At 42.2% G+C, this 57,671-nt stretch carries 56 protein-coding genes (1 of these 56 cut by a window edge); 23 read left to right on the forward strand and 33 right to left on the reverse strand.

Annotation, left to right across the window (positions count from 1 at the left end):
• Positions 1 to 681 precede the first annotated feature (681 nt).
• The 3 genes from QUD85_RS00545 to QUD85_RS00555 all read left to right on the forward strand — a co-directional run bounded on the left by QUD85_RS00545 (position 682) and on the right by QUD85_RS00555 (position 1,466).
• Positions 682 to 1,017 (forward strand): hypothetical protein, encoded by a 336-nt coding sequence (locus QUD85_RS00545; protein ID WP_093329311.1) that lies wholly within the window; start codon positions 682 to 684, stop codon positions 1,015 to 1,017.
• A 46-nt stretch (positions 1,018 to 1,063) separates the two neighbouring features.
• Positions 1,064 to 1,255 carry a hypothetical protein gene (locus tag QUD85_RS00550; protein WP_093329310.1) on the forward strand — a complete coding sequence of 64 codons (192 nt, stop codon included), beginning with the start codon at positions 1,064 to 1,066 and terminating at the stop codon, positions 1,253 to 1,255.
• 73 nt (positions 1,256 to 1,328) lie between these two features.
• Complete coding sequence (locus QUD85_RS00555) at positions 1,329 to 1,466, forward strand: hypothetical protein (protein ID WP_177168888.1); 138 nt, start codon at positions 1,329 to 1,331, stop codon at positions 1,464 to 1,466.
• Here the strand turns inward: QUD85_RS00555 and QUD85_RS00560 are convergent.
• The gene (locus tag QUD85_RS00560; protein WP_093329308.1) at positions 1,463 to 2,425 is read right to left on the reverse strand and encodes a hypothetical protein; all 963 of its coding nucleotides are present in this window, start codon (positions 2,423 to 2,425) and stop codon (positions 1,463 to 1,465) included. The genes QUD85_RS00555 and QUD85_RS00560 overlap by 4 nt on opposite strands.
• Positions 2,426 to 2,530: 105 nt before the next feature.
• Complete coding sequence (locus QUD85_RS00565) at positions 2,531 to 3,517, reverse strand: hypothetical protein (protein WP_093329306.1); 987 nt, start codon at positions 3,515 to 3,517, stop codon at positions 2,531 to 2,533.
• Between the two features lie 116 nt (positions 3,518 to 3,633).
• On the opposite strand from QUD85_RS00565, the gene QUD85_RS00570 reads away from it, so the two are divergent.
• Complete coding sequence (locus QUD85_RS00570) at positions 3,634 to 4,146, forward strand: hypothetical protein (protein ID WP_093329304.1); 513 nt, start codon at positions 3,634 to 3,636, stop codon at positions 4,144 to 4,146.
• Between the two features lie 133 nt (positions 4,147 to 4,279).
• Here the strand turns inward: QUD85_RS00570 and QUD85_RS00575 are convergent, their stop codons facing one another.
• Entirely contained in the window at positions 4,280 to 4,741 is a 462-nt protein-coding gene (locus QUD85_RS00575; RefSeq protein ID WP_093329302.1) for a CC0125/CC1285 family lipoprotein, read from the reverse strand.
• A 304-nt stretch (positions 4,742 to 5,045) separates the two neighbouring features.
• Between QUD85_RS00575 and QUD85_RS00580 the strand changes: the two genes are divergently transcribed.
• Positions 5,046 to 6,566: a YifB family Mg chelatase-like AAA ATPase gene (locus QUD85_RS00580; protein WP_093329301.1), complete on the forward strand. Its 1,521-nt coding sequence runs from the start codon at positions 5,046 to 5,048 to the stop codon at positions 6,564 to 6,566.
• Here QUD85_RS00580 and ilvY read toward each other — a convergent pair.
• Positions 6,558 to 7,436, reverse strand: coding sequence for an HTH-type transcriptional activator IlvY (ilvY, locus tag QUD85_RS00585; RefSeq protein ID WP_093329298.1), 879 nt, complete (start codon positions 7,434 to 7,436; stop codon positions 6,558 to 6,560). The genes QUD85_RS00580 and ilvY overlap by 9 nt on opposite strands.
• A gap of 140 nt (positions 7,437 to 7,576) precedes the next feature.
• On the opposite strand from ilvY, the gene ilvC reads away from it, so the two are divergent.
• Both ilvC and QUD85_RS00595 read left to right on the forward strand, forming a co-directional pair.
• Complete coding sequence (ilvC, locus tag QUD85_RS00590) at positions 7,577 to 9,058, forward strand: ketol-acid reductoisomerase (protein ID WP_093329297.1); 1,482 nt, start codon at positions 7,577 to 7,579, stop codon at positions 9,056 to 9,058.
• A gap of 167 nt (positions 9,059 to 9,225) precedes the next feature.
• Complete coding sequence (locus QUD85_RS00595) at positions 9,226 to 10,062, forward strand: leucine-rich repeat domain-containing protein (RefSeq protein ID WP_093329295.1); 837 nt, start codon at positions 9,226 to 9,228, stop codon at positions 10,060 to 10,062.
• A 12-nt stretch (positions 10,063 to 10,074) separates the two neighbouring features.
• On the opposite strand, the gene QUD85_RS00600 is transcribed toward QUD85_RS00595, so the two are convergent.
• The 15 genes from QUD85_RS00600 to gspC all read right to left on the reverse strand — a co-directional run bounded on the left by QUD85_RS00600 (position 10,075) and on the right by gspC (position 25,447).
• Positions 10,075 to 11,070, reverse strand: coding sequence for a HupE/UreJ family protein (locus tag QUD85_RS00600; protein WP_093329293.1), 996 nt, complete (start codon positions 11,068 to 11,070; stop codon positions 10,075 to 10,077).
• On the reverse strand, positions 11,063 to 11,896 hold the full coding sequence (locus QUD85_RS00605; protein ID WP_093329292.1) for a peptidyl-prolyl cis-trans isomerase: 834 nt from the start codon (positions 11,894 to 11,896) through the stop codon (positions 11,063 to 11,065). The genes QUD85_RS00600 and QUD85_RS00605 overlap by 8 nt, the downstream gene beginning before the upstream one ends.
• Before the next feature lie 59 nt (positions 11,897 to 11,955).
• Positions 11,956 to 13,866 carry a DUF3604 domain-containing protein gene (locus QUD85_RS00610; protein ID WP_093329290.1) on the reverse strand — a complete coding sequence of 637 codons (1,911 nt, stop codon included), beginning with the start codon at positions 13,864 to 13,866 and terminating at the stop codon, positions 11,956 to 11,958.
• A 167-nt stretch (positions 13,867 to 14,033) separates the two neighbouring features.
• Complete coding sequence (locus QUD85_RS00615; RefSeq protein WP_093329288.1) at positions 14,034 to 14,780, reverse strand: type II secretion system protein N; 747 nt, start codon at positions 14,778 to 14,780, stop codon at positions 14,034 to 14,036.
• A complete protein-coding gene (gene gspM / locus QUD85_RS00620) occupies positions 14,780 to 15,247 on the reverse strand; it encodes a type II secretion system protein GspM (protein WP_093329287.1) in 468 nt (155 codons plus the stop codon). The genes QUD85_RS00615 and gspM overlap by 1 nt, the downstream gene beginning before the upstream one ends.
• Positions 15,244 to 16,494: a type II secretion system protein GspL gene (gene gspL, locus QUD85_RS00625; protein WP_093329285.1), complete on the reverse strand. Its 1,251-nt coding sequence runs from the start codon at positions 16,492 to 16,494 to the stop codon at positions 15,244 to 15,246. Before gspL ends, gspM begins: the two co-directional genes overlap by 4 nt.
• On the reverse strand, positions 16,494 to 17,498 hold the full coding sequence (gene gspK, locus QUD85_RS00630; RefSeq protein ID WP_093329283.1) for a type II secretion system minor pseudopilin GspK: 1,005 nt from the start codon (positions 17,496 to 17,498) through the stop codon (positions 16,494 to 16,496). The genes gspL and gspK overlap by 1 nt, the downstream gene beginning before the upstream one ends.
• Positions 17,495 to 18,118 carry a type II secretion system minor pseudopilin GspJ gene (gspJ, locus tag QUD85_RS00635; protein ID WP_093329281.1) on the reverse strand — a complete coding sequence of 208 codons (624 nt, stop codon included), beginning with the start codon at positions 18,116 to 18,118 and terminating at the stop codon, positions 17,495 to 17,497. Before gspJ ends, gspK begins: the two co-directional genes overlap by 4 nt.
• Positions 18,118 to 18,492, reverse strand: a complete 375-nt coding sequence (gene gspI, locus QUD85_RS00640) for a type II secretion system minor pseudopilin GspI (protein WP_093329280.1) — start codon at positions 18,490 to 18,492, stop codon at positions 18,118 to 18,120. The genes gspJ and gspI overlap by 1 nt, the downstream gene beginning before the upstream one ends.
• A complete protein-coding gene (gene gspH, locus QUD85_RS00645) occupies positions 18,482 to 19,051 on the reverse strand; it encodes a type II secretion system minor pseudopilin GspH (protein WP_093329278.1) in 570 nt (189 codons plus the stop codon). Before gspH ends, gspI begins: the two co-directional genes overlap by 11 nt.
• Positions 19,052 to 19,089: 38 nt before the next feature.
• Positions 19,090 to 19,533 (reverse strand): type II secretion system major pseudopilin GspG, encoded by a 444-nt coding sequence (gene gspG / locus QUD85_RS00650; RefSeq protein ID WP_093329277.1) that lies wholly within the window; start codon positions 19,531 to 19,533, stop codon positions 19,090 to 19,092.
• A gap of 11 nt (positions 19,534 to 19,544) precedes the next feature.
• Entirely contained in the window at positions 19,545 to 20,774 is a 1,230-nt protein-coding gene (gspF, locus tag QUD85_RS00655; RefSeq protein WP_093329275.1) for a type II secretion system inner membrane protein GspF, read from the reverse strand.
• A gap of 3 nt (positions 20,775 to 20,777) precedes the next feature.
• The gene (gspE, locus tag QUD85_RS00660; protein WP_093329274.1) at positions 20,778 to 22,319 is read right to left on the reverse strand and encodes a type II secretion system ATPase GspE; all 1,542 of its coding nucleotides are present in this window, start codon (positions 22,317 to 22,319) and stop codon (positions 20,778 to 20,780) included.
• Between the two features lie 5 nt (positions 22,320 to 22,324).
• On the reverse strand, positions 22,325 to 24,457 hold the full coding sequence (gene gspD, locus QUD85_RS00665; protein WP_093329272.1) for a type II secretion system secretin GspD: 2,133 nt from the start codon (positions 24,455 to 24,457) through the stop codon (positions 22,325 to 22,327).
• A 24-nt stretch (positions 24,458 to 24,481) separates the two neighbouring features.
• Complete coding sequence (gene gspC / locus QUD85_RS00670) at positions 24,482 to 25,447, reverse strand: type II secretion system protein GspC (RefSeq protein WP_093329270.1); 966 nt, start codon at positions 25,445 to 25,447, stop codon at positions 24,482 to 24,484.
• Positions 25,448 to 25,668: 221 nt separating this feature from the next.
• Between gspC and hslR the strand changes: the two genes are divergently transcribed.
• Positions 25,669 to 26,082 carry a ribosome-associated heat shock protein Hsp15 gene (gene hslR / locus QUD85_RS00675; RefSeq protein WP_093329269.1) on the forward strand — a complete coding sequence of 138 codons (414 nt, stop codon included), beginning with the start codon at positions 25,669 to 25,671 and terminating at the stop codon, positions 26,080 to 26,082.
• On the forward strand, positions 26,082 to 26,936 hold the full coding sequence (gene hslO, locus QUD85_RS00680; protein ID WP_093329267.1) for an Hsp33 family molecular chaperone HslO: 855 nt from the start codon (positions 26,082 to 26,084) through the stop codon (positions 26,934 to 26,936). Before hslR ends, hslO begins: the two co-directional genes overlap by 1 nt.
• A gap of 68 nt (positions 26,937 to 27,004) precedes the next feature.
• On the opposite strand, the gene QUD85_RS00685 is transcribed toward hslO, so the two are convergent.
• Positions 27,005 to 27,517 carry a hypothetical protein gene (locus QUD85_RS00685; RefSeq protein ID WP_143047945.1) on the reverse strand — a complete coding sequence of 171 codons (513 nt, stop codon included), beginning with the start codon at positions 27,515 to 27,517 and terminating at the stop codon, positions 27,005 to 27,007.
• A 439-nt stretch (positions 27,518 to 27,956) separates the two neighbouring features.
• Between QUD85_RS00685 and pckA the strand changes: the two genes are divergently transcribed.
• Entirely contained in the window at positions 27,957 to 29,567 is a 1,611-nt protein-coding gene (gene pckA / locus QUD85_RS00690; protein WP_093329264.1) for a phosphoenolpyruvate carboxykinase (ATP), read from the forward strand.
• 150 nt (positions 29,568 to 29,717) lie between these two features.
• Complete coding sequence (locus tag QUD85_RS00695; protein WP_218139592.1) at positions 29,718 to 30,146, forward strand: Dabb family protein; 429 nt, start codon at positions 29,718 to 29,720, stop codon at positions 30,144 to 30,146.
• 47 nt (positions 30,147 to 30,193) lie between these two features.
• Here QUD85_RS00695 and envZ read toward each other — a convergent pair whose 3' ends face one another.
• Positions 30,194 to 31,498, reverse strand: coding sequence for a two-component system sensor histidine kinase EnvZ (gene envZ, locus QUD85_RS00700; RefSeq protein WP_093329262.1), 1,305 nt, complete (start codon positions 31,496 to 31,498; stop codon positions 30,194 to 30,196).
• 20 nt (positions 31,499 to 31,518) lie between these two features.
• Positions 31,519 to 32,244, reverse strand: a complete 726-nt coding sequence (gene ompR / locus QUD85_RS00705) for an osmolarity response regulator transcription factor OmpR (protein ID WP_093329261.1) — start codon at positions 32,242 to 32,244, stop codon at positions 31,519 to 31,521.
• 274 nt (positions 32,245 to 32,518) lie between these two features.
• Here ompR and QUD85_RS00710 point away from each other — a divergent pair, with 274 nt between their 5' ends.
• A complete protein-coding gene (locus QUD85_RS00710) occupies positions 32,519 to 32,917 on the forward strand; it encodes a hypothetical protein (RefSeq protein ID WP_093329259.1) in 399 nt (132 codons plus the stop codon).
• Here the strand turns inward: QUD85_RS00710 and QUD85_RS00715 are convergent.
• Both QUD85_RS00715 and QUD85_RS00720 read right to left on the reverse strand, forming a co-directional pair.
• On the reverse strand, positions 32,886 to 33,350 hold the full coding sequence (locus tag QUD85_RS00715) for a hypothetical protein (protein ID WP_093329258.1): 465 nt from the start codon (positions 33,348 to 33,350) through the stop codon (positions 32,886 to 32,888). The two genes, QUD85_RS00710 and QUD85_RS00715, sit on opposite strands and share 32 nt — an antisense overlap.
• Entirely contained in the window at positions 33,350 to 34,351 is a 1,002-nt protein-coding gene (locus tag QUD85_RS00720; protein WP_093329256.1) for a phospholipase A, read from the reverse strand. The genes QUD85_RS00715 and QUD85_RS00720 overlap by 1 nt, the downstream gene beginning before the upstream one ends.
• 140 nt (positions 34,352 to 34,491) lie before the next feature.
• Here QUD85_RS00720 and QUD85_RS00725 point away from each other — a divergent pair, with 140 nt between their 5' ends.
• The 4 genes from QUD85_RS00725 (at position 34,492) to murI (ending at position 38,718) form a co-directional block, all read left to right on the forward strand.
• Positions 34,492 to 35,133, forward strand: a complete 642-nt coding sequence (locus tag QUD85_RS00725) for a single-stranded DNA-binding protein (RefSeq protein WP_093329255.1) — start codon at positions 34,492 to 34,494, stop codon at positions 35,131 to 35,133.
• A 75-nt stretch (positions 35,134 to 35,208) separates the two neighbouring features.
• Positions 35,209 to 37,221, forward strand: a complete 2,013-nt coding sequence (locus QUD85_RS00730; RefSeq protein WP_093329253.1) for an SHOCT domain-containing protein — start codon at positions 35,209 to 35,211, stop codon at positions 37,219 to 37,221.
• A gap of 78 nt (positions 37,222 to 37,299) precedes the next feature.
• Positions 37,300 to 37,938, forward strand: a complete 639-nt coding sequence (locus QUD85_RS00735) for a TVP38/TMEM64 family protein (RefSeq protein ID WP_093329252.1) — start codon at positions 37,300 to 37,302, stop codon at positions 37,936 to 37,938.
• Positions 37,939 to 38,718, forward strand: a complete 780-nt coding sequence (gene murI / locus QUD85_RS00740) for a glutamate racemase (RefSeq protein WP_093329250.1) — start codon at positions 37,939 to 37,941, stop codon at positions 38,716 to 38,718.
• Here murI and ubiK read toward each other — a convergent pair.
• On the reverse strand, positions 38,715 to 38,969 hold the full coding sequence (gene ubiK / locus QUD85_RS00745; RefSeq protein WP_093329248.1) for a ubiquinone biosynthesis accessory factor UbiK: 255 nt from the start codon (positions 38,967 to 38,969) through the stop codon (positions 38,715 to 38,717). The genes murI and ubiK overlap by 4 nt on opposite strands.
• A 112-nt stretch (positions 38,970 to 39,081) precedes the next feature.
• Here ubiK and rep point away from each other — a divergent pair, with 112 nt between their 5' ends.
• The 5 genes from rep to glpQ all read left to right on the forward strand — a co-directional run bounded on the left by rep (position 39,082) and on the right by glpQ (position 46,259).
• The gene (rep, locus tag QUD85_RS00750; protein WP_093329246.1) at positions 39,082 to 41,100 is read left to right on the forward strand and encodes a DNA helicase Rep; all 2,019 of its coding nucleotides are present in this window, start codon (positions 39,082 to 39,084) and stop codon (positions 41,098 to 41,100) included.
• Between the two features lie 6 nt (positions 41,101 to 41,106).
• On the forward strand, positions 41,107 to 41,751 hold the full coding sequence (locus QUD85_RS00755) for a hypothetical protein (RefSeq protein WP_245732109.1): 645 nt from the start codon (positions 41,107 to 41,109) through the stop codon (positions 41,749 to 41,751).
• Positions 41,752 to 41,864: 113 nt separating this feature from the next.
• Entirely contained in the window at positions 41,865 to 43,145 is a 1,281-nt protein-coding gene (locus QUD85_RS00760; RefSeq protein WP_093329244.1) for a metal-dependent hydrolase family protein, read from the forward strand.
• Between the two features lie 62 nt (positions 43,146 to 43,207).
• Positions 43,208 to 45,139, forward strand: a complete 1,932-nt coding sequence (locus tag QUD85_RS00765) for an alpha/beta hydrolase family protein (protein WP_093329243.1) — start codon at positions 43,208 to 43,210, stop codon at positions 45,137 to 45,139.
• 151 nt (positions 45,140 to 45,290) lie between these two features.
• On the forward strand, positions 45,291 to 46,259 hold the full coding sequence (gene glpQ / locus QUD85_RS00770) for a glycerophosphodiester phosphodiesterase (RefSeq protein WP_177168885.1): 969 nt from the start codon (positions 45,291 to 45,293) through the stop codon (positions 46,257 to 46,259).
• Here glpQ and QUD85_RS00775 read toward each other — a convergent pair.
• The 3 genes from QUD85_RS00775 to QUD85_RS00785 are packed head-to-tail and all read right to left on the reverse strand — an operon-like array spanning position 46,256 to position 48,109.
• A complete protein-coding gene (locus QUD85_RS00775; protein ID WP_093329239.1) occupies positions 46,256 to 46,927 on the reverse strand; it encodes a TonB family protein in 672 nt (223 codons plus the stop codon). The genes glpQ and QUD85_RS00775 overlap by 4 nt on opposite strands.
• Positions 46,920 to 47,498 carry a sigma-70 family RNA polymerase sigma factor gene (locus QUD85_RS00780; protein ID WP_177168884.1) on the reverse strand — a complete coding sequence of 193 codons (579 nt, stop codon included), beginning with the start codon at positions 47,496 to 47,498 and terminating at the stop codon, positions 46,920 to 46,922. Before QUD85_RS00780 ends, QUD85_RS00775 begins: the two co-directional genes overlap by 8 nt.
• Positions 47,499 to 47,509: 11 nt before the next feature.
• The gene (locus tag QUD85_RS00785; protein ID WP_093329236.1) at positions 47,510 to 48,109 is read right to left on the reverse strand and encodes an energy transducer TonB; all 600 of its coding nucleotides are present in this window, start codon (positions 48,107 to 48,109) and stop codon (positions 47,510 to 47,512) included.
• Positions 48,110 to 48,271: 162 nt separating this feature from the next.
• Between QUD85_RS00785 and QUD85_RS00790 the strand changes: the two genes are divergently transcribed.
• Positions 48,272 to 49,753: a tryptophan halogenase family protein gene (locus QUD85_RS00790; protein WP_093329234.1), complete on the forward strand. Its 1,482-nt coding sequence runs from the start codon at positions 48,272 to 48,274 to the stop codon at positions 49,751 to 49,753.
• A 21-nt stretch (positions 49,754 to 49,774) separates the two neighbouring features.
• Here QUD85_RS00790 and QUD85_RS00795 read toward each other — a convergent pair whose 3' ends face one another.
• The 5 genes from QUD85_RS00795 to QUD85_RS00815 are packed head-to-tail and all read right to left on the reverse strand — an operon-like array spanning position 49,775 to position 56,690.
• Positions 49,775 to 50,518, reverse strand: a complete 744-nt coding sequence (locus QUD85_RS00795; protein WP_093329233.1) for a CBM9 family sugar-binding protein — start codon at positions 50,516 to 50,518, stop codon at positions 49,775 to 49,777.
• The gene (locus QUD85_RS00800) at positions 50,508 to 51,032 is read right to left on the reverse strand and encodes a gluconokinase (protein ID WP_093329231.1); all 525 of its coding nucleotides are present in this window, start codon (positions 51,030 to 51,032) and stop codon (positions 50,508 to 50,510) included. The genes QUD85_RS00795 and QUD85_RS00800 overlap by 11 nt, the downstream gene beginning before the upstream one ends.
• Positions 51,017 to 53,338 carry a GH36-type glycosyl hydrolase domain-containing protein gene (locus tag QUD85_RS00805; RefSeq protein WP_093329230.1) on the reverse strand — a complete coding sequence of 774 codons (2,322 nt, stop codon included), beginning with the start codon at positions 53,336 to 53,338 and terminating at the stop codon, positions 51,017 to 51,019. Before QUD85_RS00805 ends, QUD85_RS00800 begins: the two co-directional genes overlap by 16 nt.
• A gap of 4 nt (positions 53,339 to 53,342) precedes the next feature.
• Positions 53,343 to 54,695, reverse strand: coding sequence for an MFS transporter (locus tag QUD85_RS00810; RefSeq protein ID WP_093329228.1), 1,353 nt, complete (start codon positions 54,693 to 54,695; stop codon positions 53,343 to 53,345).
• 24 nt (positions 54,696 to 54,719) lie between these two features.
• Positions 54,720 to 56,690 carry an ADP-ribosylglycohydrolase family protein gene (locus tag QUD85_RS00815; RefSeq protein WP_177168883.1) on the reverse strand — a complete coding sequence of 657 codons (1,971 nt, stop codon included), beginning with the start codon at positions 56,688 to 56,690 and terminating at the stop codon, positions 54,720 to 54,722.
• Between the two features lie 333 nt (positions 56,691 to 57,023).
• On the opposite strand from QUD85_RS00815, the gene QUD85_RS00820 reads away from it, so the two are divergent.
• A protein-coding gene (locus QUD85_RS00820; RefSeq protein WP_093329225.1) for a TonB-dependent receptor crosses the window boundary here: on the forward strand, positions 57,024 to 57,671 show its 5' portion. It continues 2,370 nt past the right edge of the window; the window shows 648 of its 3,018 coding nt (coding positions 1-648); the start codon lies at positions 57,024 to 57,026; its stop codon lies beyond the right edge, outside the window.

Here is a 57,671-nt window from a genome sequence, read left to right on the forward strand (position 1 = left end):
ATTGACCATCTATTTAAATTAGTAGCACAGGTTTCTTGGCTTTAACAAGCTTTTTTTAGAACAAACTTATACCTTTTTGGGTTTTTACTCTAAAAAGTGGTTATAAGGGAGGGGGTAGTGCTCATGGTTATTTCGCTTTGATGGGGCACGTCACTGTTGTTCATAGGAACGAGGGACACGCAGGCGAGCTGCTGGGAACAGGGGACGTGAAAAATGTCGTCATCCCGACCTTATCGCGAAACATTCTTAGTTAAACTGAGAGTACTTGCGTACATATATCACTCCTAAAGGAGTAATAGTCCAGGGGTGTTGCGTGACACCCCTAGGACATACCCCCACGCCCCAATTCGGTTTGACGACCCCGCTATCATTTTTTAATGATGTCGATGTACCGTCTCAATAGCACATCCCTGTCCTATTTCACCTTGTTCTTCGTCCATGAAGAACTTATACATGATCATCAAAAAATGCTATCGGCAACCCTCAATGGGGACACGGTTATGTTGCACTGCTCGTTTTGTTTGCTTAGTTTCGATGTTTAAGGGCTTTATAGCCAAAATACGATAGAGTGCGTCGCCTCGTCATTCCGCACTTGATACGGAACTCATTTTATTTTGCGTTGTTTTTCTGATTTACTAAGATTTTAGTTTGGAGCGTTACCGTCTATTAGGCGGGTGTCTCTTGGTTGGTCGTATCAACAAAAATTTATTTGCCTTGGATGAAGTCAATTTTTTCAGTGTTATTTTAGTTTTGTTTTTAGTTCATGTTTTATGCGCTTGTATCGTATTCGTGCTAATTCTAAAGAGAATCGATGGTTTGAAAAAGCTAAAGCGCAACAAGTATATTGTCGCGCATATTGATAGGCTTGAAAGCTACAAATTGTTAGTCCTAGTGTTGCCAGTTATTGGCCCAATCATTGGTTGGGCTATATCGAACGGGCTTGACACTGGAATCACTGAAACTGGATTAAAAGTAAATGATTCTGGTGGAACTAGTGCAGATTTCGATTCGGAGTAATAGCTTTTATAGATGGGTCTTAACTTACAATGGTTGAAGTATCATCATGAATAAAAACAAACATGCGATTGTTGTTCCATTTGGGCTGATTATCGGTACAACGATAGGACTTTTTCTAGATATTTATCAGATAAATGTCTTCGGAGACGTAGGTTTGGGCATTGTATTTATGCCTTTGGTAGGCCTGTTTTTAGGTATTGTAGTTAGTCACTTTTTAGATAAGAAATCTAGTTTATAGACTGGCTGTAAGCGATAACCATTTATCGCCCATCAGTCCATCATTCATCAATTCACAGCAAACGTAACGAGCAGTGCAACATAACCAAGACATAACAATAGGTGAGTACAGGGACTTGCAGGCGCTTTGTGGTTATGAGTTTGATGAGCAACTAGAGGCTAACGACTGGGTTAGCCAGAGTTACGATAACAATGATTGGTTGTTTGATTAGGCGAGACCTATATCTGCTGGGTGAGACACTTTTACTATGCTTGTTGGGGAGTTTGTATCTTGAGTGTTATATGACAATCTAAAGCCCTGTTCTCTGGAGCATACAATCTTCGCTTTGGAGTTAAAAGAAAGCGTTAGGAAATCTTCAATGTAAGATGGGGGCTTTGAGTTAGGCGTAAACTTCATAACATCTGTGTACAAACTTGCAAACTCAGTAAACGGATTTAAGAAGGAATACAAGTGAGGGGCTTTACTTGCTTGGAGGCTCTCTGACCCTGTAACAGCCTCATTAACATAGTGCTGCAACTTGACCCAGCATGTGTTGGAGTAGCTTTTGACACCTGTATAATTCTCAAGGTTTTTTATAGATTCCTGAATCTTAGAAGCCATATTAAAAATAGCTATTCTAGTCTCTTCATCATCTTGCTTAGAATCTAATTTCATTAGTCCATGTATAAATTCAAAAGCCTCCTCATAGTATCCCTTTATTTCTAGTTTTACAGAGTCGTCAATCGCTAAATGCCCATCCTTGGCTAGAGGAAAAAACACATTGTGAAGCATTCTTGCATCCATCATTTCATAGGTTTTTGCAGCATACTTAGGCTTTGCGTTGTGGATGTATTTTTCGAACTCTTCGAGATGCTTGTAATAGTTGCTGAAGTTGTTCTGGACTTGAGATAACTCTATTTGTCTTTTGGTTTGCTCGCTTCTGTGATTGGCTGCAAAGACAGCTATGATAGGGATAAGCAAGGAGAGGACACCTAAAGGTACTTTAAAGTTAGATACAGAAACGTTAAAGCAAGAAGATGTAAAGCAACTAGAGTAATCTCCGTTAATCAGAATAAGGCAAGCAACGACAACAGCTGAAATTATTACAAGAACAAACGTACACCTAACAACAGCAAGCTCAAAGAATGCTTTATCTGGGTCAAACCAATTTGTTTTCTTAATATCTGTCATCTCAATTCCTATAGTCCTTTATCGGATTGGGTATGTTAACTGAAGATAGCTACTTATTTTTAAAGGGATTGCTCACCGTTAGAATAAACCGTTACGGTTGGAGGTCTATGACCACACAGCTTTTACTTTATTGTTTTGAAGAATGTCCGTTAGGAACCTTTTGCCTTCGTCAGTAAGTTTGTAGTAATTAAAACCGTCTTTCTTATCTAATTTTTCTAAATATCCAATAATACGAAGTTTATCTAAGGCAGCATTTACAGCTGAAGTAACAAGACCTTTATTCTTGCCATTCACATTTATATCAAACCCAACTTCTTTTACAGTTTCGTCTTCTGACCTCATTGCACGCTCTAAAAGCACTGAGGAAAGCTCTATATCCTTTGCGTGATTTGGGTTCTCTCTGGATAGATTTAGTTTATCTGCTACTGAATTTCTCAAATAGTGCTGACCATCAGCCGTTGTGAAGTACCTTCTAACAGACTCGTTGTACTCCATTCTATCCTGCTTACTCTCTTTTGGTGTAGCTGACTTCGATGCAGATTTAATTATGTCTTTAAACAGTTCACTAGGAGGAACAGCTGGGATATCGGTTCCATTTGTCAAATCATTATCTTTTTCAGACTCTTCGCTACGAACCAAGCTTTGTAGGGCTTCTATCTGCTCATCTTTCTCTCTAAGCTTTTCCTTAAACTCCTTTTCCTTTGTATTCATTAAGTTGATTAGAGCTGCCTTTTCCGCTTTGGATATTGGCGCTAGGTTGGGAACTGACCATCTTGAAAGAGACTTACCTAAATTCTCTGCAATCGTCCATAAGCTAATAGCAATCTCTTTTACTAGAGGGAAGAGGGTTACGTACAAAAAGGAAACAAGTAATGGGTAATAAAAGTTTGTATTTATATCAGAATAAACTGACTCAATATGGGTAATTTTTTGAATAGTTGTACCATCTCCTGTCATGAAGAAATAGATACCTTTCCAGTTGAAAAAAATCCAAGCAACTAAGAAGCCACTGGTGAAGGGGTTTACAATACGCTCTTTAGCGCCATCTATGATTGAGTCAAACAATCCTTTTACTGAACTTAAGAAATCCATGTCTTTGATATTATTGTTGGTTTGAGTTGATTATGACATAAGTGATTGAAATGTGTATACCTTTACATTTGAATTGGGTGTAATCTAGGAATAGATTTGAAGTAGAGATAGTGATTATGAAGTCTGGTTTTTTATTTGTCTGTAGACACCCCTCCGATCCATTGTTAATTAAAGTTGGTTATACAACTGGAACAATAAAGAAGGCTTTAGAGCGCATTAACACTAATGCTTCAAAAGAAGCTGGTCAGATAGTTAAAGATACAGGTAAGGACTGGAAAGTAAGCAAGAAGATTAAAGTTGATGACCCTTCTTACGCTAAGTCTGCTTTTTGGGATGCTTCTAGCCAACATGCTTTACGAGGAAACTTTGATGTATCTCGTATGGCTGATGAAGAAGTTGATATGTGTCTCAATGAAGCTCAGAAAGCTAGGAGAAAGGTAGAGACCAAGCCTAAAAGAGACAAGAACTGGATGCTACAGCAATTGGAAGGGACAGGAATTAAACTGATAGGGAATTACAGAGGTCTTATCACAAGAGTAGAGTTCGAATACCCTGATGGAGAGCGTTTTGTAGAAGTCCCTGCAAGACTTGTTCAAATGCTTAACAGACTTAGGGAAGAAACAGAATAGATAGCCTCAGGAAGGGATATAAACGGCTCATATTGAAGATCTTATCTGTTAGATGATCTACCACCTTGGAAAGGGCGTACCTCTGGGAAATCGTTTTATATTAAGCCGTTGTTTTTAGGTTTGCTTGAGAGTTCTACAAGTTATACTTGGTTTTCAATGACTTCATTATGAAGTCAACGCTGTAAGAAAATCCCTCTGGCTTTTCACTGAAGCACATTATTGTGTTCGAAGTGCTTGGAGCAGCTATTGAGTATGTATATCCACCTGATGTAGTTGTTTGAGCTACGCCACTGTAATAGTTGGTTGATGTTGTTTTAGGGGTGGTTACAGTGCTTTGAGTTACTTGTTGTGATGAACCTAAGATAATGAAATGACTACATCTATGCTGCCATGAGATCTCTGCGCTTCTTAATAAGGCAAAATCTTTAGCTCTTTGAATATCTGTAGAACCATCACCCTGAAAGCTAACAGAGAACACTTTATCTCCTAACTGAGATGAGCTGTAACCGGTACCTGAAGCCCAAGAATACTTAGCATACGGTGTTGCACACGACGCAATGAGAAAAACAGAAGCAATAGCTATAGCGTATTTCATAAATTCACCATTTGATATTTGGGAGCGAAATGTAACAATTACTGCTGTAATTTTCTGTTGTGAACTTGTTGCTATTTGTCAAATGTGTGTTCAGAATATCAACCATCACTATGGTGTCAGCCACCATTGTTTCCATAGGACGAGATCCTGAATCAAGTTCAGGATGACGAGTCAAAACCTTAGCACTTCGGTCTTAGCACTTAAAAAGCACTTTAAAAATGCTGTGCTACACTTTTTAGTTAGCGAATATTGACGCTATTCAAGTTTTTACAAGGAGTGTAAAAACAATAACATGGAGGTTTGTATGGCACTTGCCTGTGTATATTCTAGGGCCCGTCTTGGGCTACATTCACCACTTGTCACCATAGAAGTTCATTTAGCCAACGGTTTACCGGCATTTAATATTGTTGGTTTGCCTGAAACATCGGTTAAAGAATCAAAAGATAGGGTGCGTAGCGCCCTGATAAATTGCGGCTATGAATTCCCAAGTAAACGTATCACGGTTAATTTAGCGCCCGCTGATCTACCCAAAGAAGGCGGAAGATTCGACTTGCCTATCGCTGTCGGCATACTTGCGGCATCAGGGCAATTACCCGCGCATTGCACGCAAGATGTTGAATATGCTGGCGAGCTAGCATTGTCTGGCGAACTAAGACCCATTGTTGGCGAAATACCGTTAGCGTTAGCATCAGCAAAGGCTGAGCGGCCGTTGTTCATGCCTTATCAGAATGCATCAATGGCTAGTCGTGTTAGCAATGCAACCATCTTTGGGGTCGAACATTTAGTACAGTTGTTTCCTCATTTTATGGGGCAAAAGCAGCTATTGCCGCAGGAACATGAGCAAGTAGTAGAGCAGCCGAGTTACTGTAGTGAGGATATGGCCGATGTTATCGGCCAGCCACTAGCAAAGCGTGCACTTGAAATCGCCGCAAGTGGCAATCACAACTTACTTTTTGTGGGCCCGCCAGGCACAGGTAAAACCATGCTAGCAACTCGGCTTAATAGCATTTTGCCACACATGACAGAAGCTGAAGCAATAGAAACCTCAGCAATCCGATCGATTACGCAACACGTGGAAGCGAATAATTGGTACAAAAGACCGTTTCGTTCACCACATCATACTGCTTCAGCGGCAGCACTCATTGGCGGTGGCAGCCACCCTAAACCGGGAGAAGTTAGCTTGGCGCACAATGGCGTATTGTTTCTTGATGAATTGCCAGAATTTGAACGCAAAGTGCTTGATGTGCTGCGCGAACCGATGGAATCTGGCGAGGTTACTATTTCACGAGCGCTGCAAAAACAAACCTTTCCTGCCAATTTTCAATTAGTGGCGGCGATGAATCCTTCGCCTACCGGATTTTACAATGACAACCGTTCAACACCTGAGCAGGTATTACGTTATTTAAATCGCCTATCGGGCCCGTTTTTAGATCGTATTGATATTCAAATAGAAGTGACAAGGCTGCCTAAGGGGCTTTTTGGCGATACTGCAGTGCAAGAAGAGTCGAGCGCTTGTGTGCGCGAACGTGTGCTGCAGTGTCGAGAGATACAAATAGCGCGGCAAGGGATGCCGAATGCAGATCTTAGTGCTAGCGATATTCGTCAATACTGCATGCTGTCAAAAGCTGATCATGAATTTCTAGAACTTGCTGTTGAAAAACTTGGTTTGTCGACGCGCACGCATCACAAGATTATTAAAATTGCCCGTACCATCGCGGATATGGCAAAGCACACAAAGATTAATCAACAGCACCTAATGGAGGCGCTGTCATACCGAGCTATGGATAGAATTTTAAGGCATTTAACCGAAGCGGTATCAGCGTAGCGCCTCAACAAATGCGTTTATCAAGGGTTGGTCTTTTTGTTGTCTTAAATGCACTAACCCTAGTTCGAATGGCGCAATAGCGTTATTGTCACTGATTTCAAACACCTTATCTTTAACCGGGCTGTTTTCAACCACTACCACTGGGGCAATGCCAACACCACAACCTAGTGCAACCATAGAAACAAGTGCTTCATGGCCTGACACAGTCGCGTAAATGGTCGGTTTACCCAGTTGCTTGTGCCTGTACCAAGATTCGAATCGTTTTCGGGCGGGACCATGTTCGGGCAAAATAAACGGAATTTCTCGCCAATCAATCGGTTGGTTATTAACGAGTTGGTGGACATGGCAAGCGATTTTGGGTGCGATGATGGTCATTGGAATTTTCGCAATCGGCAGAAATTGTAGCTTGTTGCCAATGGTGTCTGGCTTCGCCGCTATCGCTATGTCGGCCCCCTGGTGAGCCACTTGTTCAATGGCGTCTGACGCGTCACCGGTGGTTAGCACGATTTCCACTAACGGATGCTGAGCACGAAACTTTTCTAGTAGGCTGGGCAAGTGACTATAGGCGGCAGTCACGGAACAATAGATATGAAGCTTTCCTGTTAGCCTTGCCTGTTGTTGGTTTAAGCCATGTTGAAACAGTTGCCATTGCTCAATTTGCGTTAAACAAAACTGTTCAAAGGTTTTACCTGCCTGCGTTAATGCAACACTGCGATTGTCACGGGCGAACAAGGTAACACCAAGTTCTTCTTCCATGCGCGTAATCGCGCGACTCAAGGTCGATGGGCTTAAGTGAAAATGCTCTGCTGTTTTGCCGAAATGAAGATGTTGCGCTAAATGGGAAAACATCTGCATTGATTTAAAGTCCAAAAGAATTACCTAAATCCAATATGTGTTGCGTTTTTTGCAATATTGTTATGCAAATATATCACTTTAAGCAACAAAAGCCATCAAGTATATTTCAGCTATACCTTGCTCGTGTTAGGTCCTAAGTATTTTTGGAGAAGCCCATGGCTAATTATTTTAATTCTATTTCGTTGCGTGAACAGTTAGCGCAATTAGGCAAATGTCGTTTTATGAAGCGCGAAGAATTCGCAAATGGTTGTGAATTCATTAAAGACTGGAACATTGTCATTGTTGGTTGTGGTGCTCAAGGATTAAACCAAGGTTTGAACATGCGTGATTCGGGTTTAAATATCTCTTATGCACTGCGTGAAGCCGCTATCGCAGAAAAGCGTCAGTCGTATCAATGGGCAAGTGAAAATGGTTTTACTGTGGGTACATACGATGAATTGATTCCAGCAGCTGATCTAGTGCTTAACTTAACACCAGACAAGCAGCATACATCTGCAGTAAGCGCGGTAATGCCACTAATGAAACAAGGCGCTACCTTGGCATATTCTCATGGTTTCAACATTGTTGAAGAGGGCATGCAGATTCGTGAAGACATTACCGTGGTTATGGTTGCACCTAAGTGCCCAGGTACAGAAGTACGTGAAGAATACAAGCGTGGCTTTGGTGTACCAACGTTAATCGCCGTTCACCCAGAAAATGACCCACAAGGTTTTGGTTTAGACGTAGCAAAAGCTTATGCGTCGGCTACAGGTGGTGACCGTGCTGGTGTACTTGAGTCGAGCTTTATTGCAGAAGTTAAGTCAGACTTAATGGGCGAACAAACGATTCTTTGCGGCATGTTACAAACAGGCGCAATTTTGGGCCACAAGCATCTTGTAGCGCAAGGCGTTGATGCGGGCTACGCGCGTAAACTAATTCAGTACGGCTGGGAAGTTGTTACAGAAGGCTTGAAGCACGGCGGTATTACCAACATGATGGACCGTTTATCAAACCCTGCGAAAATTCGTGCGTTTGATATGTCAGAGCAATTAAAAGATATCTTACGTCCTCTATTTGAGAAGCACATGGATGACATTATCGATGGCACGTTCTCATCAACCATGATGGCGGACTGGGCTAATGATGATGTAAACCTTTTAACATGGCGCGCACAAACGGCCGAAACTACTTTTGAACAAGCACCAGATAGTGATGCTGCCATTAGTGAACAAGATTACTATGACAAAGGTATTTTCTTAGTAGCTATGATCAAAGCGGGTGTAGAACTAGCGTTCGAATCTATGGTTGCTGCTGGTATCATTGAAGAGTCGGCATACTATGAATCGCTGCACGAAACACCATTAATTGCCAACTGTATTGCACGCAACAAGCTATACGAAATGAATGTGGTTATTTCTGATACAGCAGAATACGGTAACTACTTATTCTCACATGCAGCAGTGCCTTTATTGGAAGACTTTGTTAGCAGTCTAAGCTTGGAAGATTTAGGTGAAGGCCTAAAAGATGCAAGCAATGAAGTTGACAATGTGCGCTTAATTGAAGTGAACGAAGCGATTAGAAGCCATGGCGTTGAAGCGATTGGTAAAGAGCTTCGCGGTTACATGACAGCAATGAAGAAAATTGTCACTGACGCATAATGTTTAACGCCTGCCTCAAAGATAACGATTTGCGGTAGGTGTTAGAAACCATGTTGTAAATTGTCTTTAGCCAGACAAAGAAACGCCCTTCGGGGCGTTTTTTATTGTAAAAAAACCACTAAGTTATTATATTTTTAGTTACTTTCGACAAAAAGAATGGATAAAAGATGCGCTTAGTTGCTTTAGGTTTGCTGGTGTTTATTGCGGGTTGCGATGACGACGATGAAACCAATCCGTTGTTACGATACAACTATGCCGATGATGCGATAGCACAATGTATTGCCGATGCCGTTGCTAATGACAGCAGTTTGAGCGCATTCGAGCAAGTCACTTCCTTAAGCTGCAATGCAACTGCCATTAAATACACCGTCGATTTTTCCCTGTTTCCAGCGCTTAGTAGCTTAGAATTGTTTGGCGACAATCCTGGCTCGGGCACGCATTTGCGTTTTAACGGCATTAATATGCCGCAGGTAAATACGCTGACAATGAACAACCTAACACCGCATTTTCTGTCTTTTGCTGGCATGACAACAGCCACTAACATTACGCTAGATAATATTACGTATCCGCAAATGGTGGTGTTTGAAAACCTAGTGATTTTGCAATCCCTGACTTTCACAAATAGTGAAATAAAAGGCATAAATCTAAGTAACAATGCGACAATTAGCAGTATTACACTAAACAATATGACGCGGTTACGCAGTTTACGTTTGGAAAGCCAGCCACTGCTGAGCAATTTAACGGTGACTAATGGCGAGCTCACAAATGCTACATTAGAGCTACCGAGGCTCACCAACTTAGTGATGAGTAATAATGCCATTGAAGGCATTAGCATGGGGTTGCTACCAGCATTAACCTCAGTCAATTTATCGCAAAATAAGATCACTGCGATTCGCTTTGACAACAACCCAGACTTAACCAGTATCGACCTTACCGACAATGAGTTGTCAGAAGCGACCATCAGTTATCTGGAATCGCTCCCTATTGATGATGTTAAGTATTAGGAAGATGGGTGCTTAAAGCACCCGTTGAATCATCCAAAACGTCGCAATAATGCCGCAAATATAGCTGATTGGAAAACGCAGCGTTTCTTTTGACAGTGAGCGCACCGCTGCTTTTGCCGAGATGAACAAGATAAAGAGCACCGCAACAAACAATAATTGCCCAATCTCAACGCCAATATTGAAACTCAGCAAAGCGGCTATCTTTTCATTTGCCGGTAAGCCAAATTCTGCCAGCACAGCGGCAAAGCCAAAGCCATGTAGCAACCCAAAACTAGAAGACACTAGCACTGGGTAGCGCATGCTTAAACTGTTTTGTTTGTTTTTGGCAATTTCCCAAGCAAGAAATACGATACTGAGCGCTATCACCGCCTCTACTGGTTTTATTGGAACAACCACAACGTTGGTTGCAGACAGAATCAAGGTAACAGAGTGGGCTAGGGTAAAACCGGTAATGGTATAAATCAGTTTGCGCTTGGTATTTGATATATACACCAAACAGGCTACAAAAAGTAAATGATCCAGGCCAATTAAAATGTGCTCAACACCTAATATAATGTATTGAATGATGGTATCGATTTTAGATGCGGTCGTTGGCGCTTTTAGGGTAATCGATGCGTTTTCTGTATTGAGTACATGGTTATTCACATCACCTTGCATGTTAACGGCGCGCAGCAGCACATCACCGCGAAGACCTTTTAGACCTTCCATGGTAACGGTTAAATCAGACAAGCCCTGACGTCGTTCAAATTCAAAGGATTCTACATAGGCATTTTGTACCGTGCGGACTTGCTTAGGCGATACAATAACGGCATCTTCGCTCAACACCACTTGCATGTTTTGTCTTACGCCATTGCGCACCGGTACTTTTAAGCTGACTGCAAATCTTGTATCGCTTGTCGCCTCAATTTGTAGGGTAGCGGGGCGAATATCATCGGCAGTGGTAGGTGAAGAGAGTACTGCGCTAGCTGTCAAAAATAGCGCAATAACGCATTTAAACCAGCTATTCATTGCCGTAACCTTCAGGTAGCTCGACGCGATAGTGTTGTTTCATTTTTGCCTCAAAGGCAGCTTCCGCTGCAAGAAACTGCTGATAACGCCAGCCATCTTCTACTGCCGCTTTCACCTCTTCATAAGGCTTAACTGTTCCTAATTCATAACCACTAACAAAAACGAAATGTTCCCCAATTTGAGAGCGGTAAGGGCCGCTCCACTGATCACGTGGCGCATCCGCTAACTGCGCTGCAAAGCCGGTACCAAAGGCCTTGTCTATCTCGACGTCTGACTGCGCGGTAAAATTAGGTTGTACATAGAAGGCATCACCTTCTGGCGTATTGCCTTGTGCTATGCGCTGTTTCTGTATGTCGATTTGTTGGGCCAATAATTCATCTGGCTTATCAATAGATATGTGCACCTGCTCAAAGCTAATTTCTGCATCGCTCAAGAAGGAATCTGGGTTTTCCTGATAGAAGCGTTGCAAGTCTTGTTCGCTAGGTTGTTGAATCGCTACGATATCTTCTAAGATAAAATTCATCTTTTGACGAAGACGTCTATCAATAACGCTGTCGTTATAATCTAAGCCAAGAGAGCGTGCCTCGTTAAGATACATTTGTGTGGTTGCATAAAAATTGATGGCATTGTCCAATTCTTGCTGTATCGGTTCTCGTTGCCAACGTAATACGTAGTCATTTTTCAATTGAGCGATACGACCCTCGCTAATGGTGATCACTTGATTGTCACTGCCATCGTCTTCGGTAACAAAAACAAAAATGAGTGCACCTATTAGTAAAAAGTGCAACAAAGGCTCGCGCAAAAGCGCGGATAGTTGATGTGTCATGATGATTTTACTTCTTTTCGTTACAACGCCTAGCGGCTGGCGCCGCTAGGTAATTATTATTATTTTGCTGCGTACCAAATAGGCGATGTATAGGCACGTTCTTGACCAACAAGTTCGGCTTCTTTCGGTACCACTGTTCCCATACGCACTTTGTCGTATAGCACCCAACGAGGTGTTGGAATTTCTAGCACTCGCGCGTAGTAAAAGGCATTCTCGTTTTTGTCGAAATCAGGATCTGTCCAAACAGCGGCTAAATATGCATCGCCAATATCGTTCGTCCATGTTGCGGTTTTAACATCAACAGTATTGCCCACAGGTTGTTTTGCGCGGCCATTTTTGTCGATTTTTCTACCGTCTGACACAGCAACGTCGTAAACACGCTCATGCAATTTACCTTTGCTATCCATCCAGCCTTTAATAATTTGCACGCGATCTAAGTTAGCGCTTTCAGGGTCGCGTAGCGCCGAAACCATAAATGTAGGCGCTTTGCTTTTCGCTGTAGACTTAGTTAAATCGCCTCCCATTGGGACGCCTTTTTGATAACCAATCGCGTCAGCCTTGTTACTAGCTAAATCTTTTTCAGTGTAATTCCAGCCGCCAAAGAAACGCACTTTCATGCGCGGTCCAGTGGTAGCGTAGGTTTCCTTTCGCTCCATAGCATCATAAAGCGCTTCACGGGTATTTTCATGTGCCCAAATACCTGTATAACCTGATGCAACTAGCATGTAACCTTCAATAGCACCGAGTTTTGAACGCACAAATGGATGATTGATTCTGTCTTTGTTTGGTTCAACTGAGGTTGATTTACCAAAGAAATTTTCTTCCGCGCCAGTCGCTAAACTTGTGTGGCTGTCGGTAGCACCACCGACACCAAATTTATACGGGTTAACGCCGAGTTTTTTCTCTAGTAATAGCCCTTGCTTAAGGGCTTCACGGGCATATTCGCCCTTAAGCATGTCATTGGTTTTAAGCTCGGTAATATCTAAATTACCTACTGCCCACGTTTCGTAATCAGCAAACTCATCGTCAGGCGATAAATAAGGATGTGCTTCACCGTCACCTTTAATTTGGGTGATTTCGTAATGCGGTTCCCATTTTGCTCGTTGCGTAACATAGTTTTTATCTACCTTACCACCGTGGTATGTGCTTACTGTTGGGAACATCCAACCGTTAGACAAGTTGCCGTTATGAGCAAATGCAAACGCCTTACCGCCTGTTTTCTTTTGGTAGTCTTCTAGCCATTTATATAAAGAAAAGGGGTCCGTGCTGCCCGTTGGAGGCTGCGTTGTTGGCGGTTGTACCATTAATGCTTTTTTAGCATCATCACGTAAAATTACGTTACGATGGAGATTGAATCCTTTTGGAACAGAGGTCCACTCAAAACCAATAAAGGCAGTGAATAAACCTGGCTCATTATACTTTTCCGCGCCATTAACTATGGTCTTCCAAACATTACCAAATACTTCTGAGCCTGGGCTGTAATCGCGAACCAGTTCCTCTGGCAGTGTCATTTGAGAAAAGTTAGTGATTAAATCAAAAGCAGCTTCACCGGCGGCTTTACCACCTTTTTTAAAGCCTTCATGCCATTCTTTACCTTTCTTGTTGGCGACGATATTCGGTGCACCCTTTTGAATATCTGTGGCAATACCCATCATATCGGTATGGTCGGTAATGATTAACCAATCTAAGGGGCGAGACAATTTGACCGGAATACCCGTTGAACTGGTAATTTGTTCACCACGTGCAAGGCGATATGCCTCTTCAACAGTTACCGTGTTACCAAAAAGGCCGGCATCAAGTGATAGTCCAGTATGAAGGTGAGAGTCACCCCAATAAACGTTATTTGGCTGTGTGGAGTTTGCGTAAGGGGAGTAGTCTTTATCCGGCTTAGCATCTGACGCTAATGCCACATTTACCGATAGTGTAATAACCGATACAGCGCAGGCTGTAGCAATTTTCTTACTTAACATAATACTCTTCCCTTTATATCAATTAACTTAACTATATCAGGGAATTAGTAAAATGAAACTATTAAGATAACTTATTGTAAAAAACTCGTTAAACAATCCGGTTTATTGGACATAAAGACGAAAAAGCCAGCAACAGGAAGCTGGCTTTTGAGGTGTAAGTACAAAAGCTACATTCTTAAGCGATAACGTCCTTGATTATCAGGGTTACCCATAAAAGGAAGTACTTGTTTTAACTTCTCTGGAAACTTAGCGCCTGGTTTTAAATAGCCACTGCCGGAGAACTTACCGTTAGCTGATATATACGCACTGTAGCTTAGGCCTAAATCGTTATTTGGATCAATTTCAACGACGAGAGCACCTTGGTCACAACTTAAATCGGCGCTTAACTTACCTAAAATTACTTTTTCTTCTAAAGCCGTTACTGCCGCTTTGTCCCATTCGAGGTTACCAGCGACGGCTTGGCAACGTAGCTGTGGGTCGATGACAAACTGCTGAAGATTTAGTGCAACATAATCATGCGCTTTTACCGGTAGCGGGAGTGGTAACTGCTGTGCGATTTGGTCAGCAAGTACCAATACACTGAGTTCTTTCACTGCTGGCGTCGAAAACAGTTGATGGACAATAAACTTCCCTTCAGGCCCTGGATGCAATGGGCCGCCAAAAGTGATTGATAACTGCGGGTCCAAGGTTAATAACGAAGAAAAGTTAAAGGTGGCTTCTACATCACTGACTTCGACATTTTGCGCATGAATTTTATCAACCGTGAAATGCCAAATACTGCCTTTGATGCCGACGACCGATACCGTGTTGGGAAATTTAATTTTATTGATCACTAAACTAGCCGGCAGGGTTGCAAGCATAAACACTGCATAGCTGAGCACTAATAAGCAGGCATAACCTATCCATTTTTTCATTAACTTCGCCCTAGTTGTAATCGTCTAATGGTGACAACACCTGCTTCGTCGGCATTAGTGATGTCTATCGCTAGTACCTTAAGGCCACGCTTATTGTTGAGTGTTTCTAACCAATCCAATAAATTGGTGAAAGGGACTTCGTCTATCCACACTTGAATGTTGTCCCCTTGAGGTTGTACACGGTCGATAGAAATTTTGTACTGCCTTGCCGTACTATTAACAATGCCCGACAAACTGCCGGTTGAACGCCCTTTACCGGAACTGGCAATAGCTTTATAGCGCTCGGTGTTGGTTTGTACCCAGGCGAGTAAATCTTTTTGACGCTCTAGTTTGGCTGACGTCGATTCAATGCCACCTGCAAGCGGTTTCCATACCAATACTTGAAACAACATAATGGCGACTACGATGGCCATTGCTATCGCGAGCTTTTTCTCTCGCGCCTGTAAATTGTGCCAATACTCAATCATGGTTTCACCTTAATGCTGAATGAACCGCTAATACTGTCGCCCTGATTATTTTGCGAACCTTGATTGACGGATAACTTTTCTTTTTCTAATGCTTGTTGGAAAGCGTCAAATGCTTGATAGTCTTTTGCCGTTGCTTGAATACGGATTTCTTGGCGTTTGCCATCAAACTTTAACGACACAGGCTTCATTGCAGGTACCGCAATAAATGCAGGTTTGATTTTTTCCAAAGCAATTAAGAAGCCATCACCATTGCTGCCGTCACCGACTTCTTTTAACTTACGGTTAAGCTGAGATTTAATGGTAGAGGTTCTAACGCGTTTAGTGTCCGGGAACGTATCTTTATAGACGGTAATAATATGCGCTTCTATCGCGGCTTGTTCACGCGATAAATGCAATAGCTCGTTGGCTTTCATGCCAACGTTAAGCAATAACGCGACAGCAGCAAAGCTGGCAGCAATGACCCATTGAGTTGTCGCAGCAGAGCGTTTTTCTACAATTTTAAATTGTCCCTGCAGTAAGTTTACTGGCGCATTGTGGGCATGCTTTGCTAGCAGTGCTAATGGCAGTACTTCTGGCTCGGCAATATATTGCACATCCTCCGCCGTGCTATGCAAAGGTGAGTAATGGTGGATAACTTGCTGAACGATTTCCTGTTCTTCTTGCTCGTCTGACGCGGTATCTTCAGCGGGGGTAGCCATACTGTCATTAAGCATGCCCCAAGTGGCTTCATCAAGGGTATATCCTTGCCATGCATTTAAACGGATTAGTGTTTGTTGCTCTAGCATAATAGCAGAAGCAGCATTTGCCATCAGTGGCATAGCTAATACATCAGGAATAAAGGTTTTGGTTTTAATATCAGCTGCGGCAAGTACGTCTAGCCACATCTGCATTTGACTGGTTTCAACTGCTGCAACAAAGCAATTGTAGTCTGGATTTTTTGGCGCGTTGCCGTATGCAAAGAATAATGACTCAACCGGTTGTGCGAGTTCATCTTCTAGCATAAAGGGCACGACGCGTTTCATGTCGCGCGCAGAACCGGGCACTTGCAATTGATGCAATGCCACATCAGACGCAGGCACAAACACAGTAGTTTTTCTTGTGCTGGCTTTCTCTGTTAATTCAGTTAACGCAGCTGCACTATCTAATTGCCCACTTGCGATGATTTCTTCGTTGTCGCTTGCCGTTATTAACCAATGCACCGATTGCGTTGGTAAACTGCCAAGGCGGATATATAAAGTTTCAGCCATTATTCACGCCCCATATTTCGGCTAAGTACAACAACGCTTTGATTATTTTCTACTTTCATAATTGAATTCAATGAAAAAAAGCTGTTATTAAAGCTTGCTGTTGCTTGTAGTTTAAAGTATTCGCTATCAACTACAAACACTTGTTTTTGTTCGTCAGTCAGTTTTACTTCTGTAAGCTCTTGTGACTGAAAAAAGTCGTCAATCTTTTCGAATCCGCTATCATCTCGAGAAGAAATAATACTGGCGGCGTCGCCTACTGGAATGTCGAGTAAAGCGGCCAATAAGGCGGCTTGATCTTCAGCAATGGTATTGACGTTAATCAGTAACGATTCATTATTAGGTATCACGCACACATAAGGCTTGAGTTTATCAATAATGATCGGATTATAATGTTCGATAACGCGCAACTCGCCTATCGAGGCAATATGATTGTTGGCAGCGTAGTGAGGAAACTCCTTACTCGCGTAATCATTATCTTCTGCGCCACCGGCACTAATAATCGATGTGTCTTCATCCAGCCAATCAATTAATGATTCGGTGAGATACTCCGCTTCGAACTCACCGACACCGTCGATATCTAAATTCACCAATAAATCTTGATATGCCTGTTGTACGGGCGTTTTTTTGTTGTTGCTGGTATCAGCGTTCGCCGGTGGTGGCGCACGCAATGCGTTTAGGTTTAAGCAGCTACGTAAGTCGCGAATTTTGCCTGTGATGGTGCCTTGTTCAACAGGATAAGTTTGTTCTTCTTGCGCCCATAACTGCGACAAATTAGTACTGTCTCTATCTGTTTTAAAACTTTCTTTAAGCACCATTTTAGCAAGTGATTCCGCGCCCATGGCATACCAATACGCTTGCTGATTAAGTTCAATATTAACGCTTTTGTTTACCTGATTACTTAAATGTGCCGTTATCTGAGACGCCCAAATGGCACACAAAGCAAGCACAAGCATCACGCTGATCAACGCTAGACCGCGCTGCTTAAACGGTTGTTGAGGGCTCATGATTCGCTATCCTCCTCAACTTTTACGCCACCTGAAACTAAAAACTGCCGGCGTATTTCACCAAAATCTTCTGTGGTTACCGTTATTGCGATGGCTTTTGGTAAAGTGCCTTGCTCAAGCTCATCTTGCCATTTATCTTTGACGAAAAATTCAAATTCTAGTGATTCGACACCAGTAAGTAAGTTTCTAATTTTGGGTGTTTCACCAAGCGATGGGTCAACAAAATTGGTGTGTAGGCGTTGCAGTACATCTTCCTCTAGGCGATAGCTTACTGTTTGTAGATCGCTGCGTGGGATCAGATAACCAGGATTATTCCAGCCATGTCGCACAAACGCGATTGCTGTGCTTGCGCTATCAAAAACATTGTCGTCGGTGTGAATAAAACCGTCGAGTGACTCTTCACCTGTCGGGCGAATTTTACGCAGCGCAATCTGAATGAAATCGCGCTCGATAATCATAAATGCTCGTTGCACCTCATCTAGGCGTTTTGTGCGTAGCTCGGCCGTTTCATTGGTTTTACTGACTGCAATAAACATGCTGTTTCCGGCAAAACCGATCAAGGTAAAGATGGCTACGGCAATGATGAGTTCGAGGATAGTAAAGCCTTTGTTGTGCCTCATTAGCTACCTTCCTTGCTGACGTATGTCATCAGGCTTGATAAAGGTAGTTCTTGATCTTCATTTTGGCGCACTTCAACGGTCACCGCTTTCATGTCGTTATTGGTTGTTGCCACCACTTTTTGGACCCAAAACCACTCTGCACCGGCTATTTCTACCATACCTTTTTTGTTGTTTTTAGGTGGCCAAGATTGCTCTAAATGGATTTCAGTAAGTTGATTTGAAGCAACCCAATTGGCAATCATTTTTTGTTCGACAAAGCCTAAACTGCGCGCACTGTTTGAGGTCGCAGATACTATCGCGATACCGGCGATGGAAAATACGGCCATTGCAATGAGCACTTCAATTAGGGTAAATCCCTTCACGCTATTCTTCATAGGTTAGGCCCGAATAGGTGAGGGGGGTAGCGTACAAACCAGTGACCTTAATCACTGCAGGATTGTCGTAGAAGTCTGCATCGGCTAGTTCGAAAATAGCTTCAAACGGTGTGATGTCGCCACCAGATAATATATATACCTGAGGGGTGATTTTTTTCTCTTGTTCGAGAAAGTCTTCGTCTTCTGGAATTAACTGCTCAGGATCGAATAACTGAGGTTCTTCAATCGGGAGATCATCAAAATTAAGTGTTATGGTGACTTCTTCAGGCAGAGTAACGCTTGTTGTGAACCGATCTTCTGGTACTGGTACCCAACTTGTTCCGTCGTAGGCAACAAATTGGTAGCTGTTGTCTTTTACAACAAGACCCAACTCCATGTTGTTGAGCACACTATAGTCGGCAACGGTTTCAAAGATGGCTTTAAACTTTTGACTTTGCTGTTCAAGTTTTTGTTCCGGGGTATTGGCAAACAGATTGACTTGAACGGACGATATAACGATGCCAATGATCAATAGCACCAACATGATTTCGATTAAGGTAAATCCTTTATTTCGATACATACTGGTGCCACTCAATTCACACTAAACCAAAACTTGGCTTATTGGAAATCGCCTAGATTCCAGTTACCGATGTCGTCTTCTGTCCCTGGTTCACGGTCTGGACCCATAGAAAACACATCCATACGGCCATTTTCGCCTGGATTTAACAGCTGATAGTCACTACCCCAAGGGTCTTTTGGTAAACGCTTGATGTAACCACCTTCAGGAAAGCGGCGTGGCAGTGGTTCGATATCTGTTTGGTCAACTAACGCTTCCAACCCTTGTTCTGTCGTTGGGTAGTCATAGTTATCGCTGCGGTACAACTCTAGTTGTTGCTCTAAGGTATTAATGTCGCTGACTGCTTTTTGCATATTGGCGCGTTCAGTTTGGCCAAGTAAGTTAGGGGCAATCATGGAGGCTAATACACCTAAAATAACGATCACGATCATGATCTCGATTAGCGTCATGCCGCGTTGCGAAGATAATTGCTTGATACTCTTCATAAAAAATCCTATTAACCTGCTACTAAATTGTTTAATTCGATAATTGGCATCATAACAGCTAATACAATAAAGAGTACGATGCCACCCATGCTAAGCATGATTGTTGGTTCTAATGCTTTTAGTGAGACATTGATTAAGCTATCAAGTTCACGATCTTGGTTGTCGGCCGCTTTGTCTAGCATATGTTCTAGCTGCCCAGACTTTTCACCACTGGCTATCATGTGTAGCATCATTGGTGGGAAAAGTTTAGTTTGCTGCAGTGCGGCCCTTAAGCTGGTACCTTCGCGGACTTTATCCGCGGCTTGCCCTACTTGGTCTTTAATATAGACGTTGTCTAGTACTTCGGCAGCTATCTTCATTGCGTCGAGCAATGGGACAGCACTTGCGGTTAAGATACTTAGCGTTTTGGCAAAGCGCGCAGCATTAGCGCCACGTATTAGTCGTTTGACACCAAATAACGACAACAAGAACTTGTGATATTTATACTTAAACGATTCATTACCCAATGCCCGTTTAAAACCGGCGATGGTGGCCAGTATCCCTATCAGCAAATACACGCCATATTGATTGATAAAATCCGAGGCATCGATCAAAAACTGTGTTGAACCAGGCAGTGAGTGCCCCATATCAATAAACTGATTGACAATTTTTGGCACAACCACTTTTAGCAATACTATGATGATGACGATACAGATCAGGACCAGCATCGTAGGGTAGATTAACGCGCCTTTAATTTGTGATTGTGTTTTTTCTCGCTGCTCAGTGTAGTCAGCCAAACGTTCTAAAACTTTATCTAAATGACCTGATTTTTCGCCTGCCGCAACCATGGCGCGAAACAGGTTGTCAAAAATATTGGGAAATTCCGCCATACTTTCGGCAAGGCCATAACCTTCTGTCACCTTAGTGCGCACAGCCATAACAACGCTTTTTATATGCGCTTTCTCGGTTTGCTCTGCAACGGCAAGTAATGACTCTTCAAGTGGTAAGCCCGATTCCACTAGAGTGGCTAATTGGCGGGTAAATAGCGCAAGGTCACTGGCGGAAATTTTACGCCCGCGGTAAAACCAGCTCACGCCACCAGTGCTTGATTGCTTAAGCTTTTTAACACTAGGAGTAACATCAACAGGCATCAAGCCTTGTTCACGCAATTGCGCACGCACTTGTCGAGCGGTATCGCCTTCGATAATACCTTTTTTGTTTTTTCCACGATTGTCTATCGCAACGTATTCGAAAGCTGCCATTGGTTAGTCTTCTCTTGTTACGCGCAGCACTTCTTCAAGCGTAGTGACACCGGCTAGGACTTTTTCAAAGCCGTCATGGCGAATACTTGGCGTTGACTTGCGAATGACTTTTTCTATGGCTTGCTCACCTTTACCATTGTGAATCAGCTCGCGAACCTTATCGTCGACAACTAATAATTCGTGAATACCTGTGCGACCTTTATAGCCTTTAAAGTTACAATCTACGCAACCTTTAGCGCGGTATATAAGGGTTGAGTCATCGTCCAGTTTCAGTAGTTTACGTTCGTCCGCATCTGGCGCATGCGCTTCACGACATGACGGGCACAGTGTTCTAACAAGACGTTGCGCCAATACACCTAATAAACTAGACGATAATAAGAAGGGTTCTACACCCATATCTTCCATACGCGTGATAGCACCAGCCGCTGTGTTAGTATGTAGCGTAGATAATACTAAGTGACCGGTTAAACTGGCTTGTACACCAATTTGCGCGGTTTCCAAATCACGAATCTCACCAACCATTACTACATCTGGATCTTGACGTAAAATTGCACGTAAGCCACGAGCAAAGGTCATATCAACCTTTGTGTTTACTTGGGTTTGGCCGATCCCTTCGATAGCATATTCAATCGGGTCTTCAACGGTAAGTACGTTGCGCTCATGCGCATCGATTTGGGTTAAACCTGCATACAAGGTGGTACTCTTACCCGAGCCCGTAGGTCCGGTAACTAAGATAATGCCATGTGGTTTGTCGATAAGCTCTGAAAAACGTTGGCGACAACTGTCGGTCATACCTAGATCTTGTAAATCCAAGCGTGCAGCGTTTTTGTCTAGTAAACGCAGTACCACGCGCTCGCCATGCCCTGTTGGCATTGTTGATACACGAACATCTACAGCACGGCCTGCGATTCTAAGTGAAATACGACCATCTTGTGGGATGCGTTTTTCAGCAATGTCTAACTTCGCCATGACTTTAATACGAGAAACTAAAAGCGAGGCTAGCTTTCGATTTGGTTTTAACACCTCTCGTAACACGCCGTCGACACGAAAACGAATTTGTAGGGCTTTTTCAAAGGTTTCAATGTGGATATCTGACGCGTTTTCTTTGATTGCTTCACTTAGCATCGCATTTATCATCTTGATGATAGGCGCGTCATCTTCGTTTTCTAATAGGTCTTCCGTTTCAACCATTTCGTCAGCTAACGAATAGAGGTCTACTTCATTACCTATGTCTTCCATCATTTGCTTCGCTTCTGACGAATCTCGCTGATACGCTTCAGTAAGCAATAATTCAAATTGTTCTTGAGACTTAGTTTCTATCGCGAAAGGTTGTTTAACCACGCGGCGTACTTCATTGATACTGGCAACAGGAGTGTCGGGCAAACAATAAAGTACTAGACCATCATCTTGTTGTTGCACCAGTACTTGGTGTCTTTTAGCGAACTGAAAAGGTAAGCCAGAAAGCTGAACGTCTTCTTGTTCAGCTTCTTCAATTATCGCTTGTTCTGCTGCGATGTTGTCATCAACAAGGTTTTCTGTGCTCATGACGATTAATTCTGTCCATCAACAACAGGTGGCTCGACGTTTTCTGCGTCAATTGGCATTGGCGAATTACCTAGCTTTTCTTGTTCATATTCTTTGTATGAAGGCGGCAAGGTTAAATCGTCGTTCCATTCAGGCAAGATAGGCAACTTGTCGTCGTCTAATAGTTCAATGCCTTGGCGACGTTTTGCTTTTTCAACGTCACGGATGTAGTTGTATTTTTCGCGGCTCAGTTGCTGCATTAGCTCGCCGTCACGAATAATGGTTGGACGCAAAAATACCATAAGGTTGCGTTTACGCACTGTGCTGCTGGTTGATTTAAACAAGTGACCTAACACAGGAATATCACCTAATAACGGTACTTTTTGTTGGCTTTCTTGCACATCTTCGTCAATCAAACCACCTAAAATAACGGTATCGCCATCATCGGCCATAACTACAGTTTTGATTTCACGTTTGTTAATTGTAATATCGACGCCCGTAGCACCACTGACTGACGACACTTCTTGTTCAATCGTTAATTGAACACCTGTACCTTCGTTAACTTGTGGTGTTACCTTCAGTTTGATACCGATTTCTTGACGGTCTACTGTTTGAAAAGGGTTAGCATTGTTACTACTTGCTGTTGAGCCAGTAAGAATTGGTACTTCTTGACCCACAATAAAGAAAGCTTCTTCGTTGTCTAATGTGGTAACGCTTGGCGTTGAAAGTACGTTTGAATTGGTGTCTGTACTAACGGCTTGAACTATCGCACCCCAGTCGTTATCGACAATACCAAACATCATACCGTTTACTGTACCTAATACTTGCGCAAGTAGGCTGTAATCGCCGCGAGTATCTGGGTTTTTAGTAACAACAGGGTTACCATTGGCGTCAATGGTAGTTACTTCATTACCTTCTTCGCCCTCAGCTGCTACTGCAGCTCCAGCGATTTGAGAAATAGGTGCTGGACCATTGTTAAACTGCGTGAAAGAACCTTTTTCACTGTACCACTGAACACCTAAATTAACGCCGTCACCTTCAAACACTTCAACAATAATTGCTTCAACTAATACTTGTGCTCGGCGAATATCGAGTTGGCGAATAACGGCTTCCAGTGAACGCTGCATATCAGGTTGCGCCGTAATGACAACACTATTGGTGTTTTCATGAGCTTCTATACTGATGTTACGTTTTTTGCTCCGTGAAGTGCTCTTGCTACCTGCTTGGCTTGTTTCTGCTTCGATAGATGCCGAAACACCTTCGAGAACTTTCACCATTTCTTCCGCTTTCGCGTACTTCAAGTAGTAAACACGTGTGTTACCGTTGCTTTCCATTTCGCTATCTAAGCGTTCCACTAAACGCGCAACGCGTTCACGTGCAAGACGTTCACCACTTACGATAACGCTGTTGGTTCGCTCATCTGCAACAATTTTTGGAATTAAGAAAGTCGGGGTAGCACCTTTTGCTGTTGGGTTGGTTTTATTCATTGCTTCAACAATGCGCACCATTTCACCAGCAGAGGCATATTTTAACTGAATAATTTGTACGTCTTGGTCACCCGCGCGGTCAACCTTTTCGATGATTTTAACGATACGGTTTACCACTGATGCGGTACCCGTCACCATAATAACATTAGCAGGGTCATAGTTAGTTACGTTGCCGTTACCTGCTTGGTCTACAAGCTGGCGCAAAAGAGGTACTAACTCACGTACAGTAACATTTTTTACTTCAATAACGCGGGTGATCATTTCGTCACCAACGCTGTCGTAGTTGTCGCCTACCACTGGAATAGAGGATGTTTTTGCCTTTTTGTTACGCACAATCTTGACGACATTGTTTGGCATTTCTACTGCCGCAAAACCATATACTTCAAGAACATTGAGGAAAAACTGATAGTACTGCTCTTCTGTTAGCAAATCGTAGCTGCGAACATTGATTTTGCCGCGTACGTTAGGGTCAACAATCATGGTTTTCTTTAAGTTCTTACCCACGATGTTGATGAATTCGGTGATTTCAGTGCCTTTAAAGTTAGGCGAGTACTGCGCTGCATATACATAAGGTACTGGCGCGATAAAGTTAAAACTAAGCGCTAAAGAGCAGGCGAGAAATACGCTGCTTATTGTTTTTTTGGTGCTTGTTTTACGATTAATCAGTTTCATTGTTTTATCTTACTGCGTTTATTGTTAGTCAACGCTTAACAGAACTTCTGTTAGCTCTTCGCCACGACGAACCATCAAGGCGATTTGACTCTCACTTCTAATTTGTCTTAACGCTTCCGCCGCTTCCATTGGATTGGTTAAATCTAATCCATTAACCGACGTCGCTATATCACCAGACTTTAAACCCGCTTCATTAAAGAAGTCGCGATTTTTTCCTGGTCTTAATAAATAACCTATGATTTCGCCGTTTTCTTTTTTCGGCGAAATTTTTAGATAATCCGAAATCTTACCTGGATCATCTTTTAAATCATCACGCAGTGATTGTGCACTAGCACGAAATGCATCACTACTTTGGGTGCGCACGCTTGGCCCAATTTCACGGTTATTTGGCATTGTACGAGCATTACTTACACCACGGCTTTGAGTACTGCTCGCTCGTGCACTACTATTGTTGCTGCTAGCACTGGTCTCGTAGTCAAAACCGTCAAGCATCAAGGTTTCTAGTTTACCGGACTGTTTTATCAGTACTCTATCGGGTAATACGCGCTCTAACGTGGCCCGTGTCCCCTTAATTTTTTCACCGACACCATAGGTTTCTTGAGCGCCTGATGAGGTAATGATTGCTGCCGCAACACTAGGATCATCGCTAGCGACAAGCCCTGAAAGCGATATATTTAAACGTGTCTCTGGTGCACTTTCGACAACTTCAACGGCTTCTGGTTCCTTATTTTCGGTGTAGAGGCCAAATAAATTGAGTGCTTTCAAGGTTTGCAAGTTGAGTTGTTCGCGACTGCTGGCTTGATTGTAACTATTTGTTTTAGTGCCAGGCGCAACAAAAGCCGTAGGTTGAGCGACGCTTCCCCACGTAATTTGACTGAGCAAATAGCCGGTGTACACAATAAACCCTAGGGTGACTACTTGCGCAATTTTTTGCTGTGGTAATTGTTGTAACTGCGATCCCAGCGAATCCAGCATGTTGCTTAACTGCATTGAACCTTAATAATTATATTCATTGGTAAAATAACCCGTTGATAATACTTTACGCTAGCGTTTGCAACAAGGATAGGATGCAACTATTTACCAAATAGTTACATAGCCAGCTGTAAACCCTACTACATTCGCTAGTTTCACAAAGCAAATTATGCTATTCTGCGCCACTATTTATCTGGCTTTCAACGTATTTGTCAGCCTAATCAGTAACGCATAGTTTTATGGCAACAAAAAACAAAGAAAATTCCGCAGAAAAGACAATTTATCGCCTAGATAAATGGTTATGGGCTGCTCGTTTTTACAAAACGCGAGCAATAGCCAAGCAAATGATTGATGGCGGAAAAGTGTTTTATAACGGTCAGCGGACTAAATCTGGTAAGGCTGTAGCTATCGGAGATCGTATTCAAGTGAGACAAGGATACGAGGAAAAGGAAGTGCTAGTTGTGGCACTTGCAGATAAACGCCGAGACGCTACCTTTGCACAAACTTTGTACCAAGAAACAGAACAAAGTGCTCAAACAAGAGAAAAGAATGCGCTAGCGCGCAAACAAGGGTTTTTACTTAGCCCTGCTAGTGATACCAAGCCAGACAAGAAACAACGTCGCCAACTTAGACAGTTTAAAGAGGGTTATTAATTGTGACTACCGATGTATTAAATCGCTATATTTTTGATGAATTGCACGTTCGTGGCGAAATGGTGCAATTGACCGACAGTTTTCAGCAAATGGTCGCGAATCATAATTATCCTGCCGGTGTGCAAGCATTGTTAGGTGAATTGGTGGCTGCAACTTGTTTACTAACAGCAACACTAAAATTTGAAGGTGAAATTACTGTTCAGTTGCAAGGTGACGGTCCGATAGGCTATCTCGCCGTAAACGGTAATCATAAACAAGTGATGCGTGGTATCGCGAAGCTAGCTGAAGATACCCAAGCTGAGGGGTTAAGAGACCTAGTAGGTAAGGGTAATATGGTGATCACTTTACGTCCTGAAAGCGGCGAGCCTTATCAAGGTATTGTTGCTTTAGAAGAAGATACGATTGCCGGTTGTTTAGCGCACTACTTTGAAGTTTCTGAGCAGATCCCGACTAAAATTTGGTTGTTTAGCGACAAACTAAACACCAAGGTAGCAGGTGCTTTAGTTCAGTTATTACCTGATGGTGAAGACAAACAAAAGCAGCTCGACGACTATGAACATTTTTGCCAGTTAACTGAAACCATTAAGCCGGAAGAAATCTTTTCGCTTGATGCTGAAGAGTTGTTGTATCGTTTATATCATCAAGAAAAAGTGATGATGTTTGACCCGCAACAGGTGACCTACCAATGTACGTGTTCTGAGCAAAAATGTTTAAACGCGATTGCACAAATTGAACCTGCTGAAATTAAATCTATTTTGGAAGAACAAGGCAATATATCAATGACGTGTGATTATTGCTTAACAACCTATACCTTTGATGAACAACAGCTTGCAGGGTTATTAAACGCACAATAAAAAAAGGAGCTGATGCTCCTTTTTTTATGACTGTATTGTCTTGCTAGTCAGTTGAGATTAGCAGCACCTTACTGCGCTTCCTCTTCTTTAATTGGCTTCGGGTAATCTAATTCCATCTCTACTCGAGCAATTCCTTGCGCGTTTTGAATACGTTTATAGGCGGCTAGCATATCAAGCTCATTGATAGGGTTGGCGCGATAGATATTGTTTTGAACGCGACGCAAGTTAAAACGGGAATTAAGCACGTCGAGTGCTTTGTCGCTGTCTTTTTCTTCTAACACGATCAAAAACCGACCAGTTACACGCGCCATACGCTTTGTTTTTGCATTTTCAATCATATGATTTCGTTTTAGTGGCAGTTCACGTACAACAAAATACTGATTATTAATTTGTACTAACGCTTTTTCTGCAAGTTGTTTCTTGGTGACTTGCGTTTGCTCTTCGCTTGGTTTGCTGTCGACGATATCAGCGCTCACATTCATTGGCTGATCTGTGGTTACGGGTGGCGGTGGTGTCTCGCTACATGCAGAAATGAAAAACAAGGAGAACAGGGAAAAAGAGGCAGCGTTAATTAGTTTCACGAAGATATTCCATTAGGTGTTTGTAAATAGCATAACCATTTTCATAATTTCTGCCAAATTAAAGCAGAAAAATCGTTTTGATAAACAGCATATTAATTATGTGATACTGACGATAACTATTAATTATAAGCGGTTATGATCAAAAACCTGTAAACTTACACAAAAAGTTAAGTTAATAGCCCCTTAAACTCCGTAATTTTGCCAAATATGATCGGAAAATTACAACAATAAAATCCATTCTTTCGTCTTCTCATTATCGCGCTATACCCCTTATATTTATTGGTTAAGGGATTATTTATGAAAGTTATATTGAAAGTTTTCAAAATAAACAAAAAATTACTTTCGTTTTAGTTTCTATTCCCCTACAATTGCAACCTCTTAAAACCACCACAATAACAATAATGCCAAATCGTCTTAATTTTATGAGGAGATCTAAGACATGATTGCTTTGGACCACGCGGTTGACTTATCAGTATACGGTATCGAAAACGTAGAAGAGATTATTTATAACCCTTCTTATGAAGTACTGTTTGAGGAAGAAACCAAAGCGGGCTTAACAGGCTATGATCGCGGTGTTGTAACCGAATCTGGCGCTGTTGCTGTAGACACGGGCATTTTTACTGGTCGTTCACCAAAAGATAAATACATCGTTCGCGACGACGTAACGCGCGACACTGTATGGTGGTCAGATCAAGGAAAAAATGACAACAAACCAATGACACCGGAAACTTGGAGCAAGCTTAAAGGCCTTGTTACAAATCAATTGTCTGGTAAAAAACTGTTTGTTGTAGATACCTATTGTGGTGCAAACGCTGATACGCGTTTGAAAGTAAGATTTATAACAGAGGTAGCTTGGCAGGCGCATTTCGTTAAGAACATGTTTATTCGCCCAAGCGACGCTGAACTTGAAGGTTACGAACCAGACTTCGTGGTGATGAACGGCGCCAAAACAACCAACCCTGATTGGCAAGAACAGGGCTTAAACTCTGAAAACTTTGTCGCGTTCAATTTAACAGAGCGCATTCAGTTAATCGGTGGTACTTGGTACGGCGGTGAAATGAAAAAAGGTATGTTCTCTATGATGAACTACCTTCTGCCATTGCAAGGTATAGCGTCAATGCACTGTAGTGCTAACGTGGGTAAAGACGGCGACGTTGCTATCTTCTTTGGTTTGTCAGGTACAGGTAAAACAACACTTTCTACCGACCCTAAGCGTGAATTAATCGGTGACGATGAGCACGGCTGGGACGATAATGGCGTATTTAACTTTGAAGGTGGTTGTTACGCGAAAACAATCAACCTAAGTGAAGAAAATGAGCCTGATATCTATCAAGCGATTCGTCGTGATGCTTTGCTTGAAAATGTAACTGTTGATGAAAATGGAAAAATCGATTACGACGATGGCTCTAAAACAGAGAACACACGTGTTTCGTATCCGATTCACCATATCGACAATATTGTTAAACCAGTTTCTAAAGCGGGACACGCGAAGAAAGTTATTTTCTTAACAGCTGATGCTTTTGGTGTGCTACCGCCAGTTGCCAAGCTTACGCCAGAGCAAACGGAGTACTATTTCTTATCTGGATTTACTGCAAAACTTGCTGGTACAGAGCGAGGTATTACTGAGCCAACACCGACATTTTCTTCATGTTTTGGCGCGGCGTTTTTAAGCCTGCACCCAACGCAGTATGCTGAAGTATTGCGCAAAAGAATGCAGGCAGTAGGTGCGGAAGCGTATCTTGTAAACACCGGTTGGAATGGCACAGGCAAGCGTATTTCAATTAAAGCGACGCGAGCTATTATCGACGCTATCTTAGATGGTTCAATTGAAAGTGGCGAAACACAAGTGTTGCCATTATTTAACCTTGAAGTACCTAAGCATTTAGCGGGTGTTGAAGATGGTATACTCGACCCACGTGATACATATGCCGAGCAAGGTGAATGGACGAATAAAGCAGCAGATTTAGCGAACCGTTTTATTGTTAACTTTGAGAAGTTCACGGATAACGACAACGGTAAAGCCTTGGTTGCAGCGGGTCCACAGTTGTAATCAGAATCATTGATTTGAAAACCAACCTTCGGGTTGGTTTTTTTATGCCCTAGCGTTTTTCAATTGAAATCATTATTTCCCAAAGACCATAGCCAGACGAAATAAAAAGCCTTAGGCTATGGTGTTACGATTAAACGTTAGGAGAGATAGATGGTAGTAGAAAAAGTCATGCATTTTTGTCGTGCATTGTTTATGGTCGCCGCAGTCAGTTTCGCGGCAACAGCCAGCGATAAGGCGCCAAAAGAAAATCAAACGGTAATTGCCTCAGGCGGCTTTGTCCATAGCGTGTATTTTTGGCTGAAAAATCCTGAAAACGAACAAGACAGAAAAGCGTTTGAAAAACATCTCAACCTTTTTATCGACAATTCTCTATATGTTAAGAGTAAATTTATCGGCACTGTTGCCCCAAGTGAGCGTGATGTTGTTGATAGTACCTACACTTACGCACTTATTTTAACTTTTGACAGTAAAGCAGACCAAGATAAGTATCAATCTGAGCCTGTGCATTTGAAGTTTGTGGAGGATGCGCAGCATTTGTGGGAAAAAGTGATTGTGTATGACGCATTTAATACACTGTAAATGACATTGTTTAAGCGTAAAAAGCTTCTATTTAATAGAAGCTTTTTTTAACTTCTTTCCCGCGTGATCGGCAGTAGTACGCGAGCTTCTAAGCCACCTTCCGGTCGGTTGCGCAAAATCACTTCGCCGCTGTGCATTTTAACTATACGTTTGATAATGGCTAGCCCCAATCCGCTTCCCTCGCTACCACGCGCGGTGTCACCTTGCGTAAAGGGTTGAAACAAGCGTTCTATTTCCTGCTCAGGAATACCTGTACCTTCATCAAGTACAGCCAAATAAACCGTGTTTTGCTTCACATCGACGCCGCTTTCAACGGTAATTTTTCCGTCGGTATGGCGCATCGCATTTTGAATGAGATTAGCCAATACGCGTTTAATCGCTAAGTATTTTATTTTTATTAACGGGCACTTTTTAGGAATGACGATTATTTCTCTATCAGGCAGTTGTTCTGAATCGACTACGTCATTGATTAGCCTGTTTATGTCGACTTCTTCGGTGATATCGTCGGTATCTGTTCTAATATAGTCGATAAACTGATCGATTATCGCATTCATGTCGTCGATGTCTTTTTCGATACCTTCTTTCAAATAGTCGTCTTGTTCTGACATCATTTCGCTAGATAAACGAATGCGTGTCAGCGGCGTTCGAAGGTCATGAGAAATACCTGCCATCAGTAGGTTTCTATCTTCTTCGAGGCGCTTAATTCCTTCAGACATTTGATTAAACGCACGCGTCACTTCGCGAATTTCTGTAGTACCGCCTTCTTTTAGTGTTTTAGGATTACGACCTAATGCAACTTCTTCGGCCGCCCTTTGTAAACTGCGCAGCGGCCTATTTAATTGCCGCACGAATATCCAGCCACCGGCGACACTGAGTACACCGAGAATAAAGAGGATAATAATGAGCGGTGAAAAGTTTGCTTCTTCAAGTCCACTTAAGGGTATTTTTACCCACAAATTTGGCGCTTGAGGAGGTTTGATCCAAAACAGATATTCTTCACCTTGCGAAATACGTACTTCGGCAGGTCCTTCTAACAATGCCGACATTTCAGCGGAACGATAGGGGTAGTGTTTAGCGTCGCCTAAACCTAATGCCATAGCGGTACTTTCCCGATATACACCGATACCTGTTTGTTCGTGGAATGCTTGCGCCATATCGGCAGAAAGTTCGGTATTATTAATATCGATAAATACCACTTTTATCTGCTTTGCTAACAACTGATTAATTTGTTGTGCGTTTGGTTGAATGATGTATAGCGCTATAGAAATGTATGAAACCACCTGATTAACGAGCAATAAAATGCCAATTAAAAGAACGGTTTGCCCAAAAGCACTGCGAGGCAATATCTTCATCAATTATCCTGCGCAGCCGATCAAGCGACAGCTTGTCCTTCAGGAACAAAGACATAACCCAAGCCCCACACTGTTTGTATATAGCGAGGGTTTGCGGGGTCTTCTTCTAACATTCGACGTAAACGAGATACTTGTACATCGATGCTTCGCTCGAGGGCAGAATAGTCGCGGCCACGAGCTAGGTTCATCAGTTTGTCACGCGATAAAGGCTCACGAGGGTGGGTGATTAATGCCTTCAACACAGCAAATTCGCCACTGGTTAACGGCATACTAATATCACCTTTTCTCATTTCCCTAGTTGCTAGATTGAGCTGGTATTGGCCAAACGACACAATGTTTTCTTCCAATGCCGGTGCACCTGGGGCTTCTTGTACCTTACGACGCAACACCGCTTTGATACGAGCAAGCAATTCACGCGGATTGAATGGTTTAGGCATATAATCGTCAGCGCCTAATTCAAGTCCAATAATGCGATCGACTTCGTCGCCTTTAGCAGTCAGCATGACAATAGGAATATCATTACCTTGTTGCCTTAAACGGCGGCAAATTGATAAGCCGTCTTCACCTGGTAACATGAGATCGAGCACCAGCAAGTGGAAATTTTCTCGCTCTAACAATCTGTCCATTTGTTCGGCATTTGCAGCACTGCGTACGACAAAACCTTGCTCCACCAAATACCGTTCTAACAATGCGCGCAGGCGCATATCGTCATCTACGACAATAATTTTTGGTGTTTCATGTCCCATATTCTTTCCTTACCATGGTGCGAATTTGAGTTAACTAAAGTGATTCGCTTACACTTACATTTATCGTTTATAAGGTTAACTATAAGCTAAAATCGTTGTAATTTAAAAACTTAGTCTGTGTCAAAAAAGCCGAAATTGTTACAAAAAGTGTAAGTTAAAATGATCTTTCGTGGGCTACAGTGCAAGTGTAAAAAGTCATTCAAAGGTTATTACTGTTCAGATGATGCGATCCGTGTAAAAATGTCTCTCCCTTAAATGAGAAGTAGTGTTATTGATGCAAGTGTGGCGAAAGTTCTTTAAAGCGCCGTTACGAGTCACGTTAATCGTTCGTAAAAGAAATACCTTAAAACTGCGCCGCCAAATGTTGCTTATTAAAATGGCGCTAGCGCAAGAGAAGCATGAAACTAAGGCTATGCTGCACACCTATGCAAAATATACCCGTGGCGCAGCCAATAAAAGTGAAATGAAAGAAGCCAATCAGCAATTGGTGGACTTGTTAAAGGGGTTAGGTATTGGTGTATTTGCGGTATTGCCGTTTGCGCCCATTACCATTCCCGTGGTGATAAAGCTTGGCCGTGTTGTAGGAGTAGAAATATTGCCAAGTGCTTTTAGTGAACTCAAAGAGGTGCGAGACAAGAAGACTATTGCAGATAAGCAATCGCCTGATCAGTAACACAATGCGTCAAACTTCTTTGCTTTTCTTCTAACGACAACGCCGCAATGGCTTTTTTAACCATAGCAAATTTTTGTTCGCGCTCCTTCGCGGGTAATTCACTCAGTTGTTCCTTAAAACAAGCGATCAAACCGTAATCGATGGCTTGTTCTGATTTTATATCGTCATTGCCCAAACATTCTGTGACTTTGTCAGCCAACCTGTCGGCAGGCATTTTTGTAATAATATCTGCTAGTTTATAAGGGATTGGGTCCACGCCTTTGTCTTGATTACAGGCATAAAAAATATCAGCGACTAAGACCTTGGGTATAAGGGCTTGATGTTGCTCTGCAAACTTTTCTTTTAACCATTTGTCATGCTGTTTATCTTCACTTGCGACACTATTTGGCAATAAAAACAGGCCTAATAACAAACAAATAAGCGGCTTATACATTACATAATATCCGTTAGCGCAATGCCGATACCAATTCTTGATTGAGAATGATTATAGTCGATCAAACTCTCCCCGTAACCGGTGGTATATTGTACCAAGCCTCTTAATCTTCCGGTTAAAGGAAAGGTAAAGTTTACTTCGGCGTAGCCATTATTCGTGGCAAAATTTTGTCGACCTTTAATTGAAAATTCATAGTGATGCCATTTATACGCCGTGGTCAGTTCAAAATACCCCATATAATCGCCAATATCGGGATTGTCGTTAGCCGGTTCATCGGGAGTTGTTTGTTTGCTGCCCTCAGGAATAATGTACCAAGGTTTAAAAGAAAGTAAGAAGTTTCCTTTGGTAAAGGTGATGTCGGCATAAAGTCTGTTCCAACTTCTTGATATTAACTGTGAGCGTCCATTTGATTGATGCACATAACCAAAGGTCAACATAGTACTTGTATCGTAGGGGCTCCAGCTCGTTGGCATGGTATAGAAAAACTCAGGCTCGTAATTGGTCTCTCGAAAAGGTCTTGATAAATCTGATGTGTAAAGTTGCCACCATGATTGCATTGTAAAGCCAAATGCCAAGGCATCCCCTTCGGTAAACAAATAATGGTCGGGGGATACTAGCGGCACTTTAAAGCTTATTTGAAACTTTGCTTCGGCCGACTGCATTTCTTCAGACCATTGGTCATCGCGAATTTCATAAACTTCCCGATTAATGTTATTGGTAGCAAAAAAAGGCAAGGTGTAATTCATCTTGTGCGGCGTAATTACGTAAGGGTTAAACGCTGTGGCTCGCTCTGCGGCAGTTCTAAGTTGAGCAATATCTTTGCCTTCAACTTGTTCTTCGCATTCAGCTTTCAGCTGGGCGACAGTTTTCGAGTTATTATCTTGCTGAATTTTTTTCAAAATGCACGCTTCCAAGGCTGCTTCTTGTTCTGTCTCAGCAACAACTTGCGTGCTTAGCACCACACATAAACTCAACAATGGAATAATTCGGTTTAATCGCATACCAATCCTTTATTATTGTCAAAGTAATCAACTCGCTAGCAAAGCGAAATCATGGTTAACTATTGCTTATCTTACCAACATTTTTTAATGTGGCTATATAACAACGATTATTTTATTAGGGATACGATAAAAAGCGGCTTATGGACTACACAGATTTATGCACCGTTACTTTATTAGGTAATTTGGTTGCGAAACCCGAAATTAGATATCAAGCAAACCCTGTCGTAGCGGTCGCTGAGGTGCGCATAGCAACCCATAAAAAATGGTATGATAAACAGAGCCAGCAATTTAAAGAATGGACAAGCTTTCATACGGTGAAAGTGATTGGTGAAATCGTTGAAGACAGCTTACGTTTCGCCAATAAAGGCGATGTCATCTTAGTGCAAGGCTACCTCCTCAATAGTAAACAGTCTAATCGTCAGATCCTCCATGCCGCCTATGCACAGTGCTTTGCTAAAGGGTATGCGCAGTCGATGAACCAAGTGCAAAGCAGTGGCACAATTTGTTCACCAATAAAGTTGATGACTACAGAGCAAGATAAGACATTAGCTGAATTTTCAGTGTGCATTAAACATGCTGTAGTTTCTCCTGTGAATAAAGAGCTCAAGCACTTTGATGTGACTCGATTAGTGCATGTATGGGGTAAACAAGCCGAATATATATCGACTCAAGCCCAGGAGGGCGAGAAAGTGGTTATTGACGGTAAGTTAAGTTATTTAAATGACGACAACAAAACACAGTTTATTGAATGTCGCCAAATAGATCTGATTAAATCAAGCTAAACAGTGGCAAACTTGATGGCACTGGGCTATAAAAAGAGTTTAAGCTATTAAATAACAATAAGTTAAATATAATTCATGGATAGAGCACTTAAACAAAAAGGGTTGTACAGGTGTTTTCTGGCATCACTGCTAATTGCACTCCAATTTAGCGTGCAAGCAATTAGCTTGCAGGAACTCACGTTAAATACCGAGAGTGTGTTGCAGGGTGCCCGTAAGAATGTCACAGAATGGCAATTAGCTAGCGCTAATCCATTAGCTGCCAACAGCTATTTTGTATCTAACGATCTCCATGAAATATGGCTGGTAAATGACGGCCGTTTAGCTAGTAAACCTTTGTTAGCTCTCGCTGATATCAGTGACGCAGAAATTTCGCGTATTACAGCCTTTGCTGTACATGCTGGATATAGCTTGCGTGACAAAACCGGAAGTCGCACTTTCTATACCGCACATACCCAACGTATTCGACAACCAGAAAAAACGCGTTTAGGCATTATAGATAGCGACTTCACGCATGAATCTGTTATTACCGAATGGCAGTTAAACTTAATTCATCACGATAAAGTTGATTTAGAATCAAGACGAGAAGTGCTCAGAGTTGCCCTACCAAGCAATCACCAAGGTATTACTCAGTTATTGTTTAATGATTATGTTCAGCAATGGGAAGCTGATTTTGGTTTACTGCATGCGGTTCTGCCGGCAGAAAGTTCGCAGGCATTACCATTATACAGCGGCGCGGTATTGCGAATAAGGCCAGAAAAATTTGGTCAAAAGCCATATATTGTACCGGCAGATAACCCCTTTCAAAGCCAAGATCTGGTGCCGCCAGAATTGTTCGTCCAAAACGGTGGCAACCTTACGCAAATAGTGTTTACTAATATCGCCACTCATCCCTCTTTGGCATTGCACAGTTTTAATGGGAGCGCACAACTTACGCCGTTTATTGCAGGCGATAGTATCGATAGCAATACGCCGATAAAACAGTGGCAAGCCCCGAATAATCTAGTGAAGCAAGTGTTTTACTACCGAGGCAGAGAAATTAAGCACCCTCAGGGGCAATTTATCTTGTTGGCCACTGTCAACGGTATTGCTCAATTGTTGTCACTCGATTTGTCCAGTGGTGAGCAATCCTTGATCATGCAGTTAAATCAAGCGGGATTATCTGGCGAAGCAAGTCTATTTGGCTTTTTAGATCGCTATGATGAAATCATGTTGCTTGGTCAAAAAAATCAGGTGTTAGCTTATGTAAAACAACAAAATCTAGCGCCCAAACAGACGTCTGCAGCACAGGATAACAATGGCTACTTTGCCATATTCTTTTCCTTGTTTGTGTTGATAATCGCTATCGCCTTGTATCTAAATAGGCACCGTTTAACGCCTAAACAACGACGTTTAGAGAAGTTAAACCGTACATTAAAAGGCAATTATGCGTTTATTCAAGCCAACAAAGCGAAAACGGGAGTTGAGTTATTCAGGCGTAACGAGCAAGAGCCTAGTGAAAGTATTGTGCTTAAATCCATCACTCGCTCGACCATACATTTAAATGATGAAGTGATCGCAACCATTAACAATGAGCCTGAAAACGGATTCGATCAAGCGAAAGAAAACGCAGTGATTACGCTTTTTGCCAAAGAACAGCGCAAGAAAATCATCGATCAACAGCAGCGTCGAGTAGACATTAGCTTCGAAACCGATGCCAAGAGCCCGTTTGTTGTTACCTTATACTACAGGCAAGGTAATTTCAGACTCACCAAGATTAAGTATCAGGATGCTGTCGAGCTTGTTTTAGATTGGTGTTGGTTAGTTAGCAAACACATCAACCCAGAACATACTGGTAAGCGAAAATTATTCGTTGCAAAGCCGAAAGCACCTGCATCTTCAAATGCGCCTACACCGGTTGTCTCACAAGATGAATATACATCGGTGAAAACGCCAGAAAAAGCCGCCTCAAAAGCGCCAAATTTAGTGCATGAAGATACCGAATTAGTTAACGCGTTAGAAAAACTAGTTAACTTAAAGCAGCAAGGCTTTTTATCGGAAGAAGAATTTCAGCAAGCCAAACAAAAGTTATTACAAGATTTGATTGAGTAACCCCTGCCAACAAGGTATGTTTAACGCAAAATTACCACGCAGAGCAGCCTTTCTTTGAATTTACGTACAACGCTATTAATGACTCTAATCAGTTTGTTACTGTTTAGCTTTGTACTGTTTTCATTTTTAACAGATACGCAAGCGATACAGCAATGGGTTACAGAGCAACTACCCGAAGGGCCATTAGGTTATATTTTGTTGCTGTTGGTGCTTACGCTGTTCATGGCAATAGGCCTGCCACGGCAAGTGTGTGCCTTTAGTTGGGGATTTGTTGCAGGTCCTTTGTTAGGGGCGATACTAAGTACTGTTAGTGCAACTATTGCGTGTATTTTAACACTATTGTTTTCTCGAACTGCCCTCAGCGGCTTCTTCAAGACACGCTTCAATAAACAATATCATTTGGTTCATGGTTTTTTCAGCAAGGATACCGCGCTGAAAGCGTTTATTATTCGACTAATTCCTGCAGGAAGTAACTTTTTAACCAATGTACTTGCAGGCGCGTCAAGAACACCATTCAAGCCTTATGTATTGGGTACGTTTATTGGTTTCATTCCGCAGATGACTATTTTCGCTATGCTAGGTGCAGGTATTAGGGTTGGTAATACGACACAAATTGTCGCAAGCGTTGTGATGATTGTGATAGCGCTTTTGTTAAGTGTTTACTTGATTAAGAAAAATAAACATGCAAAAGCGTTTAAGCAGTTGGATATAAAGTAAATGGCACGTATTGGTATTTTTGATTCTGGCGTTGGCGGGTTATCTATCGCCAATGAGATTCACCAATTGTTACCTGATGTGGACATTGATTATATCGCCGATCAAGGCTTTGCACCTTATGGTCAGCAGCCGACAGAGGTGATAATTGAGCGCTGCCATACTATTGTGAATAAGCTCGTGAAAAATGGTTGCGACCTCATCGTTATTGCTTGCAACACTGCGACAGTAAATGCAGTTGCTTTATTGAGAAAAACCTTTGACGTGCCCATTGTTGGTGTTGAACCGGGCGTTAAGCCGGCGGCCTATCAAAGTTTATCAAAACATATCTTAGTTTTGGCGACACAAAGCACGCTAAATAGTGAAAGTTATCAGCAGTTAAAAGCAAAATATCAACAAAACGCTCATTTTTACGATCAGCCATGTCCGGCTTTTGTTGAGCTTGTTGAACGAAGAGAACATCTCTCGCAAGACGCTCACAAGTGGGCGGAAAAGTATCTCGAAAAAGTATTTATGCTTGACTGCGATACCGTTATTTTAGGATGCACACATTTCGTCTTTTTGTTGCCAATACTAGAGAAAATCTTGCCATCGCATGTTCGCGTAATAAACACTGCGAATGCTGTTGCCAAACAGGCAAAAATAAAATTGATGGAACGACAGCCTCAATGGCAAAAACAAGAGGGGAAATTGGTTTTCATGACCAGTGCTAAGCGTTGCCCCAGCCATGATTACATTGCCGCATTTGCAACAATTAGGTTAGATTCAATAATCCAAATCTAACCTTTATCGTTCAATTTAGCTTCTAATTCACCGATTTTAGCTTCAAGTTCAGCTATTTTTTCGCGAGTTTTTAACAAAACCTGAGTTTGCACATCAAATTCTTCGCGCGTTACTACGTCTAGTTGAGCGAGTTTTCTCTGCAGAACTGTTTTAGTTTTGTCTTCAATGTCTGTGGCTAAATTTTTAACGCCCGGAGGAATTGCTTCTGTGACTTGTTTTGCAATTTCTTCAATCTTTTTTGCATTAATCATGGGTAAACCTTGTTTGCGCCGTTTTTGTCATTGTAATCAATTTTAATGGGATCTGTTAGCGATAAACAGGTAGAATTATTTTCTTTTATTATTAGCAGTTAAATTTACCCCTATGAAGTTAAATCCGCGTCAAAGTGAAGCCGTTAAGTATGTGAGTGGTCCTTGCTTAGTCTTGGCTGGCGCCGGTAGTGGCAAAACGGGTGTAATTTGTCAAAAAATCGCGTATCTCATTCAGCAATGTGACTATAAAGCAAGAAACATTGCTGCGGTTACTTTCACCAATAAAGCAGCACGCGAAATGAAAGAACGTGTCACCAAAATGTTAGGGCGAGATCTAACACGAGGGCTGACAGTATCAACGTTCCACTCGCTTGGTTTAGATATTGTAAGACGCGAATTGAAAACCTTGGGCTTTAAGCCAGGATTTACCTTGTTTGACGACCAAGATACGATGGCGCTGCTAAAAGAGTTAACCTCTGAAGAGCTCGATGGCGATAAAGATTTATTAAAAAAATTGCAAACCATGATTTCCAATTGGAAAAATGATTTGCTGTTGCCAGACGCGGCTATCAAGCAAGCTGCTGACGCAGATACTCGATTATATGCTGAGTTTTATGACCGCTACGCCAAGCACATGAGAGCTTATAATGCGCTAGATTTTGACGATCTGATTCTCATCCCAACCTTGCTTTTGAAAAACTTTCCCGAGGTGAGGCAGCGCTGGCAAAACAAGATTCGCTATATGTTGGTAGACGAATACCAAGATACCAATACTAGCCAATACGAGTTTGTAAAACTGATTATCGGCGAACGTGGTCGTTTAACTGTGGTTGGTGATGACGATCAATCGATCTATTCTTGGCGTGGCGCTAAACCGCAAAATTTAGTGTTGTTAGGTGAAGACTATCCAACCCTTAAATTGATCAAACTTGAACAGAACTATCGCTCTTCTGGCCGTATCTTGCAGTGTGCAAATATATTGATTGCAAATAACCCACATGTTTACGACAAAGCCTTATTCAGTGAGCTTGCTTACGGTAAAGAATTGCGTGTGTTGCAAGCCAAGAATGAAGAACAAGAGGTGGAGCGTGTTGTCGGTGATTTAATCGGTCATCGATTTATGAACAAAAGCTTATATAAAGATTATGCCATCCTATATCGTGGCAACCACCAATCGAGAATTTTAGAAAAAGCATTAATGCAAAATAGAATTCCTTACCGTATTAGTGGCGGAACATCGTTTTTCTCAAGGGCGGAAATCAAGGACATCATGGCCTACTTGCGGGTCTTAGTGAACCCTGACGATGACAATGCATTTTTGCGAATAGCCAATGTGCCAAAACGTGAATTAGGACCGGCAACATTAGAAAAGTTAGGTACCTATGCGAACCAGCGCCAAATCAGTATGTTTGCTGCGAGCTTTGAACTTGGCTTAGAGTCTCATTTAACTGGCCGAGGGCTAAACAAAGTACAGTTATTCACCCGCTGGCTGGTTGAAACAGCAGACAATGCACAACGTGGTGATACTGCTGGTGTATTGCGTGGCATGATTCGTGAAATTAACTATGAAGATTGGTTATACGATACTTCGCCAAGTGCAAAAGCAGCGGAAATGCGCATGAAAAATGTGACAGAACTATTTAGCTGGGTCACACAGATGTTGGAAGGCAAAGACGATGAAGCGCCAATGACACTTGCCGAGGTAGTCACGCGATTAACCTTGCGCGATATGATGGAGCGCAGTGAAGACGAAGAAGGTGGCGATCAAGTGCAATTGATGACCTTACATGCTTCAAAAGGTTTGGAGTTTCCGTATGTTTATCTTATTGGTATGGAAGAAGGCCTTTTACCGCATCAAACCAGTATTGATGAGGACAATGTTGAGGAAGAACGTCGTTTAGCTTATGTTGGCATTACGCGGGCGCAGCGTGAGCTCACCTTTACCTATGCCAAAGAGCGTCGCCAATTCGGTGAAATAGCACGTACGGAAACTAGCCGCTTTTTACATGAATTACCGCAGGATGATTTATTCTGGGAACTAGGCAAACAGGCAAAACCAAGTAAAGAAAAACAGCAAGAAACAGCAAAAGTGGGTGTTGCTAATTTACGCGCACTATTGAAGAACAAATAAAGGTCGATGATGAAACATACAGTTTTATTGGTAATAGCATTGTTGTTTGGGCAGGCGAGCACGCATGCGGATGAAATTAAGAAAGCGGTTACCGAACAAGGTGACGTTGTTGTGCTGATGCCTGACGGTACTTGGTATTACCAAGATGGTAGTGTAAAGCAACCGATGACAATTGCAGTTAATGATGCGCCTTTTAGTAAAAGTAAAGATGCCACTTTCCTAATCAAGAGTTCAATCAACAATAGCGCAGTATGGATCAACCCAAAGCAATGGAAGTTTAAAAAGAACAATAATGGCCATGATGTGGCTGAATTTGTGTTTAAAATGCCAGGTAAAGACCTCAATGCGTTACTTATTAATGAAGGCCTAGAAATCCCAGTGGAAACATTGGCAAATGTTGCTATTCAAAATGCGCAACAGGCCGCAAGCGAAATTAATGTATTTAAAAAAGAATACCGCACCGTAAATGGCAAACAAGTGATTTACATGGAAATGGAAGGCAAAATCCAGGGTATTCGATTTATGTACTTAGGCTATTATTTCTCTAATGAGAGCGGTGCTACGCAACTTATTGCTTATTCGGGGAAAAACAAAATTGATGAATATCGCAATGATATTAGTACATTACTTAACGGCCTCACCATTCAATAATTGCTCAGCGAATCATCTACAATTTTAGGTGATTCGCCTTATTCAATTCCTAGATATTTGCACAACTTCCCAATCTTCGCTACTTTGTTAAAAAACAAAAAAAGGCAAATATCATGAAAACATCATTCATGGCTGCGGCAATTGCTTCGGCACTTCTATCATTTGGTGCACTAGCCCAAACTACAATTATTCATGCCGGCGAGTTACTGGCAGTTCCGGGAAAAAAACCTCTCAAGCAACAAAGTATTTTTATTACAGACGGTAAAATAACGGCTGTAAAATCGGGTTATGTTACTGAAGACGGCGCAAAAGTTGTCGATCTAAAATCTCAATTCGTGATGCCAGGGTTAATGGATATGCATGTGCATATACAGGGAGAACGCGGGCCACATAATCTTAAAGATGAATTAAAAATGTCGGATGAGCTGATGCAGATGCGTTCTCAAATGTATGCTATGCGCACCTTAAAGGCAGGGTTTACCACCATTCGCGACGTTGGCAATTCAGGGCAAGAATTATATGCACTGCGCGATGCCATTAATTATGGCTGGGTCGATGGTCCACGTATTGTAGCTGCTGGCGGTGTCGGTATTACTGGTGGTCATGCTGATATTAGTGGTGTTAAACCAGAGCTAATGGCGCTACATGATGAACATAGAAAAACCGTTTGTGATGGTCCTTACGATTGTCGTCGCGCTACTCGACATGCAATTAAATATGGTGCTGATTTAATTAAAATTACCTCTACAGGTGGTGTATTGACCGACCGTGCCACCGGTGTTGGTCAGCAAATGGAAATGGATGAACTGCGCAACGTGGTATTAGCGGCAGAACGCATGGGCAGAAAAGTCGCCAGTCATGCACATCAAGAAGATGGCATTATAGCTGCGCTTGAAGCTGGGGTGCATAGTATTGAACATGGTTCTTATGCCGGACCTAAAGCACATAAATTATTCAAAGAAAAAGGCGCCTATCTAGTGCCTACCTTATTAGCAGGCGACACTGTGGTAGAAATGGCGAAAAACACAAATATATTATCGCCAGCGCAAGCAGAAAAAGCTATTCGTGTTGGCACCGATATGAAAGGCAACTTCGCAAAAGCCGTTAAAGCAAATGTGAAAATCGCGTTTGGTACCGACAGTGGTGTTTCAATTCATGGCACTAATGCGAAAGAAGCCGTGTTGATGCATGAAGGTGGTATGTCGGAAATGGCGATTTTAAAGTCAGCCACTGTCAATGCAGCTGACCTGTTGAGTATGTCAGATACACTTGGCACCATCGAAGCAGGCAAGCATGCCGACATTGTTGCCTATGATGGTTCACCACTGAGCGATATTAAAGAACTTCTGGATGTAGACTTTGTAATGAAAGGTGGTAAAATTTTTGTCGAATAGTTGATAACATCAACGAAAAATAAAGAAAAGGCAGCGAATAGCTGCCTTTTTAATAAAAAATAATGAACAAAAGGACTTTGCAAATGCGTATTGTTGTTGCATTTCTCTGCTTGCTTTCCTTTGCCACTTCGGCGCAGCAAGCTAAAACTTTAACTGCCGAAGATTACGGCAAACTTCCCGATATTAGTATGGTTACCTTATCACCCAGTGGAGATCGCGTAGCATATCGTCAAGTCAGTAAAAATGGGGATCACATCGTTGTATTAGATCTGACCACCAATAAACTATTAAGTGCCATTAATGCAGCGGAAGTTAAACCTAACTACGCTTATTTTGTTAATGAAAACCAACTGGTAATGGTGGTGTCAAACACTACTAAACTGTGGGGTTACCGTGGTCGCCATGAAATCAGTTCAGCTTGGTCTTACAACTTAGAGACAAACAAATTGTTTCCGCTTCTTAAACTTGGTTATGGCATTTATGATGGTCAATCAGGTTTAGGTAGAGTAGTTGGTCTAAGCGCTGATCAAAAATATGCTTATATGCCGGCGTGGAAAAGTGCCGGTAGATATTCTCTGTTCAAAGTTAACCTTGAAAAAAGTCGAAAACCAAGACCAGTCGCATTGGGTCGCACAGATGTAAATGATTATTTTGTTGGTTCAAGTGACAATATCATCGCCAGAGAGCGATATAACAACGAAACTAATATCCACCGTGTTGAAGCCTATATTGATGAAAGTTGGGTCGAGATCTATAAAGAAGAAACAGACAGGCCTTACATCGGTATTTCGGGTATTACGCCTGATGAGAGTGCTCTAGTTATCAGTACTTATAACGACGAAACTGACAGATTTGTATATCGCACTATGGCACTGCAAAATGGTGAAGTTTCAGCGCCTATTTTTAGCCGAGAAGATAAAGACGTAGATGGCTTAGTGACAGACTTAAATCGCAAAGTCTATGGCGTGCGCTATGCTGGTTTTGAACCTACTTATGAATTCTTCGATGAAAAATTAAATGCGCGTATGCGCGGTTTGAAAAAGGCATTGGCGGGGTTCACTTTTTCAATTGTTGATTATACACCGGACTGGAACTCCATCGTTTTAGAGTTAAATGGTAAACAAGCTGGTGGAGATTTTTATTTATATCATAAAGGAAAGTTAAGGTTTTTAACTGCCTCAAGAAGTAATATCCCTTACGATATGATTAACGAAGTGCAAAGTTATACTTATAAAGCAGCAGACGGTTTAGAAATTCCTTCTTTGATCACTTTGCCACAGAATAAGGAAGCGAAAAACCTGCCTGCCATTATGATGCCTCATGGTGGCCCGGCAAGCCATAATACCAAAGAATTTCATTATCGAGCTCAGTTCTTCGCGTCACAAGGATATGCTGTTATCCAACCGCAATTTAGAGGTTCAGATGGTTTTGGCTGGGCGCACCAATTTGCAGGCTATGGACAGTGGGGCCAAAAGATGCAGACTGATTTGACGGACGCTGTAAATGATCTCGCCAATAAAGGTACAATCGATCCTTCACGCGTGTGTATTGTTGGTGGTAGCTACGGTGGTTATGCAGCGCTAGCAGGTGCAACATTAACACCTGATGTATATCAATGTGCTGTTTCTGTAAACGGTGTTAGTGACCTAAATCTGATGTTGAAACAGGAGCGTAGAGATCACGGTAGTGATCACTGGGTATTGTCATATTGGCAAGATGTTATGACAAAGACTGATGCCGATGAAGAGTTGCTTGCAAAGATTTCCCCTATCAATCATGTGGAGAAAGTTAAGATTCCGGTGTTATTAATTCATGGTCAATATGACAAAGTTGTTAATGTGCAGCAGTCCGAAGACATGTATGACGAATTAAAAGACGCTAAAAAGCAAGTAGAGTTTATTGAACTCGACAAAGGCGATCATTATTTAAGTAACAATGACAACCGTGTTAAAGCGATGAAAGCAATGGCTGAATTTGTTAAGAAACATATTTAACGTTGAATAAAATGTCCAAAAAAGCCTGCTAATTAGCGGGCTTTTCATTTATATGTCATCTTTATCGTGTAAGTTTTATAACGATTCAAGCCATTTTCCGAATGTAAGTATGCGTATTTTCATTTTTTTAGCGTTTCTACAGATAAATAGTGTGACAGCAACCGCCGCAGATATCATTGCGCATCGCGGGGCGAGCGGTTATTTGCCTGAACACACGCTTGAGGCAAAGGTGTTAGCACATGGCTTAGGTGCAGATTATATTGAGCAAGATTTGGTGCTCAGCAAAGACAATTTTCTCATTGTGATCCATGATTTAACGCTTAATGCTACAACCAATGTAGCCGAGAAGTTTCCTACCAAAAAGAGAGCTGATGGAGGGTATTATGTAATTGATTTTACTTTAGCTGAGTTAAAACAATTATCAGTGCATGCGCCTGTCGATAAAGACGGAAACCCTAAATATCCCAATCGCTATGCTAAACGTCAACCGATGTTCAAACTTCATACGTTTTCTGAAGAGCTTGCGCTGATTGACGGGTTGAATCAATCGACGGGGAAATCAGTCGGCATTTATCCGGAGATTAAAGCGCCATGGTTTCATCAAAAAGCAGGCAAAGATATTGCCTTAGCAACTGTGAAAGTGCTCATGCAATTCAATTACGGACGTTCCGACAAGAAAGTGTTTTTGCAAAGCTTTGATCCCCATGCGTTAAAAAGACTAAAGCATCAGTTATTGCCAAAATACGGTGTAACTATACCGCTGGTGCAACTCATAGCAAAAACTGAGTGGCGGGAGACACAAGAAAAGGTTGATGGGAAATGGCAAAACCTAGATTACAGTCAATTGATGACGCAAAAGGGTCTTGAAGACATTGCGAGATATGCTGAGGGTATTGGACCTTGGTATCCGATGTTAGTCGATTATAGTGACGGTAATTTACAACTGTCTTCTTTCGCCCTAAGCGCCAAAAACCAACAACTTTTAATTCATCCTTATACTTTCAGGCTCGAAGATGTTCCTTCACCGTTTGCAGATTACCGTGCGTTTTTAAAATACTATTTAGAACAAGTAAACGTAGATGGTTACTTTACCGATTTTGTTGATATTAAGCCTCGCTAACGTCTAAATTCAAACGTTACTTGCGCTTGTTTAGCGGCAGTGTTTTTATCGAAACGCCATTGTGCTAGCGCTTGCTTGGCGGCTTTTTCTATTGGTTTGCTTGTTGTGCTGTTAACAACGCCGATATTTTTGACGTTTCCTTTATCGTCTATTTCATATTGTAAGGTGACTGATTCTAACGATAACTTTAGCTGCTGCTTATTAAAACGCGGCAGTACTTTGTGCGTTATCTTGGTGTCTACTGACAGGCTCGATACGCTAGCTAACGTTTCTATTTGTGAGGGTGCAACCGAGGTAGATTCATGTGTCGGCATGGCTTCATGAGAAGGCATTTCTCGAGCGCTCGGTTTATCGCTTAATTCTGCCGACTTCTGTTTTGCTGTGGGCACTGGCTCTTCGCCTTTGCGGGAGCTTGCAACCACTACGCTTGTTTCATGTGCATTGGTTAGTCGCGGCACTTGATGCGGTTGTTTTATTAGTTGGCTAACTACTGCCAATATGCCAAACGAAGCAAATCCTGCCCCTAAAGTTACTCCAAGGACCCTGAACAGGCGCTGCACTAAACTAGTTCTTACTTGTTGTTTGGGCAAGTTAGGTAATGGCGCTGATACTTGTGCCTTGCGTTGCTGATAGAGGTTATTTAATACCTCGTCTGTACGGTTAGTCATTTTTTGCCTCTGTTAAAGCGCTTGTTAGCTTGCGTTTTGCATACCTTAGCCTGCTTTTTACTGTTTCTTTGGGCTGTTGTGTTAACGCTGCAATTTCTTGCAATGAAAATCCTTCTTGCTGAAAAATAAACGCCTCTTTTTGTTCAAAAGGCAGTGCATCCAAGGTTTCATTAAATCGCTTTAAATTTTCTTGTAACGATAGTGCCGTGGTAATATCTAGCTGATCTTCGTCATTGAACAGGTCGTCAACTGCTTGTTCACTCCATTGCCAACGATTGTTGCGCCTAAGTTCATCTATCAATAAATTACGCGCGACAGTATATAGCCAAGACTTTTCATGTTTCGGTGCGCTACCTTGATAATTCATCACTTTAAGCCATGTGCTTTGTAAAACATCTGCCGCCAAATGCGCATCAGACAAAGACAGCAAATAGTGATACAAACTTATATTGTAAGTGCTTACTAGCTTTTCAAGGTGCAGATTTTTTCTGGTTGCCAAAAAGTCGGCTAATGCCGACTTTGCTTGAACTTTGTGGCCTATCAGGCGTTTTAGTTGACTACCTATCTGCAATGTTGCGATTCCTATTGCTGCATTTTGAAATCAAGTTGTACCGTTAAATCATGTTGTTTAATCATTTTACCATCGACCTTTTTAGGCTGATATTTCCACTTTCTTAGCGCACTGCGTGCCGCTTTGTCGAACACGCGTTTAGGTGACGCATCTAAAACGCGCACATTTTCTACGCCACCCATTTCGTTAATATCGAAGATTAACTTAACCCAGCCTTCGGTACCATCTCTTTGTGCAGGCGCTGGGTACTTTGGGTTAACCCTTACAACAGGTGTCGCTTCTCTGTCTCCATTGCCATGAAAGCTCGGGTTAATGGCTTGTTTTTCGATAGTTAGTCCTGGCGGTTGATAAGTAAAGTCAGTTGGCTCACTCTGACTATCAATCGTTTCTGGCACTTGTTGTGGCCTTTCTGGTGGCTTTGGCGGCTCTAGCTTTACTCTAGGGCGTTTTGCCGCAGGTATTTCGTCGGGCAATCGAGCTACCTCTACAATCACTGGGTTTGGATCATCGATTAAAGCTTCGTCATGCCCCTTAACTAAAAAGCTCATTAACGCAAACAAGGTGAAGGTAACTGCACCAGCTAATGGAATGGTGGCCATTAATTTGTTCATACTGACTCCTTTTGTATCGGTTTCGCTTTATAGACGTTCGAGCTCAGAAAAAGGGGTTAAGTATTTTTACTTTTTTATTGTTATTCGAATGCTTTGCATTCGTTGCCGGCAATGGCATCATGTAGCGAGCTTTTAAGTATTGAGAAAAAGTAGAGGTAAAAGGTGTCAAACAAACCCGTAAAAAAAGTCGTTATAGCTGGCGGAGGTACCGCAGGATGGATGGCAGCTGCCGCTTTTGGCAAATTAATGGGCAAGCAATTAGACATCACCTTGGTTGAATCTGACGAAATCTCTACTGTCGGCGTGGGTGAAGCAACCATTCCTACCATGGTGTTCTTTCATCGTTTACTCAACGTCTCTGAAAAAGAATTCATGCAAGCCACCAATGGCACCTTTAAATTAGGGATAAACTTTGAAAACTGGCGTGACGTTAATGAAGATTATCTTCATGCCTTTGGTGTTACCGGTAAAGCGAGTTGGGCTGCGGGGTTTCAGCATTTTTGGCGTAAAGGTAAAGACAAAGGTTTCAGTGGTGATTTTGGTGATTACTGCTTAGAACGAGTTGCAGCGGAAGCAGGAAAATTTCAGCATCTACCCAATAATGGTTTGAGTTATGCGTACCATATCGACGCCGGCTTATATGCTAAGTTTTTAAGGCAGCTCAGCGAAGCGTGCGGTGTAAAACGTGTAGAGGGCAAAATTGAACAGGTTAATACGGATGCAGACACTGGCTTTATTACCTCGCTGACACTTGCAAAAGGCGATGTCATCGACGGTGACTTTTTTATCGATTGTACCGGCTTTAGAGGGTTGTTAATCGAGCAAGCATTGCACACAGGCTATGAAGACTGGTCGCATTGGCTGCCTTGTGATAGTGCGATTGCCGTGCAAACTCAAGCAACGCAAGCGCCTATTCCTTACACTCGTTCTATCGCTCATCAAGCAGGATGGCAGTGGCGTATTCCATTGCAAAATAGGGTCGGTAATGGTCTTGTTTTTTGTAGCAAGTATTTGAGCGATGAAAACGCAAAACAGCTGCTTCTAGAAAATATTGAAGGCGACACATTAAATCAACCACGCGTAATAAAATTTAGAACCGGTCGCCGTTTAAAAACGTGGAATAAAAACTGCTTAGCCGTTGGTTTGTCGAGCGGCTTTTTAGAACCGCTAGAGTCGACAAGCATTCATTTGATTCAACAATCTATAGTACGCTTTATCAAACTGTTTCCAGCTGCAGGTGTGCAGCAATGTGATATAGATGAGTTTAACTACCAAACAAACTTCGATGTGGAAAAAATAAGAGACTTTATCATTTTGCACTACAAGGTAACGCATAGAAATGACAGTGAATTTTGGCGTTATTGCCGCAATATGGAGGTGCCAGCAAGCCTTGCCCATCGTATTGCGCTGTTTAAAGAAACTGGGCGTATGTTTAGGGAAGGGGACGAGCTATTTGATGATTCTTGGCAGCAGGTCATGATAGGACAAGGGTTAATACCCGAGGCCTATCACCCAATAGTAGACAGCTTAAGCGATGAAGAGCTCAAGCGTATGTTGCTACAGTTAAAAAATAATATTGCTCGCACTGTGGACAATATGCCTTCCCATGAACAATATTTAGCACAGTTTTGTCCAGCGCATTAAAAAAGCCCGTAGAGGGCTTTTTTATTTTTTAAGCACAATTTTGCCAAACACACTGGCGTCCATATAGCCCAAATTTTTACTGCCGTTTACGGCTGGGAAGTCGTGCGATCCCATAAAGTGTTCGCGATGTTTACTACCGTCGTTGTCACAATACGCGAGCATGAATCCAATGATTTTTTCGGCGCTTAGTTTTACCGGCGTATGTTCGCCTTCCAAGGTAAAGGTGTCGTCGTAAATTGCTATTGCTACTTCCCATATCACAGTATTGGGTGCACTCAATTGTCGTTGCCATCGACTGTTAACATGGTCATTGAGCGCAACAAATTGTGTACTTCCGTCTTTATTATTTGGACCAATGTCGATGGCCTGATTATCCAAAGCGACATGATATGCAAAGGCATTGAAGTTGGTTTGGTGATCGCCACCAGAAGCGTCTTCATCGATGAAAATTTCTAAGCAGTCATCATCCCAATAAAAATATAATGGGTCGGCATGTTGATCAAACAAAATGTCGTCTGTAATTTCTGCTTGCAGGTAGAGGTAGTTTTCATCCCAAAGCAGACGATAACGACCACTAAAATCTTGAGCTGAAGGCAAGGTACCATCCATAAGTACATCCATTGGGTACCAAGTTGCCTGTTGCCACACTTTTTCATTATTTATGCCGTCGATGATTGGTGCAGTATTAGCGTGTTTAACCGCGATATCTTTAGCAACAACTGAGCCTGAAAATATCAGCGTGCAAAGCAATAGCTTAATGTTCATGTGTCATTTCCGTTATATGTTTTAGTATTTTATTTGCAGTCTCGTTTATGGGGCCATTTACAGGTATCGGTATTACCTGACTACTTCCCGTTAACTCGAGCGTTGCTAACTGGCTAGCGAGCAATGAAGCAGGAAAAAAATGTTCTTTTCGAGCCTTTAAACGCTGTTGCAATTGTGCTTCTGCAACATCTAGATAGAAGAAAGAAACATTTGCCTCGAGCGCATTGAAACGCATTCTGTAACTGTCTTTTAATCCAGAAAAAGCCAGTACGGCCTGGTTGTTGTGCTGAAAATGGGTCGTTAATTCTGCCAAGATAGCACTGATCCAAGGGGCCCGCATACTATCATTCAGTGGATTACCCTTCGCCATGTGCGCAATATTTGCTTCAGGGTGAAAGCTATCCCCTTCGAAAAACCTGCAGCCGATATTGTCAGCAATGTTCGTACCGACACTCGACTTACCACATCCGCTCACGCCCATAATGACGTATAGTTGCTTTACTTTGGCAGCCATACGTCAACCTTGTATGTATTTTGTGGACTAATAGTGGTGATTATATTGCCGTTTATTGATTGAGAATCGACAAAGACTTCTATCTCTTGAACTGCTTTACGTTGATAATTGACTTCAAAATGCGCACCTTGAAAATATCGCTTAACTTGTAAAAATTGCCAATGACTCGGCAGTTTTGGTTGAATTAAAAGATCACCTTTTTGTCCTTTTAAACCACACAGCTCTTCGATTACTATGCGGTAAACCCATGCAACCGTACCGGTATTAAAAAGCTGACTTGATACACCCGCTGTGTCCGGGTTGCCTGCATAGTCACCTCGATAATAATTGGGAATGAAATTAGGCAACTGACCGCGAATACTAGCGTCTTCTAGATTGGGAATCATCGTATTTAAAGCGGCATACGCTTTGTCTGCCAAACCGGCTTGATACAAGCTGTAAATGTAAAACGCAGTTGCATGGTTATAGACCGAACCGTTTTCTGCAACACCTGGAAACTTTTGTGTGACTCGGCCAACATCTTCAACCATTTCAGTATAGGCAGGTGCAAGCATTTGTACGCCGAAAGGGGTGTTTAAGTGCTGATCAATAAGATCAGTGATTTGGGCAAATTTTGATTTGTCTAATGCGCCACTAAGAAAAGCCCAAGACTGTGGGTTCAGAAACATGCTGCCTTGCGCATCTTTGTCTGTGCCAAACAAACGTCCTTCATCTGTAATGCCTCGACCAAACCATTGGTTGTGCCAGAAATAGTTGTTGGCTGCGGCATTTAAATAGGCAATTTCTTTAAAAAATGTCGGCAGGGGCGTTAATACATAGTGTTCGTAGCAGTATTGCCACGTTTTTAATGCATAAGCAGTGGCAAAAGTTAACCAAGCAGAAACACCTTTACCCTTGTAGCCAACCATATTCATTGGATCGCACCAGTCGCCTTGCGCAATCAAACTCAGGCCACGTTCGTCGGTGGCATCAAGCAAATGGCACATAGCTTTGTCTAAATGATCTTTAACGGAATCGAGTTCATCACTATCTTGGTAAGGTATTTGATGGCTTAGAATACTAACGTCATTGGTTTCGTCCAAATAAGCCGCGAGCGTTAACGGTAGCCAAACACAGTGGTCGGTATGAGGCACTTGGTTGATGTATTTTAGCGTTGCATCTTTGTGCAACAGAATGCCGTCGGGCATGGCACCACTGATATGCTGTTGGCTTAAAGCGGTAATTATCGCTTGCCGCGTTTTCAAACTGTCCAAATAACTGCATCCAAGCGCGTCTTGCAGATAGTTTCTTGTTTGAGGGTCGGTGGTCAAGCGATTAGATTCGCCATGATAGCTCACCTGATGCGGTAACCAGTAATTGATGAAATGATCAAACGCACTGTGCTGAGAATGCATGGTTAAGCGTTGCTGGCATTGCCCGTTTTTATCCGGTTTACTCGCTTCAAAGTGCTGGCGCTTTTGCGCGATCTCTTCATCCGATTTAACCGCGCCAAACAAAAACTTAAAGCTTTTCTGCTCATTTGCCTGTAGTGATATTTGATACTGCATTACCGCTGCTGGCGTTTGGTAAGCACTTTTGTCGTTTGTTAAATTTGGTTGGTTAACACCGTCGGGGTTATGCAGACCACCTTCTCCTTCAAATGACGCTTGATTACAACTCCAAAAATCTGGCGCGGTTTCTGCGCTCAAAAAAGTAATATCTTTTAGTGCCTGATTTTTAAAGTAATCATCTACCTTTTGATAAGGAGTAATCGCTCGCGCAACAATACTGGATGTCGCCTCTTCGAAGTCAGCACTTTGATTCATCCAACTTTTGTAGCCAACGGAAAAGTAAGGGTAAAGAGACAACTCAATGTTAGTACTTGTGGTGTTTTTAACGTTGAGTTGCCAATGCTCAATGCAATCGTCGTCGACAAGGGATAGCACGAGGTCAAAGAGCAAACCACTTTGTTGAATTTGCCAAGTAACCTCATTATGGCCGGCAGTAAACGCAAAACTATCCAAAGGTGCTCGCATCGGTTCATAAGGCAAAGAAAAGCAATGCTTATCGGTTTTTATATAGAAAAAGCGACCGGGATGATGAGCATAATAGGGGTGCTCCGGCTGCATAAACGTGGTCGCTTCAATGGCTGGACCATGAGAATATTTTGCCGGTTCAGGTTGCATGAACTGCGCGACGGCGTAACCTCTACAGTTCATGTTGATCATCATTTGGCTATTCCACAGAAAGCCGCTAGCCTTTGGCAATGTCGTTGGACTATGCAGCGTTATACGCTCATCCATTTGAGACAAACTAAACAACTTCATGTCGCTATCCTTGCTGCCCAGACGCATTCATTTGGGCGTGAATATCTTGCAGTTTTTCTTCACTTAAAGAATAAAAGTAGATAAACAACACAGATAAAAAAGCAAATACAGCAGGAATAACGGTCATCAGCAGTACGATACCTGTTTGCGATTCTGACGTTTGCTCGACATTGGCAACATAACCCATGCCGGCGAGTATCCAACCTATCGTTGCTCCCGCTAAGGCGCCACCTAGTTTTTGTGCAAAGGCCGCTGCGGAAAAAATCATAGCGGTTGCTCGACGCCCGGTTTTCACTTGTGAATAGTCAGCAGTGTCGGCGTACATAGAAAACACCAAGGGTGATTTTGGCCCTAAACACAAACCTATCGAAATTTGTAGCACGAACATTAGCGTTATTTGGTCACTTGGTACCCAATAAAAAGCCGTTGAAAGAATACCGACTAAGGTCATTAAGATCAGCAGTAAGGTGCGCTTATCAAAAAATTTGGTTAACAGCGGAGTTATTGCCGCTCCCATCATTAGCGACAACATATAGGCCAATGAAAAACTACCAATTAAGTCTTCGCGACCAACATAGTATTTAAAATAGAAAGTGCCTGTACTACCGCGCAATGTAATAGTTAGCATGATTATCAGCGCAATAGAAAACAGGATTATCCAAGGTTTGTTTTGAGACAAATCTTTAAGGTCTTGCAATACAGGTGTTGGCGTTTTCTGTGGTGGATGAATACGTTCTTTGGTACTGACAAACGTGATTGTGAAAAGCACCGCTGTAACTAGACCATAACATAACATGGTGTACTGCCAGCCAAGCGCTTCGTCGCCTTGTCCAAAAAGTTTTACTAGTTCTGGCGTAAAATACGCGACGATACTTCCGCCGGTGAATGCACCAATGAATCGAAAACTAGTTAGCGTTGTTCTGTCTTGTGAATCGCTTGTCATCACACCCATCAAAGCGCCATAAGGCACGTTAATGAAAGTATAAGCAAGCATCATAAAAATATAGGTTGCGTATGCCCAAACTAATTTACCTTCGGGTGCTACGTCAGGCACTGTAAAGGTTAAAACGCCAGCGGCAACCATTGGGATAATGCCCCACAGAAGATAAGGCCTGAACTTACCAAAACGGGTTTTTGTTCTATCGGCAACCGCTCCCATAACGGGATCTGATATGGCGTCGATAAGACGCGTAACCAGCATCATGGTACCTACTGCAGCAGCAGGCAAGCCAAACACGTCAGTGTAAAAAATAAAGAGAAAGACATCGAATACGCGCCAATAAAAATTAGAGGCGACATCGCCACAGGCGTAGCCTACTTTTTCTTTGATTGATAAAGATGTAGAAGTTGTTTGCACACGTTTATCCTTTATTGTTGTTATTTAAAAAACACGTAGCTCATTAATTGCAGTGTAATAAGTTGTTTTTGCGTTTGGGTCATCCGGTGTAACACCGCCACTTTGCAGTTGTACACGGATAGCCGTTGTTTTTATTGGGGTAAAGGTAATGTGATGGTCTATGAAATTACCTTTAAGCCACTGTCTGTTGTCAAAATTGTATTGTGGAGACATTGATGTTTGTTCAATGGTCTGCCAATTGTTTTGGTTGTCTAGATACTGCACGTTTAACGCGGTAAACCAGCCTGAAAATTCATGTGCTAACCCCGTGTTTAATAGCAAGGCAGAAATCGAAACAGGCTGTTTCCATTGATAACCGTAGCTGACTTGTTCGCTAGTATTTTTAGGCTCACTATAAAAAGTTGGGCTATTAATGTGGGTATTGTCGTCAAATATGGCAGCAAGTTTATGCTTGTCTGAAGCTAATTGTTCTCGGGGCAATATTTCTTGATTGAATAGAACATATTCGCTGGTGCGCGCTAGGTTTTGATCGTAAACGTGTAGCTGATATTCGCGTGTTTTCTTTGGCAAATTAGAGGCTACTAGCGTTACGTTAAACAACCCCGTTTGTGAAGGCGTGCCTTCAATACTTGTTCGCGACAACGAAACCCCTTGAGGCAATGAGCCAGATGTTATGACAAGTTTATCTTGCTCGGGCGCATCAAAGAGCAGTGGCATGTTTACTGGCGTGCTTTTGCTCACAACCAAGGCAGGGTGCGGTGCTAATGTTGCCGGCGCACTAAAACGCGCATTGGTGTTGATTTCAAACCAAGTTTCATGACCTATTTCAAGTTGTTTACCACCGGCGGCGAGAATATTATTAATGCCTTGGTCGACAGTGCGCTTTGCAAGTGAAGTTATGCTGACATCGGGCAAATCATAACGAGAAACGTTTATGTACTTATCATTAAAAGGTTGCTGCCAAGTAGATTGACCAAATGGATAAAGTAGGTCATCAGGAATGACATCCATTCCGTACATAACGCCCAATAATCCGCTCATTGTGGCCGCTTGATTGTCAGAGTCAAAACCAAGCGCGTTGGATACATCAAGCGTTTTTTGAAAATCACCTTGGCCATAAAGCAGCGCTAATACGCCACACGCGCCATTTAAAATGGCATCGACTGGAGGCCAGGTAACGCTGTTGTTAATCAGTGGGTCGTAATAGGTTTGTTTAACTACTGCACGGGCGGCTTGCCAGTCATCAGGGTACTGTTTGTATAGCTTTTGCATGTGTCTGACCACTTTTGCAAATCGGCTTTGTTCACCGATAGCCTTATTGCCTGTATCAAGTAAGGCGTTAATATCTGTTTCAAAAAATGCAGCCGCGTACATGGCACCATAATGAATAGCAGGTTCAATACCGTAATCATCATTGGTAATTTTTGCCATCCAACGAGTTTTTTCGCTAGCTAATGTTGTCATTCCAGGCGATGTAACAGCCCATATTTCATTGACCAACTGAGGGTCGATAGCTTGCCAATGCGGATTATATTGTTTATTCCCTGTAAGCGGTGGACCAAAACCAGCGTGCATTAACGTTACCGCGGCGCGATTAGCAAACCAAACACGGTCACGCACATGATATTGCCAACGCTGAGCTAATTGTTCATAGCTTGGTGTGATACCGTGCTCTTCCATAGCGAGCAAATACATGTATTCAATATCAGTATCATCGTCGGAAAATGCGCCGTTATGTCGTTTTACTTTTTTTAGCGTGGTGCCATAACCATACGGAAACTTATCAGGGCCGGGAGATTCAATATATTTGAATTCGTAACTTAAGCCATAGAAATTACCGATCATCTGTCCTAACCAAGATGCGTACACTTTGTCTTGATAGGCTTTTTTCGATATTAGCGTTGTCTTTTTTTGTTGTTCTTGGACTTGTTGCGCCATCACATGACATGAAAAGCAGGCAACCAGTAGACCTAACACCTTGAAATATCTATGCATGAACCCCCCTTGGACCATTCTTTTAAAATGTAAGCGCTTTCATTAAAACTTGCAACCAATCCGCAGTAAATTTTTGGAAGCGCTTTCACATTATTGAGTTTTTTCACTATGTATTTGGTGCATAAAAAATGTTTATTTAACTTTTATTTTTTAAATAAACTAATGATTTTATTTGGTATTTTTCAACATTGTTAATTAATCGGTACAATTTCTGTTGCTTTTAAAAGTGATTTATCCTAAGTTAATGTAAGCGCTTACAAAAAAGTGAGAGCTTTTCGTGGCGCGAAAAAACAACAAACAAAAAATGCGACACTATGTCGAGGGGAGAGGATTATGACGCAAGTCAAATTCAAGAAATCAAAGTTAGCTTCAAGCCTATCTCTGATTTTGGGTGCGGCTACTATGTCTCACGCCTATGCAGCGGAAGAGCAAGCCAGCGCAAATTCAGAAGAAGTAGAAGTAATAGAAGTCACCGGTATTCGTGGTGCTGCTATTCGCTCTATGGATGTAAAACGTGAATCAACAGGTATTGTTGATGCACTATCTGCGGAAGATATTGGTAAGTTTCCTGATAGTAACTTAGCAGAGGCACTTCAACGTATCTCTGGTGTATCAATTGACCGTAATAACGGTGAGGGTCAAAAAGTCTCGATTCGTGGCTTTGGTCCAGACCGTAACCTTGTTTTGTTAAATGGTCGTCAGTTACCAAATACTAATGGTGACCGTTCATTTAACTTCGACAACATTGCAGCAGAGGTTGTATCTGGTGCAGAAGTTTATAAAACAGCCGATGCCAAACTGCCAACCGGTGGTCTAGGTGGTACTATCAACATCCTTACTAATATGCCGCTTCAAAATGATGGTTTGAAAGCAGGTATTAGTGTTAAAGGGTTACATGACACCTCTAGCGATGAAAACAGCGGTATAACACCAGAATTATCAGGTTTATATTCAGACGTTTTTGCCGATGGTAAATTCGGT

This window comes from Thalassotalea agarivorans, from assembly GCF_030295955.1.
Classification (GTDB): Bacteria; Pseudomonadota; Gammaproteobacteria; order Enterobacterales; family Alteromonadaceae; genus Thalassotalea_D; species Thalassotalea_D agarivorans.

What these genes read in the sequence shown, in the direction of transcription:
- QUD85_RS00550 (WP_093329310.1), top strand. Translation starts at nt 1,064, where the DNA reads ATGAATAAAAACAAACATGCGATTGTTGTTCCATTTGGGCTGATTATC.
- QUD85_RS00560 (WP_093329308.1), bottom strand. Translation starts at nt 2,425, where the DNA reads ATGACAGATATTAAGAAAACAAATTGGTTTGACCCAGATAAAGCATTC.
- QUD85_RS00565 (WP_093329306.1), bottom strand. Translation starts at nt 3,517, where the DNA reads ATGGATTTCTTAAGTTCAGTAAAAGGATTGTTTGACTCAATCATAGAT.
- QUD85_RS00570 (WP_093329304.1), top strand. Translation starts at nt 3,634, where the DNA reads ATGAAGTCTGGTTTTTTATTTGTCTGTAGACACCCCTCCGATCCATTG.
- QUD85_RS00575 (WP_093329302.1), bottom strand. Translation starts at nt 4,741, where the DNA reads ATGAAATACGCTATAGCTATTGCTTCTGTTTTTCTCATTGCGTCGTGT.
- QUD85_RS00580 (WP_093329301.1), top strand. Translation starts at nt 5,046, where the DNA reads ATGGCACTTGCCTGTGTATATTCTAGGGCCCGTCTTGGGCTACATTCA.
- ilvC (WP_093329297.1), top strand. Translation starts at nt 7,577, where the DNA reads ATGGCTAATTATTTTAATTCTATTTCGTTGCGTGAACAGTTAGCGCAA.
- QUD85_RS00595 (WP_093329295.1), top strand. Translation starts at nt 9,226, where the DNA reads ATGCGCTTAGTTGCTTTAGGTTTGCTGGTGTTTATTGCGGGTTGCGAT.
- QUD85_RS00600 (WP_093329293.1), bottom strand. Translation starts at nt 11,070, where the DNA reads ATGAATAGCTGGTTTAAATGCGTTATTGCGCTATTTTTGACAGCTAGC.
- QUD85_RS00605 (WP_093329292.1), bottom strand. Translation starts at nt 11,896, where the DNA reads ATGACACATCAACTATCCGCGCTTTTGCGCGAGCCTTTGTTGCACTTT.
- QUD85_RS00610 (WP_093329290.1), bottom strand. Translation starts at nt 13,866, where the DNA reads ATGTTAAGTAAGAAAATTGCTACAGCCTGCGCTGTATCGGTTATTACA.
- QUD85_RS00615 (WP_093329288.1), bottom strand. Translation starts at nt 14,780, where the DNA reads ATGAAAAAATGGATAGGTTATGCCTGCTTATTAGTGCTCAGCTATGCA.
- gspM (WP_093329287.1), bottom strand. Translation starts at nt 15,247, where the DNA reads ATGATTGAGTATTGGCACAATTTACAGGCGCGAGAGAAAAAGCTCGCG.
- gspL (WP_093329285.1), bottom strand. Translation starts at nt 16,494, where the DNA reads ATGGCTGAAACTTTATATATCCGCCTTGGCAGTTTACCAACGCAATCG.
- gspK (WP_093329283.1), bottom strand. Translation starts at nt 17,498, where the DNA reads ATGAGCCCTCAACAACCGTTTAAGCAGCGCGGTCTAGCGTTGATCAGC.
- gspJ (WP_093329281.1), bottom strand. Translation starts at nt 18,118, where the DNA reads ATGAGGCACAACAAAGGCTTTACTATCCTCGAACTCATCATTGCCGTA.
- gspI (WP_093329280.1), bottom strand. Translation starts at nt 18,492, where the DNA reads ATGAAGAATAGCGTGAAGGGATTTACCCTAATTGAAGTGCTCATTGCA.
- gspH (WP_093329278.1), bottom strand. Translation starts at nt 19,051, where the DNA reads ATGTATCGAAATAAAGGATTTACCTTAATCGAAATCATGTTGGTGCTA.
- gspG (WP_093329277.1), bottom strand. Translation starts at nt 19,533, where the DNA reads ATGAAGAGTATCAAGCAATTATCTTCGCAACGCGGCATGACGCTAATC.
- gspF (WP_093329275.1), bottom strand. Translation starts at nt 20,774, where the DNA reads ATGGCAGCTTTCGAATACGTTGCGATAGACAATCGTGGAAAAAACAAA.
- gspE (WP_093329274.1), bottom strand. Translation starts at nt 22,319, where the DNA reads ATGAGCACAGAAAACCTTGTTGATGACAACATCGCAGCAGAACAAGCG.
- gspD (WP_093329272.1), bottom strand. Translation starts at nt 24,457, where the DNA reads ATGAAACTGATTAATCGTAAAACAAGCACCAAAAAAACAATAAGCAGC.
- gspC (WP_093329270.1), bottom strand. Translation starts at nt 25,447, where the DNA reads ATGCAGTTAAGCAACATGCTGGATTCGCTGGGATCGCAGTTACAACAA.
- hslR (WP_093329269.1), top strand. Translation starts at nt 25,669, where the DNA reads ATGGCAACAAAAAACAAAGAAAATTCCGCAGAAAAGACAATTTATCGC.
- pckA (WP_093329264.1), top strand. Translation starts at nt 27,957, where the DNA reads ATGATTGCTTTGGACCACGCGGTTGACTTATCAGTATACGGTATCGAA.
- QUD85_RS00695 (WP_218139592.1), top strand. Translation starts at nt 29,718, where the DNA reads ATGGTAGTAGAAAAAGTCATGCATTTTTGTCGTGCATTGTTTATGGTC.
- envZ (WP_093329262.1), bottom strand. Translation starts at nt 31,498, where the DNA reads ATGAAGATATTGCCTCGCAGTGCTTTTGGGCAAACCGTTCTTTTAATT.
- ompR (WP_093329261.1), bottom strand. Translation starts at nt 32,244, where the DNA reads ATGGGACATGAAACACCAAAAATTATTGTCGTAGATGACGATATGCGC.
- QUD85_RS00710 (WP_093329259.1), top strand. Translation starts at nt 32,519, where the DNA reads ATGCAAGTGTGGCGAAAGTTCTTTAAAGCGCCGTTACGAGTCACGTTA.
- QUD85_RS00715 (WP_093329258.1), bottom strand. Translation starts at nt 33,350, where the DNA reads ATGTATAAGCCGCTTATTTGTTTGTTATTAGGCCTGTTTTTATTGCCA.
- QUD85_RS00720 (WP_093329256.1), bottom strand. Translation starts at nt 34,351, where the DNA reads ATGCGATTAAACCGAATTATTCCATTGTTGAGTTTATGTGTGGTGCTA.
- QUD85_RS00725 (WP_093329255.1), top strand. Translation starts at nt 34,492, where the DNA reads ATGGACTACACAGATTTATGCACCGTTACTTTATTAGGTAATTTGGTT.
- QUD85_RS00730 (WP_093329253.1), top strand. Translation starts at nt 35,209, where the DNA reads ATGGATAGAGCACTTAAACAAAAAGGGTTGTACAGGTGTTTTCTGGCA.
- QUD85_RS00735 (WP_093329252.1), top strand. Translation starts at nt 37,300, where the DNA reads ATGACTCTAATCAGTTTGTTACTGTTTAGCTTTGTACTGTTTTCATTT.
- murI (WP_093329250.1), top strand. Translation starts at nt 37,939, where the DNA reads ATGGCACGTATTGGTATTTTTGATTCTGGCGTTGGCGGGTTATCTATC.
- ubiK (WP_093329248.1), bottom strand. Translation starts at nt 38,969, where the DNA reads ATGATTAATGCAAAAAAGATTGAAGAAATTGCAAAACAAGTCACAGAA.
- rep (WP_093329246.1), top strand. Translation starts at nt 39,082, where the DNA reads ATGAAGTTAAATCCGCGTCAAAGTGAAGCCGTTAAGTATGTGAGTGGT.
- QUD85_RS00755 (WP_245732109.1), top strand. Translation starts at nt 41,107, where the DNA reads ATGATGAAACATACAGTTTTATTGGTAATAGCATTGTTGTTTGGGCAG.
- QUD85_RS00760 (WP_093329244.1), top strand. Translation starts at nt 41,865, where the DNA reads ATGAAAACATCATTCATGGCTGCGGCAATTGCTTCGGCACTTCTATCA.
- QUD85_RS00765 (WP_093329243.1), top strand. Translation starts at nt 43,208, where the DNA reads ATGAACAAAAGGACTTTGCAAATGCGTATTGTTGTTGCATTTCTCTGC.
- QUD85_RS00775 (WP_093329239.1), bottom strand. Translation starts at nt 46,927, where the DNA reads ATGACTAACCGTACAGACGAGGTATTAAATAACCTCTATCAGCAACGC.
- QUD85_RS00785 (WP_093329236.1), bottom strand. Translation starts at nt 48,109, where the DNA reads ATGAACAAATTAATGGCCACCATTCCATTAGCTGGTGCAGTTACCTTC.
- QUD85_RS00795 (WP_093329233.1), bottom strand. Translation starts at nt 50,518, where the DNA reads ATGAACATTAAGCTATTGCTTTGCACGCTGATATTTTCAGGCTCAGTT.
- QUD85_RS00800 (WP_093329231.1), bottom strand. Translation starts at nt 51,032, where the DNA reads ATGGCTGCCAAAGTAAAGCAACTATACGTCATTATGGGCGTGAGCGGA.
- QUD85_RS00805 (WP_093329230.1), bottom strand. Translation starts at nt 53,338, where the DNA reads ATGAAGTTGTTTAGTTTGTCTCAAATGGATGAGCGTATAACGCTGCAT.
- QUD85_RS00815 (WP_177168883.1), bottom strand. Translation starts at nt 56,690, where the DNA reads ATGCATAGATATTTCAAGGTGTTAGGTCTACTGGTTGCCTGCTTTTCA.